We start from the raw sequence: 54,613 nt of genomic DNA, 5'->3' as shown, positions 1-54,613 counted from the left end.
CCTAACTTGAACGGCGCGCCTCGCCCGAAATACCTCTAATTTTTTCCAAACTTCCCAGCCTTCCGACCGTTCCGTCCGCCCCAACCGCGCCTCAGCGCCGCCGGTGAAGGGGGTTCTAAGGTTATCTCAAACTACCCGCAAGAGCCTTTTTGCAAAAAGTTCAAAAAACTTACACATCACCCGATTTTTTGTGTGTTTTCATAGGTTTGAGCAATTTCATTTCACGGAACCCAAGGTCGCACGACCGATAATTGCTGCGCCGCAGTAATTCACCCCATCCAGATATAGAGTTATCCACAGCGGCCCATACTATTGGCGGCGTTAGCGCCCTGAATCACCCCCGACTCATTCGCTGAAGCACATCGAGTCGTACCGCGAACAGCAAAACAATCGCGCCGAAATACACGAAGGGTTCGATCGGCCAGCCTTTGACCAGCCAAATAAAATGAATAGAGCCCAGCAAAACCGCTGGATATGTCAGCTTGTGGAGGGACCGCCATTGAGCCCCCATGCGACGGACACTGATATTGTTAGATGTGATCGCCAAGGGGACCAACAGCACGAAGCTCGCCATTCCGATCGTCACATAAGGACGCTTCAGAATGTCTTCCCATACACGGGACAGCGATTGGACATCTAGAACCATCCAGACTGTCAAATGGGCCAGCACAAAGAAGAAGGCCGTTACACCTAAAGCACGGCGATACTTGATAAGGTTCAATCCGGCGTATCGACGAAGGGGGGTAATACAGAGCCCTGCCACGAGAAGCTGCAGAGCCGTCGAGCCATACTCACGTTCTAAAGCGTCGATCGGCTCTGGACCCAACCCACCCGTTAGGCCGAGCCAGAACAGCCAGCCCGCCCATAAGCTCCCCACTATATATATCGGCCACGCGGGGATTTTGCGCGTGGCCCGATTGATACGATCGACGACCATCAGAAGTTTTCAGCCAAGTTCATACCATCATAGAGGCTGGCGACTTCGTCGTAGCCGTTGAACATCAGAGTATCCTGACGGCTTGCAAAGAGACCTCCGCCGATCCGACGTTCCGAGGCTTGAGACCAGCGCGGATGCGACACATTTGGATTCACATTACTATAGAAGCCATATTCCCGCGCATTAATCAGGTTCCACGTCGCAGGTGGCTGTTTATCAGTCAGCGTGATCCGAACAATCGATTTGATCGACTTAAACCCATACTTCCACGGCACCACCAAACGGATCGGCGCACCGTTCTGGTTCGCCATCGGCTCTCCGTAGATGCCTGTTGCGAGCAGCGCCAGCGGATGGCGCGCTTCATCAAGGCGGAGCCCTTCGACATAGGGGAATGGAATAACACGGCGCTGGACGCCAATCATGTTGTCAGGCTGCACGACCGTTTCAAAGGCCACATACTTGGCCGAGGATTTCACGCCAACGCGATCCAGCACATCCGCCAACTCAACGCCATTCCACGGGACGACCATCGACCACGCTTCGACACAGCGGAACCGATAGATGCGCTCTTCAACGGTCAAACCACCCAAGAGGTCGTCCAGACTATAGTCACCTGGATTATCGACCAGACCATCGACCTTGATCGTCCAATTCGACGCATCGAGCTTATGGGCGTTCTGCGCGGGGTCTTCTTTGCCCGTGCCGAACTCGTAGTAGTTATTGTAGCTGCGAATATCCGAGAGGGTATTCGGCTCTAGCGACTGCGCCAAAGCTGGCATCCCGACAAAGGACGCTCCCGCTGCCGCGATGATCTGGCGGCGATTAAGCCAAAGCTGTTTGGGCGTGATGTCTTTTTCAGTCAGGTCGTTTTTCCAACGAAAGGCCATGTGTTCCTCCGCATGTTTTGCTTTGGATACATATAGTCCATTTCGGTGTTTCGGCGCGTCACGATGCCGTTGGGGATTTGTAACGAACAGCTACGGCCTAGTGCGCGGGTCAGTCACTGACCGCAAGTTTGATACCCAATAGGCCAAAAGAGCCAGCAAAAGCCCGCTTAATCCATGTCATTACTCTAGGTCTTGCGATGACATATTCACGCGCGAGCGACGCAAAAGCGCCGTATGCGATGAACACCACAAAGGTCATCACCATGAACACCGCCGCTAGTCCAACGAGTTCGCCCGTAACATTCGTCACGTTCGGGGTGGTGAACTGAGGCAGGAAAGCCAAAAAGAAGAGTGAAAGTTTTGGATTCAGCACATTGATCAAAGTGCCTGTCAACGCAATCAAGCGATAGCTTCGGACAGGCTTTGAGGCGCCGAGGTCGATTTTGCTTTCGTCCCTGACAATGGTCCAAGCCATGTAGAAAAGATAAAGCACACCTAGAAATTTAATCACCTGAAAGGCTAAGGCGCTGGTATGCAAGAGAGCTGACAGCCCCACGATACTAGCAAATGCCGCAGGTACGATTCCTAAGGTACAGCCAAAAGCAGCCGCGACGCTAACCATCGAACCACGTTCCAAACCAATCGCTAATGTGTAGATCACTCCTGTTCCTGGCAGCAGAACAACCACGAGCGAAGTTAGGAAAAACTCAATCGACATCACCAACACCCCAAATACGGGAGTAGCTTTGACGATGCAGTGTGTTGTGTCAACAAACCAGTACCCAGACCTCAGAACAAAAACGGCGGGGAATTCCCCGCCGTCTGGTTTTTTAATGAACGACCGCGTCGTCTGGTTTCGGGCGATTACTTCCGCCAATCCGATCGCCTATGATCAACCCTTCTGCGCCAGCAGACACAGCTATCGTGTCACCGTCCTTCACATCACCAGCCAGCAGAAGTTCTGCCAGCGGGTCTTGCAAGGCGCGTTGAATGACGCGTTTCAGTGGTCGAGCCCCAAAGACGGGATCATAGCCCTCATCCGCCAGCCACTTGCGTGCGCCCTCATCAAGGTTGAGCGAGATCGTGCGACCATCAAGACGTTTCTGCAGACGCGCCAGTTGGATATCGACAATGCCACCCATATCCGCACGGCCCAGACGGTCAAAGATAATCGTCTCATCCAGACGGTTCAGGAACTCGGGGCGGAAGTGCGCCCGCACTGCGTCCATCACATCGCGTTTCGCCTGCCCCGCATCTGCACCATCGGGCAACTGGCTCAGAGCTTGCGCGCCAAGGTTCGAGGTCAGAATGATCAACGTCTGTTTAAAGTCCACAGTGCGGCCCTGACCATCCGTCAAAACGCCATCGTCGAGAACCTGTAACAGTACGTTGAACACATCAGGGTGCGCCTTTTCGACCTCATCAAAGAGGACAACCTGATAGGGACGTCGACGAACCGCTTCAGTCAACACACCGCCCTCGTCATATCCGACATACCCCGGAGGGGCGCCGATCAAACGGGAAACCGCGTGCTTCTCCATGAACTCGGACATATCGATGCGGACCATCGCATTGTCATCGTCAAAGAGGAACTCAGCCACTGCTTTGGTCAGTTCGGTTTTACCCACGCCCGTCGGCCCGAGGAACAGGAACGACCCAAGCGGGCGATTTTCATCGTTTAGACCCGCACGGGCACGGCGGACAGCATTCGCAACAGCACGAACGGCGGCTTTCTGTCCGATGACCCGTTTGTGCAGGCCGTCTTCCATGCGGAGCAGCTTTTCACGCTCACCTTCCAGCATCTTGCTGGTCGGGATACCCGTCCAACGCTCAACGACTTCGGCAATCTGTTCAGGGCGAACGGCCTCTTCGACCATTTGCTCGCCTTCCAGCGCCTCAGCTTGGGACAAGTCACGTTCCAACTGCGGGATGACGCCATAGGACAGCTCACCCGCCTTCGCGAGGTTACCTTCGCGTTTCGCGATTTCCAGATCAGCCCGCGCTTTGTCGAGCTTTTCTTTGAGCGCACGCGCACCTTCCAGCTTGTCCCGCTCTGCCTGCCATTTGGCAGTCATGGCGTCCGCTTTTTCCTGCAAGTCCGACAGTTCCTGACGCAACTTGTCCAAACGTGTCTTCGACGCGTCGTCATCCTCTTTCTCGAGAGCAACCGCCTCGATCTGCATTTGCAGTATCTGACGATCCAGCGCGTCGAGCTCTTCGGGCTTGCTGTCTACTTCCATACGCAGACGACTTGCGGCCTCGTCCACGAGGTCGATGGCCTTATCCGGCAGGAAACGATCCGTGATATAACGGTGCGACAGCGTTGCCGCAGCGACCAGAGCGGAGTCCGAGATACGAACGCCGTGGTGCAGCTCGTACTTCTCTTTAATACCGCGCAGGATCGAAATCGTGTCTTCGACCGTCGGCTCCTCAACCTGAATAGGTTGGAACCGCCGCGCCAAAGCAGCGTCTTTCTCTACATACTTGCGATATTCATCGAGGGTCGTCGCACCAACACAGTGCAATTCACCACGCGCAAGCGCGGGTTTGATCAGGTTGGCCGCATCCATCGCGCCGTCCGACTTCCCTGCCCCAACGAGCGTATGCATCTCGTCGATGAAGAGAATGATCTCTCCGGCGGCAGCTTCGATTTCTTTCAAAATCGACTTAAGACGCTCTTCGAATTCACCGCGGTATTTCGCACCAGCAATCAGCGCACCCATGTCGAGCGCGAGTAGCTTTTTGTTACGCAGGGATTCAGGCACGTCACCATTCACGATCCGAAGGGCGAGTCCTTCAGCAATCGCGGTTTTACCAACACCCGGCTCACCAATGAGAACTGGGTTGTTCTTGGTCCGACGGGACAGAACCTGCATCGAGCGGCGAATTTCTTCGTCCCGACCAATGATCGGATCGATTTTCCCCTGCTCTGCAGCTTCGGTTAGATCACGGGCATATTTCTTGAGTGCGTCGTAGCCTTCTTCGGCAGACGCACTGTCGGCAGTCCGACCTTTGCGCACGGTATTAATAGCTGCGTTCAGGCCCTGCGCCGTCACTTTCCCAGCTTTCAGCGCATCCGCAGCGGCAGATTTCACAATCGCCAACGCAGTCAGAATGCGCTCCACGGGGACAAAGCTATCGCCCGCCTTCTGCGCGAGCGTCTCGGCTTCGGACAGAACTTTGCCTGTCGCGCTGTCCAGATACACCTGACCAGCATCACCCGACACCTTTGGCATCTTTGTCAGCGACAGCTCATTCGCCTCAACGACAGCCGCCACATTACCGCCAGCAGCCGTAATGAGGTTCGCGGACAGACCCTGATCGTCGTCCAGCAAAGCTTTCAACACATGTTCGGGGGCGAGCCGCTGATGGCTCTCTCTCATTGCGATCGTTTGCGCTGCTTGGATGAAGCCGCGCGACCGCTCCGTGAACTTCTCTAAGTTCATCGCAGTTCTCCTTCTCTAAGCACCCGCCAATTTGATCCGCCCACTGAGCGGCACGGATCGTATCGGGCCTTCGTTAATAAGATGGGGAGCAACGGCGCATCTTGCAAGATTCCAGTGCTTAAAAATCGGTGGGTTTCTAGCTAAGACTACCCCTTCTGTCTGCCGTTATTGACAAGGTATCGCAAAGGTAGGAGCGTACTACGGGCCAAGTTGATCACATCAGCCAAAAGGCCGCCTGATTATCGCGGCCTATGACAAAACTCTTGCCGACTTGGCCGAGGTCCCCGCGAAAACAAAGCCAAAAGACATGCCCAAGCAGGCCAAGCCATAAGCCCATTCCTTGACATAGAGAAAGCAGAGCCCCAAGAGAGGCCAACCCATCCTCAAGGAGCTTTCCCATGTCGAACGACCGCCTGATTGTTGCCCTCGATGTCCCGAACGTCATTCAAGGTCTCGAGCTTGCCAAAGAATTGGGCGACGCCGTTTCTTTCTACAAGATCGGCCTTGGGATGCTCACTGGCGGCGGCTTGGCCCTCGCGAACGAGCTGAAACAGGAATACGGCAAACGAGTTTTCCTCGACATGAAGTTCTTTGACATCGGCGCAACGGTCGAAGCTGCCGTTCGCGGCATTGCTCAGTTCGGTTTGGATTTTCTGACCGTCCACGGCGACCCACATGTCGTTCGCGCCGCAAAAGAAGGTGCCGCTGGCAAAGACCTCAAAATCCTCGCTGTAACTGTCCTAACGTCTCTTGATCGCGCTGACCTTGATGCCTCTTGCTACAAAGACGGCACAGTTGCCGACATTGTGACGGAACGCGCAGCGCGTGCAATGGAAGCTGGCGCTGACGGTGTGATCGCTTCTCCGCATGAGGCGGCGTTGATCCGTGCCTTGCCCGAGGCAGCTGGCAAACTCATCGTCACCCCAGGCGTCCGTCCCGCTGGCGCCGCATTAGGCGACCAAAAACGCGTTATGACCCCGGGCGAAGCCATTGCGAATGGTTCGGACCATGTAGTTGTTGGCCGCCCGATCTGGACAGCCGAAAACCCTCGCGCAGCAGCAGACGCCGTCAACGCAGAGATCGCCGCCGCGCTCAAAGCGTGACCGTAGTGCACTGACAACGCGGCGGTTTCACCCCTGAGGTCGCCGCACCCCTAACCTAACGTATAAGTTGCATCACCAACCGCGACAGGCGGTTTGCTCCACTGGGTAGCTTCGTCCAATCAGTCCATTCTGATACCGTTATGCGAAAGACGAGTATCGTTTGAGTTGTGTTTACGGAGACGTGTGATGCAGACCATCACTCTAGGTGAAATTTACTATAATGACGCCATTGGAGCCTACGAGGCCCGCGTCGACGTGCAACGCGATCAAGGCACATATCGCTATCCCTGCCTCTTCAAAGGCCCACGCGACCTAGAACGTGATCAGGTCCAAATGGGGCTGGTGCGTCAGGCATTGGGAATGTCCGATACTTTTTGGCACAAACCCGCGCCGGAAATTTTGACGACTTTCGTATCAGGACCAGTGCCGCAAGCGTGATCCCCGCTTCCCAGCGGCGCACTGGTCCCTTCTGGCAACCCCACAGCCAGAAGGGACTAGTATAAAGTCGTCAGCGCCATCCGAAGTCTGATCTGCAACGACGGGATAGCATCTGGCAAATCAAGGAAATCTTGAACTGGCATAAACCGCCATTCCTGCCCCTCTCGGCCAAATGTCACATCGGCCTCAGTCAGGTCTCCCCAAAGAACCGCAAAGAAATGCACGGTATCACCTGTGGGTCCGGGTTGTTGGCTATGGTAGAACACGCGATGCTCTGAGAGGGACAAACCGACCTCTTCGCGCGTTTCACGTTGAGCGGTTTCAAACGGCGTTTCATCGTTTTCACGACCACCCCCCGGGAAGTCCCAGCAATCTGGCCACGGAATGTTGGGTTTATCGTCTCGACGAATAACGAGCACATCGTTGCCCCTGAGGATCGCAACCTTTGCGCCATCAAAACTATCGTCAAACATAACCGCCCCGCTGGCCCTTCGGATCGGTGAAAGGCTATACTGCAAAGATAGCCATGAAGCATCCAGATGCCAGCCCTTTGTAAAGATTGCCTGACTCAATTCGACAGCGGCTCGCGCTGCCCATCATGCCGCAGTCCGCGCGTCGTGATGCATGATGAACTGTGGGATTTGTCGATCGCACATATGGACTGCGATGCCTTTTATGCCAGTGTTGAAAAGCGGGATAATCCAGAGCTGCAGGACAAACCCGTCATCATCGGAGGTGGCAAACGCGGCGTCGTCTCCACGGCTTGCTATATCGCCCGCATACGAGGCGTTCGTTCGGCGATGCCAATGTTTCAGGCCCTCAAGCTTTGTCCTGACGCAGTGGTGGTCCGCCCACGGATGGACGCTTACGCCGAAGCCTCCCGTGCGGTCCGCGCTCTGATGGATGAACTCACACCCCAGATTGAACCATTGTCGTTGGACGAAGCGTTCTTGGACCTGACGGGGACCGCCCGATTACATGGCGCGCCGCCAGCGATTATGCTGGCCCGTCTTGTTAAACGGATGAAGGAAGAATTGGGCCTCAGCGGGTCAATCGGCCTTTCCCACAACAAATTCCTCGCCAAAGTGGCGTCCGACCTCGACAAACCCCGTGGGTTTTCGGTGATCGGTAAGGCGGAGACCGTAGACTTCCTAAAACCCAAACCTGTTCGATTGATCTGGGGGATCGGCCCAGCCACTCAAGCCTCACTCGACAAGGCAGGCATCCATACCATCGGCGACCTGCATCGCTGGGAAAAAGATCAGCTTACGGAACGGTTCGGGCAAACAGGCGAACGGCTCTTTCATTTAGCACGCGGCGAAGATTTCAGACGGATTTCTCCAAACGCACCTGTGAAGAGTATCTCAAAAGAAACCACGTTTTTTGAGGATACTTCTGACCCCGATGTCCTAGACGGCCACCTTTGGCGACTCTCTGAACAAGTCAGTGCACGCGCCAAGGCAAAAGACAAGGCAGGCCGCGTTGTCACGCTGAAGCTCAAGACCAAAGCGTTCAAGACCATCACCAAACGGCAAAGCCTTCACCAGCCCACACAAATGGCGGACACGATTTATCGCGTGGCGAGGTCACTATATGACGCGGCTGGCAACACAGGACCGTTTCGACTGATTGGCGTCGGCATAAGCGACCTAACCGCAGCCCAAGATGCCGACCGCGAAGGGGACCTTTTGGACCCAGATGCATGCCGTCGGGCCAACGCGGAACGCGCAACCGATAAAATCCGCGCAAAGTTCGGGACTGACGCGATCAAAAAGGGACGTGCCCTGCGCTGACTACTCGGCAGCTAATGGAACCTTACGCGATCCCAGCGCGGCAATCTCAGACGCCGCAGCCATAAGTTTCGACTGCAATTCGTCAAACTCTGGCAAAATCTCAAGCGTCGCCTCATTCATATAAAGAGAACGATCAATCTCTACCTGCACCGCGTGCTGGGATCGAACGGGGCGACCATAGGCAACCGTGCTGTAGGCGCCCGCGAACGGGGCGTTCCGAGCAACCCGAAGCCCCTGCCCCTCAAACGCGGCTGCAATTTGATCCACCAACCGCGCCGAAGCCGCCGCCCCAAACCGATCCCCGATCACGACATGAGGCCGTTCGCCTGACTTTCGCGCGGCATCCAGCGCCTCTCTCGGCATCGAATGGCAATCGATCAAGATTGATTCTCCGAACAGCCTAAAACTCTGATCCAAGAGGGCCGTCAGTTTATCGTGATACGGATACCAATAGGTTTGAAGCCGCGAATACGCCTCTTCTAACGTCAGTTTCCCGCGATAAATTGACCTCCCCCCTGCGACGACACGAGGAATCACACCCAGCCCCGATCCGACGCGCGGATTGTGAACGTTTCGACGCACACCTTCGATCAATGCAGGATCAAGTTCATCCGCAGCCCTATTCAAATCCACAAATGCCCGTGGCACCTGCGCCACCAAAAACGGGGCACCATAGTCAATCACCTTAGAAAACAGGCGATCGACGTGGGCATCCTCAGATGACCGAATCGTTTGATGGTCCAAAACCGCCTGCCCACCGAACAACGCCAAATCCGCCTTTCCGCTGTGCGGAGACGCAAAAACAACGCTTGTTGTGCGCGTTACTGGCTCATTCAGGACAAAGGGCGTAAGGGTCATCATCACTCCGGCTTATAAAAATAGAATAGAGCATGAATCTGTTTTACCGAAAGCCCTTGATCCCCCCTCCGACTCCTTTTATAGAGCCGCTCACCCGACGCGGATTTCCGCGTCTTGTTTTTTCAAGACGTATGAGAAATGCAAGGGTCATGGGCGGTTAGCTCAGCGGTAGAGCACTACGTTGACATCGTAGTGGCCACTGGTTCGATCCCAGTACCGCCCACCATGGAATCACTGGCCTTCGGGCTTAAACGAAACACAGGCGCAATCGCCGCGCCGCGACTAGGAGATGAACCATGAAAGTTCGCAACTCCCTCCGCTCGCTCAAGCAGCGCCACCGCGATTGCCGCATCGTGCGCCGTAAGGGCCGCGTCTACGTTATTAACAAGACGCAGCGTCGCTTCAAAGCTCGTCAGGGCTAATCGAAGCAACACCGGATTAGAGGCCGTGTTCCGAAAGGAACGCGGCCTTTTTCTTTGCCCCGCGCGAGGTCGGGAAAACCACCTGTAGCAGAGTTAAGTGGTAGCCAGACGCCACCTCGCCCGTTACCATTTGGTCAAATCCATTTCAGTGCGGGGTAATTCGATGACACCTTTCTTTAGACCTCTCTTAGTGGGAGCAGGCTTGGCTGTCGTTTCGACTGGCGCGGCCTTTGCCCAAGATTTCTGCGGCGGCATCGGGTCGAACGGCCAATGGATCGGCGGCGATGAAACCGCCTCGGACATTTCGACAACAACTGAGTTCCAAGAACAGATGGCGCTGGTGCTCGGCGGTAATAACTATGTGTCCTTGTTTACTCTCAGCGCACCGACCGATGTCCGCATCGAAGCCCAAGGTCGCGGGGGCGGCGACCCTGTGATCGACGTTTATGATGCTACTGGCGCAGTGGTGGTATCGGATGACGATTCCGGTGGCGACGGCGCATCCCGCGCGGAACTGACACTGGATGCAGGCACCTATTGCGTTGCAATGCGGAGTTTCGACGCCGCCCCGATGACGGGTTTTGTCCGCGTCGGCCGCTATGAACACGAAGCTCTCACCACTGGCATGTCGGATGGCGGCTATGGTGATAGCGGGTCAACTTACTGCGACTCTTCTACCCTCGCGAACCAACTGCCATTTGGCACCCCAATGACGGGCTCAGCCAACGACGCCCCACACTGGCGTTTCACACTTGATACCGCGATGCCTGTCGTCATCACCGCCGAGAACAGCGACGCTGACCCCTACATCACCCTCTACAGCAACGACGGTGGCTATATTGACGAGAACGATGACTGGGATGGCCTGAACTCCCGTCTGGAACTGATGAACCCGCTCGAAGCTGGCAGCTACTGTATCGCGCTCACGGCTCTGTCGGACAGCACATTGCCGATCACATTAACCGTAGAGGAACTGGATGTTGAAGCCGCAATGCGTGGCTCATATGACCGCGCCGAAGCCGCTCCGCCACTCGACGGAAGCTATCCAGTGACCGCGCTCGGGGAACTGAAAACCCGCCAGCGTGTGGACCTGCAAAACAGCGCGACAGCCACGTGGTATAGTCTCGACGTTTATGACGGTGGCCTCGTGCTGGCCGAAGCGATCTCGGTCAATGGAGAGGGCGATCCATATCTAGTGCTGTTCGATGACCTAGGGCGGCAGATTGCTTACAACGATGACACCAACGGTTTGGACCCGCTTGTGACGGCACGGATCACCACAGGCACTTATTTGCTGGCTGTTGGGGAATATGGCGACGGCGCTGGATCACCAGTACGAATGGTGATCGAACGCTACGTCCCAGCACGGTAATTCTAAAAAGCCCCCTTTTCAGGGGGCTTTTTTATCGCCCGAGGTTTCCAACCGCATCGGCAAGCAGCCGCACCAGCGTTGCCTCATTCAGATAGCCGATCCCGTCGACTTCGGAATTGGTTTGATACCTGCGAATGGCACGGCGCGTATCGTCGTCAAATGTACCGTCGATCACACCTGGCGATAGCCCCATTTGCCCGAGGCGTAGTTCGACCAAACGACGGGTCAGCGCGTTCAACTCTAACGCAGCTTCTGCTGCCTGTGCGGCCTCCAACTCTGGCGCGATCTCTTGTTCCTCGGTCAGGGCGGCGATCCGTGCCTGAGCTTCGCCGACAAATTCACCTTCAGGGTAGACCGAGAGGTATTCCTGATACGCACCAATAGCATCGACGCCCGACGCCCTATCCCACGCGGCCGTTTCTGCCGCCTCTGCCGCACGACGTTTGCCATCTTGGATTGCCGCAAGCCGATCGGTGGCCAGTTCAGCAAAGACACCGTCAGGGTAGCGATCCAGATAGGCTCTCAGCCCAGGTTCGTCACCAACCGCCCCCGTTTCATCCCAATACGTTCGATCCAATAGCTCTGCCTCGCGACGGCGGCGTTCGGCTTCTGCCTCCAGCTCGGCGGACCGTCGGGCGGCTTGCGCATCGAGACGCGCAATTTGATCTTGGGTCAGATAGGAGGACTGAGAATACCCATTCTCTTGCTGCCAATTCGTGATGGCTTGCCGTGTCCCTGCCCCGAAAATCCCGTCGATCCCGCGCGTGTTGTAGTCGAGCAGGGACAGGTCACGCTGAATTTCGCGCCGCGCATCGCGGCTTAGGCCCAAGGCTTCTTCGATCAAACGATCCTGACGGTTTGGTTCGGTCATGATCTCGTTGATCAGCCGTTCAGCATCCGCGATGTGTTTGCCGTTCGGAAAACGGCGAATGTAATTGCGATAGGCATCCGCAGAATCCAGCGCCTGCGCCCCTTCCCAAAGGGCATCATCAGCCCCAGTGTCGGACGCCTGTGAAGTTTGCGGCACGGGCACTACAGACGGACGCATCGGCATGATCACGTGACTGCGTGGTGTGTATCCTTTGACCGTGAGGCCGTAATCTTCGAAGTAAGGAACGATGTCTTCTTGAGGTTGGGTCAGCACCGTTTCTGCGAAGGATGCGACGTCGCGGACTGAGCCCGACACCACGGTAACGCCCTGCGGAATGGACAAGGCTCCGACACCTACGGAAATCCACGGATCGTATTGCGCAGCTTCTGCATCAACACCGAGCAGCAAAATGGCCTCGCCCGCCGCACCAGCCATGACCGTCAACAGGCTATCGACAGAGACCGCCGTCGATCCCAGCGTTAGGAACGACGGCTCTGCCGCGTCGGCGGTCAGAAGCCACGTCCTCTGGCCGTCAGTCACAAAACGACCAGACAACGCAACAACGATGCGATCGGCCTCTGCGGTCGCGGTGGCGAACTCTTCTAACGATGTTGCTGTTGTATCAACCCGACCATTGCGGAGCGTCGTGACGCTAAAGCCCAAGGCCTCTAGCCCGTTCGCAGCATCCAACACGTCAGCCGCGCGCGGAACCGATCCCAGTCGCTCGTAACTATCGTTCCCCAAGAGGAGCGCCGCATCATCGGCCCATGTAGCCCCTGCCATGACGGCAAGAGCGGCGGAGGTCAGTAGATAACGGCGCATATAATCCTCATCAGTCGTATTTACGGCGGTCCTCGATCACGATGCCATCACGGGGAAGGCTCCCCATCGCGCAGATCTCAACCCGCCCTTTTAGTTTGAGCGTTTCATGAACCGATTGTGAAATCTCGTTCACGTTACCAGCCAGCGTTTCCACCAAGACATGGAGGACGTCCGTCTCGCCTTCGCGGTCCACAACGACACGTGCACGGGCCACATCAGGATGCTTTGCCACTAGGGCCGCGACCTGTTCCGGACGCACAAACATGCCTTTGACCTTGGTCGTCTGGTCGGCACGACCCATCCAGCCTTTGATACGAGTATTGGTGCGGCCACACGCGCTCTGCCCCGGCATCATCGCGCTTAGGTCGCCTGTCGCAAAACGGATCAATGGGTAGTCAGGGTTCAACGAGGTCACCACCACCTCGCCCACTTCGCCGACAGCGACAGGATCACCCGTCCCTGGGGTGACGATCTCAACAATGACGCCTTCATCAATAATCAGGCCATCGTTCTCGATCGCTTCATATGCCACGTTTCCAAGGTCCGCCGTCGCGTAGCACTGCAGACACTTGATGCCGCGATCATGGTAGTACTGGCGCAAGGACGGGAACAACGCGCCGCCAGAAACTGCGGCTTTTGTGATCTTCAGCGTCTCGCCCATTTCGTCGGCTTTCTCGAGGATCACCTTAAGAAAATCAGGCGTGCCCGCATAAGCCGTCGTGCCGATATCAGCAGCCGCACGCACTTGCAGTTCCGTTTGACCAACGCCCGCAGGCAATACGGTCGCACCGACCGCACGCGCACCGTTTTCAAAAATCATACCCGCAGGTGTCAGGTGATAGCCGAAACAGTTCTGAACGATATCACCCTCACCAATACCAACGGCAGACAAGAAGCGGCCAATACGCCACCAGTCGTGGCTGGTATTCCCAGGCTCATAGATCGGGCCCGGCGATTGGAACACATGCGCGAAACCAGTAATCGGCCCCGTGAAACCACCGAGCGGAGCATTCTGTTTTTGCGCCTCAACAAGGGCTGATTTGCGTGTCATAGGAAGAGCAGCGAGGTCATCGACCGATTTAATCGCGTCAGCTGACACATCAGCCAAAGTCGTCGCATAGGCTGGCAACGCCTGTGCACGGCGGATTTGTTCAGGAAGCTCTTTGGCAATCGCTGCGGCACGATCTGCATCGGACCGCGTTTCCAAATCACTAAAATACCTGCTCATCTCTGCATCTCCTGATCGGTGCAGCTGTCCTCATGCTGGGCCAACTGCGGGTTGATTATCAATAGCGCCGATTACGGCGCCTCAAACTGGGCCATTTCCTGCCGTTCGTGATGCGGTTATGATCGCCAAAACGACAGGACGAGTTATGAAGCAGACCTTCCCGCCCATCAGCCCCGATTTCATGGGGGACAAACTGGATACCCGTATCATCTTGCACGAAGCGCTGATGATCTGCGAATTGGTCTACGAAGGACTGTATTTTCATACGTCGGCTGACGCGAACGCCTTTTTTGATCGGGTCGAAGAACGGCTTGCGGAAACGGGCGAACCTCTCTGGTTCTTCTTGGTAAACTCGACCGACTACCGAATTGATGGCGACGCGTGGTTTGCGTTCACGAAGCGCGGCACTGATATGAAAGAGTATCACGCCATGGGTCTCGCCCACTACGACATGTCCGATTTTAACATCAAACATGTTGCAAAGACCAAAGGCACCGACCAGCACGATCCGACCAATTTTACCACGCGTGACGACGCAGTTACCTACTTGAAGTCCTTGCCGTCCAAACGTCGCGAGCGCATCTTTCGGTCGCCCAACTACCAAAAGCCCGAGATCGTCAAACGTGTTCATTTCGACCGCGCTCAGCAGATTTGCGAAATCGATCTGCATGGGATCAGCTTTGAACACTCGCGAGATGTAAACGACATCTTCAACTGGATCGAAGAGTTGATCCGCCAAACCCGTCAGCCGTGGTGGGTTCTGTGGAACTACAACGATACGCGGATCCAGTCGGCGGCTTGGGTGCAATACGACGCGCGCGCGCGGCAGTTTCGCGAAACCTGCGCCTTGGGTGCGGTTCGGTTTGCTGTGGGCAGCGAAACCGAAACCGACATCCGACTGCGGCACGAAAGCCGCGGCACACGGCCCAACATTCGCAACACGCGGGACGAAGCCCTTGCGCGTTTGGCCGAAATGCAGGCCGAGGCCGCGCAAAACGCTTAGAGCCAGCGTTTGCGGCGGCGATAGGACCGCACGTCGCGGAAGGATTTACGGCCTTCTTCAGAGACGCCCAGATAGAATTCCTTCACATCTGGGTTCTCGCGCAATTCTGCGGCAGGGCCTTCCATCACGACGCGGCCAGATTCCAGAATATAGCCGTGGTGCGCATAACGAAGCGCCACGTTGGTGTTCTGTTCCGCCAGCAAGAAGGACACGCCTTCACGTTCGTTAAGGTCTTTCACGATCTCAAAGATTTCTTCAACGAGCTGCGGCGCGAGACCCATTGACGGTTCGTCCAACAGAATCGTTTCGGGGCGGCTCATGAGCGCACGTCCAATGGCACACATCTGCTGTTCACCACCCGAGGTGTAGCCAGCCTGTGATTTGCGACGCGTTTTGAGGCGCGGGAAATAGTTATAAACCATCTCAAGATCGTCAGCGACCTTAGAGCCGCCGTCACGACGGGTATAAGCACCCGTCAAAAGGTTCTCTTCGATGGTCAGGTGTTCAAAACAGTGACGGCCTTCCATCACCTGAATTACGCCCTTTTTCACCAAATCTTCGGGCGACAGTTGATGCACAGCTTCGCCGCGATACTGGACGCTTCCCTTAGTGACTTCGCCACGTTCGGAATGCAAAAGGTTCGAAATCGCCTTGAGCGTTGTGGTTTTGCCAGCACCGTTTCCGCCGAGAAGGGCTGTGATACCCCCTTTTGGAACCGTGAGCGACACACCTTTGAGAACGAGGATCACGTGATTGTAGATCACCTCGATGTTGTTCACCTCAAGCAGTGTTTCGGTTTTGCCTGCATCCAACATTTATGTGCACTCCGTTCGGTCAGAATGGCGCGGGCGGATTGGCCCGCCCGCGCCGTATTGGCTTAGTTACAGGCCGGTGTGATGTTGTTTTCAGCAGCGTATGCGGCTGCGTCTTCTTCCACCAATTTACCGATCAGTTCACGATCAGATGCGATCAGGTCGGTTACGAGGCTCCAAGTCTGGGTGTCTGCATCCCACTGCTGGATGTAAGCGAGACCCGGACCACCGTGGTTCTGGCACGATACGTCGAATGCCGGACCGAAGCCTGCCATGCCCAGCTCTTCCATGCGAGCGTCGGTGATGGACAGTGCTTCCATACCTGCGCGCATTTCAGCAGCGGTGATATCGCCATGACCTGCGATCTCTTGTGCTGTGCGTGCAGCTTCAGCAGCGAGCATCGCGGCATACATACCGCGCGAGTAGAGAACGGAGCCGATTTGGTCGCCAGCGCCAGCAGCCAGACCCTTGTCTACAACGTGGGCTTGGATGTCAGCATAGACCGGGAAATCGGTGCCGATTGCGTGCATGTTCAGAGCTTTGTAGCCGTCTGCACCTGCGCCAGCTGGCACTACGTCGTTTTCAGAACCCGACCACCATACGCCGATGAAGTGATCCATCGGGAAGTTGATGTTCGATGCTTCCTGAATTGCGACCTGGTTCATAACACCCCAGCCCCACATCAGAACGTAGTCCGGACGTTCGCGGCGGATTTGCAGCCACTGGGATTTCTGTTCCTGACCTGGGTGGTCAACAGGGATCTCGGTCAGTTTAAAGCCCATCTGAGCCGACAGGTCCTGCAGGGTGCGGATCGGTTCCTTACCATATGCAGAGTTGTGGTAGACCAGAGCGATCGACTTACCTTCGAGGCTGCCGCCTTCGAGGTCAGTGATGTGGTTGATCGCGATGGATGCACCATCCCAGTAGTTAGCAGGGTAGTTGAATACCCAAGGGAAGGTCGCGCCGTCCATTGCCGACGTACGGCCATAGCCCATGGTGTGGAGCGGAATACCGTCTGCCGAAACTTTGGGGATCAGCTGGTAGGTAATACCAGTTGACAGCGGTTGATAGATAAGAGCGCCAGCGCCGATGTCTTTGGTCGATTCATAGCACTCAACGCCTTTTTCGGTGTTGTAGCCAGTTTCACACTCTGGAACGTCGATGCGAACACCGCCGATACCACCGTCACGCTCGTTGAGCATGGTGAAGTAGTCCATGTAGCCATCCGCAAACGGAATACCGTTCGCAGCGTAGGGGCCGGTCCGGTACGACAGCGACGGGAACACGAGGTCCGCCATCGCGGGGCCGGCAACCAGTGCGCTGGTCAATGCCAGTGCTGCAATTTTCTTCATTTTCATCGGTTATTTCCTCCCAAGTTGGTTACCGATTAAGTGTGCCCGATTTATCGGGTCGTTTAGTGGGCGCGGGGGCTCCTCCTTCCCCCGTCACCGCATGTGGTCATCCTAGTACGGGAACGGCCACAATCTCAGTTTTTCTTTTGCAACGCGCCAGAGCTGCGCGAGACCGTGCGGTTCCGCGATCAAGAAGATCACGATCAAGGCACCCACGATTACGAGCTGCAAGTGAGACACGATGTCTGTCGGCCAACCCAGCACGTCCACGCCAACGATCTTGAGCGCAACAGGAAGCAGCACAAGGAAGGCTGCGCCAGCGAACGACCCAAAGATGCTGCCCAGACCACCGATGATGACCATGAACAGGACAAGGAACGATTTGTTGATGCCAAAGGCTTCGCCCACTTCGACCGCGCCGAGGTAAACTGCAAAGAACAGTGCGCCCGATACGCCGATAAAGAAGGACGACACAGCAAAAGCCGAGAGTTTTGCAGTCAGCGGGTTCACACCGATGATCTCTGCCGCGATGTCCATGTCGCGGATCGCCATCCACTTACGACCAACCGAACCGCGAGTCAGGTTGCGTGCGATGATGCCAGCAGCCGTTACGAAGACGAGACAGATCAGGTATTTTGCCCATGCTTCGGTGTTCGGACCAGTGACGAGCACGCCAAATACAGTGCGTTCTGGTGCGTTGATCTGACCAGAAGCCGAGTAGTTGTAGAACCACGGCACCTTGTTAAAGAGCCAAACGAGGAAGAACTGCGCCGCGAGGGTTGCCACAGCGAGGTAGAACCCTTTGATCCGCAGCGACGGCAGACCGAATAGAACGCCCACAATTGCGGTGATACCACCCGCAAGGATCACGTGGATCATGATGCTCACGTCAGGGAATGCGGTCATCAGCTTGTAGGCTGCATAAGCGCCAACAGCCATAAAACCACCCGTGCCGAGCGATACCTGACCACCGTAACCGACCAGAATATTGAGGCCGATTGCAGCAATCGCGTAGATCAGGAACGGAACAAACAGCGCGTTTGCCCAGTAGTCGTTGATGATGAACGGGATCACCAGATAGGCAATCGCCAGAACAGCGTAGTAGCGATAGCGGTCAAACTTGATCGGGAAGGTTTGGTTATCCGCACCGTAGCTTGTCTTAAAGTCGCCTGCTTCACGGTAGAACATCAGACAATTCCTCCTTCACGATGGTGCTCACGCGGCACTTGATTGCTGCATTTTGAATAGCCGGTCATTTCCGAATGACGCACCAGCCAGAAGTATGCGACGACCCCAATTGCTGCCCCAACAAAGGCAAGGATAGCCGCGGTTACCATTTGTCCGCCGTTCGTAATGTCTGCGGACAGAGCGAGGTAGCCGAATGCCCAGAACCCAGACCATGCAACTACGTTCACGATTGCGACGAGTTTCTGCATGATCAGACCCTTTCGATGATCTTCTCGCCAAACAGACCTTGCGGACGGAAGACGAGGAAAAGCAGCGCCAGAACATAAGCGAACCAGTTCTCGGTCGCGCCGCCAATCATTGGGCCGACGGAGTATTCGAACAGTTTCTCACCCACACCGATGATTAGACCACCGACGATCGCACCAGGGATCGAGGTGAAGCCACCGAGCATCAGAACGGGCAGAGCCTTCAGCGCGATGAGTGACAGCGAGAACTGAACGCCAGACTTCGCACCCCACATGATCCCAGCCACAAGAGCTACGAAACCAGCGAGCGACCAGACCAGAACCCAGATGAAGTTGAGAGAGATACCAACAGACAGAGCTGCTTGGTGATCGTCGGCCACAGCGCGCATCGCACGTCCCTGTTTGGTGTATTGGCTAAAGATAACGAGAACAGCCACAAGGATCGCCGCGACGATTGCAGCGACAACGTCGAGCTGGTCAATGAAGAAGCCGTAGAAGTCATCACCCCCAAGGAACGCGGTGTTTTCTTCGATCCAGAGGCTCGCACCCTGTGGCAGGCCAACATCAAGAGTTTTGATATCGGAACCCCACATCAGGTCGCCCACGCCTTCAAGGAAGTAAGCAAGACCGATGGTCGCCATGAACAGAATGATCGGTTCCTGACCAACAAGGTGGCGGAAGATGTATTTCTGAACGAGCCACGCAAAACCAACCATCACAACCATCGTCAGAATGATCGCCAGCAATGCTGGAATGTGCCAACCGAAGTCGTGGATTTGCGTTCCAAAGACCGCGTTGATCAGGTGTGAGAAAGGAACTTGCCCTTCCATGATGCCCACGAGGGTTAGCGCCGCGAACAGCGCCATCACACCCTGAGCGTAGTTGAAGATACCCGACGCTTTGAAGATCAGAACAAAGCCCAATGCAACCAGAGCGTAGAGAACGCCAGCCATCAGGCCGTTCAGGATAACTTCTATCGTGTAGTAAAAATCAGCACCCATGACGTGTCTCCTTAGTCATGCGAAACGCCGAGGTAGGCGTCGATCACATCTTGGTTGTTGCGAACTTCATCGGGGGTTCCGTCACCGATCTTACGGCCGTAATCCATCACGACGACGCGGTCAGAGAGGTCCATAACCACGCCCATATCATGTTCGATCAGCGCGATTGTGGTGCCGAATTCATCATTCACATCGAGAATAAAGCGGCACATGTCCTCTTTTTCTTCGACGTTCATACCTGCCATCGGTTCGTCGAGTAGAAGAATGGTTGGCTCAGCGGCCAATGCGCGAGCAAGCTCCACTCGTTTCTTCAGACCGTAGGGCAGACGACCAACCGGTGTCTTACGGATCGACTGAATTTCGAGGAAGTCGATGATCTTTTCGACAGCTTCGCGGTTCTCATTCTCTTCACGCTCGGCCTTGCCCTTCCAGAGAGCTTGAGACCAAAGACCCGTTTTCATCTTGTTCAGACGACCAGTCATAACGTTGTCGAGAACCGACATACCTTCGAACAAAGCGATGTTCTGGAAGGTACGTGCGATGCCCTGCTGTGCAACCTGATAAGGTTTCATCTGGGGGCGACGCTCGCCGCGGAACCAGACTTCGCCCTCTTGCGGGACATAGAAGCCCGAGATGACGTTCAGCATGGACGACTTACCAGCGCCGTTCGGGCCGATGATCGCGCGGATCTCGCCTTCGCGAATGTCAAAGCTGATGTTTTTGATCGCTTCAACACCACCGAAACGCAGGGTGATGCTCTTGAGGTCAAGAACAACACCACCAATCGTGCGGCCGTCAGCGGTTACATAGGATTCCGTATCATCCAACATGATCTCTCCTCCCTCTTATTCTGCTGCCATCGCACGAGCGACCGGCTGGACCTTAGCATCGCGCAAATCGAGCGTTGCCTTGATCTTGCCTTTGCGGCCGTCTTCGTAGGTGACTTCGGTTTCGGTATAGATGCTGTCTTTGTTGTCGTAGAGAGCCGTGATCAGGTCATCGAACTTCTCTTCGATGATCCGACGGCGCACCTTACGTGTGCGGGTCAGTTCACCATCATCTGCGTCCAGTTCTTTATGCAGAACAAGGAAGCGGTGGATCTGACAGCCACCCAGCATCGGGTCTTGCGCAACGCTCGCGTTCGCTTCTTCGACGTGCTCGCGGATCATCTCAAGCACTTTCGGGTGCTGCGACAATTCCTGATAGGACGAATAAGCGATGTTGTTGCGTTCAGCCCAGTTACCAACAGCCGTGAGGTCGATGTTGATAAAGGCAACGCAGCGATCACGGTTGTTACCAAAGACAACGGCCTCAAGGATGTTCGGGTAGAACTTCAGTTTGTTCTCAACAAACTTTGGCGCGAACATAGACCCGTCAGCCATCTTACCAACGTCTTTCGCGCGGTCGATGATACGCAAGTGACCAGAGCCATCTTCAAAGAAGCCTGCATCGCCAGTTGCGACCCAGCCTTCCGCATCCTTGGTGTCTGCGGTGCTGTCTGCGTTCTTATAGTATTCTACGAAGACACCCGGTGAACGGTAGAACACTTCACCATTGTCAGCGATTTTGATCTCAACACCTGGAGACGGAACACCAACAGTGTCGGAACGAACCTCGCCATCGGGCTGCTGCGTGATGAACACCGACGCTTCGGTCTGACCGTAGAGCTGTTTCAGGTTGATGCCGAGCGAGCGGTAGAAATCGAAAATCTCTGGACCGATCGCTTCACCTGCGGTGTAGCCAACACGAACGCGGCTAAAGCCGAGCGTGTTTTTCAGCGGGCCATAGACAAAGATATTGCCCAGCGCATAGGCCAAACGATCGCCAATGCTAACAGGCTTGCCATCCAAGATCGCAGGACCGACGCGACGCGCAACGTCCATGTAGCGCTTGAACATGTTACGCTTCAGGGCGCCCGCATCTTCCATGCGGATCATAACGTTCGTTAGCTGAGTTTCGAACACGCGCGGCGGAGCGAAGAAGTAGCTCGGCCCGATTTCACGCATGTCGGTCATCATGGTTTCAGCGCTCTCTGGGCAGTTCACGCAGAACCCTGTCCACATGGCCTGACCGATCGAGAAGATGAAGTCACCAACCCAAGCCATCGGCAGGTAAGCGAGCACTTCATCGTCTGCTTTTAGATGGTCGAAATCAGCGCTGTTTTTGGATGTTTCGATAATGTTGCGGTTCGACAGAACCACACCCTTCGGCTTACCCGTGGTGCCCGAAGTGTAAAGCATCACGCAGGTGCTGTCATAATCCAGCTCTGCTTCACGCTCTTTCAAAATGGCTTCGAAACGGTGGTGACCCGCGCGCCCTTCGGCGGCAACGTCATCCAACGCGTTCATGTGGGTATGGTCATACTTACGCATCCCACGTTTATCGAGGTAGATAACCTCATCGATCCCGTGGACGGTTTCTTGAACTTCAAGAACCTTGTCGACCTGTTCCTGATCGCCAACGATCACAAAACGTGCACCGCAGTGCTCGAGAACATAGGCCATCTCTTCGGCCACAGCATCCTGATAGAGCGGAACGGGAACCGCCCCACACTTCTGGATTGCGACCATAGACCAATAGAACGCGGGGCGATTTCGACCGATAAGAGCAACATAGTCGCCCTTGTTCAGGCCAAGAGCCAATAGGCCCATCGCAATTGCTTCAATTTCTTCGGCAGCTTGTGCCCAAGTCCAGCTTTGCCAGATCCCGAATTCTTTTTCACGGTAGGCGGCTTTGTTCGGGAACCGAGCCACGTTCCGTGCAAGTAGTTGCGGGACATTGATCGGCGCCCCGCTAGGCGCAGATGATTTCGTCACAGATTATCCTCCCTTCGCTGGTCTCCCTCCAGCGTGCCCGACACTTTGGCCGAGTCTTGTTAGGATACTGAAACGGAGAGGTCGGTTCCGTCAATTAGTTTTTTTGAACATGCGTTCATTTAATTTCCAATTCATCGTAATAGCCCTATTTTACATGGTTATTTGAATTATTTACGTTGCGGTAAATCGGTTTACCACATTCCACTGTTACCGAAGCTTTACTTGCCATTCGCAGGCCTGCCCCCTACCCCTCCGTTTCAGAGTACGGAGATTTTTATGGGCACGATCACCTTTATTCGCCACGGACAGGCCAATTCGCACGCGAAAACAGAAGAAGACTATGACCGACTATCGGAACTTGGCCATCAGCAAGCCGAATGGCTAGGTGATTGGTTCAGCGCTCAAGGTGAAGCCTTTGATCAGGTCATCGCGGGGAGCCTTCGCCGTCACAAAGAAACCGCTGCGGGTATGGGGTTTGCTGATCCGCTGATTGATCCCCGACTGAACGAGATGGATTATTTCAACCTCGGTCGTGCCATGGAAGACGTTCACGGCGTCCCGATGCCCGACGGTGATGGGTTCGCTGAACATGTCCCACAAGTGATGGAGGCGTGGCATCGCGCGGAAATCATGGGCAACGAAACCTTTAAATCGTTCGAAGATCGGGTCAGCGGCATTCTGGATGAAGCGCTCCAGCCAGGTCGTAACGTGCTCTGCGTCACATCGGGCGGAGTGATTGCGATGATCATGCGGCACCTTCTCGACCTCGATCCACGGCGAATGGCCTACATGACGCTTCCGATCTTCAATACGTCAATTCACCGCGTGCATGTCTCGCCGGTCGGGCCTATCCTAGCAGGGTTTAATTCTATTCCCCATTTGGAGGCCTCGTCTCGTGCCCACGCCCGAACTCATTTCTAACGTCCATCTTTGGGTCCGCGCCGAGCAGCGCCAGAACGAAGAACGAGTTGGCATTACCCCAAATGGGGTTGCTGAACTCTTGGCCAAAGGGTTCAAAGTCACGGTCGAGGAAAGCACTCAGCGGGTCATTCCAATTTCGGATTACCGCGACACTGGCTGCGACATCGCGCCCGAAGGGTCGTGGGAAACCGCCCCGAGCGATGCGATCATTTTTGGGCTAAAAGAGTTACCCGAAACGGGCACGCCGCTACGGCATCGCCACATCATGTTCGGACACGCCTACAAGGGTCAGCCTTCTGGGCGTGTTCTACTGGATCGTTTTAATGCAGGCGGCGGCACGCTCTATGACCTAGAATACCTCACTTTCGAGGATGGTCGTCGTGTGGCGGCATTTGGCTATTGGGCTGGCTACGCAGGGGCAGCTGTCACTGCTCTTGCCCTCGCTGCGCAACCTGCTGAGTGTGCGCCCGTCACCACATTTTCGAGTGCGACAAACATGGCGAATACGGTGCGCGATGCACTGAATGGACGCCCAACGACAGCGTTGATCATTGGCGCGTTGGGTCGCGTTGGGTCTGGTGCTGCAGCACTCTGCGAGGCTGCGGGCATTAGCGTCACAAAATGGGATATGGCTGAAACAGCAAGCGGCGGCCCGTTCCCCGAAATTCTCGACCACGATCTGTTCTTTAACTGCATTTTAGCACGACCGGGGACGCCCGTTTTTGTGCCCGCCAGCACACCGACCGATCCCCGCAAACTCCGCGCGATTGGCGATATTGCTTGTGATCCTGACAGTGATTTTTCACCGATCAAGGTCTACGATCGCACGACCACTTGGGACGCGCCAACCATCCGCGTGCATAACAATCCACCGCTAGACGTTATGGCTATCGACAACCTTCCGTCGTTGCTGCCTCGTGAAAGTTCAGAGGATTACGCGGGACAGCTGTTCGCTCACCTCGCGACCTTGGACCAGATCGACCACGATGTATGGGGCCGCGCAAAAGCGACCTTCGACGAACATCTCTAAAAGGAGGCTGGCGTTGCCCTATTCGGGGCAGCGCTCGTATTTAAACGCGTAACCGTTCCAGACCATGATGATACCATTGGTGTCCTTGGCATCCATGATCATGGCGCGTTCGGTCCAAATGTCTGCTTCGCCCGAACATTGCATGGTGAACAACGTCGCATCCATGTCAACCACATTAACCGGATGGGTCATGCGGCACTCCATATCGACGCCGTAAAAGATGTTGTCCGCGATCCTAAGCGCACCACCGTCGACGCCGACCAATCCACAGTCTGCATTCGCAAATTGACGGTAAACGCCATCGAAAGGATTAGCCGCAGCTACCATCGGCAACATGATCAGTGCGGCGATGAGGCCGCACCGCATCAGAGTGCCTCCAGATCCGAAATCAGACCATCAATGTCACCGCGACGGCGGTCGAGCATCGAACCGATCTCGGTGCGCTCTGAGGTGATCATGTTGATCCCCTCGATAAAGAGGTTGATGAATTTCGGACGGCCAGAACCGTCAGAAATCACAAAGCTCACTTCGAACGGCGATTGCCCTTGCAGGATTGCCATTGCGCGTACTTCAACGCCGTTCGGAACGGTGGCAGCTTCACGCACTTCGATACGCCCACCGATAAACTCACGGAACCTGCGACCATATTTCGATGCGACGTAGCTGCGGAATGCAGTGACAAACCGCGTGCGCTGGCTATCGGTAGCGCGACGCCAATCCGCACCCAATGCTGTCCGCGCGATGATCGGCACATCTGCATAGGTGTCAAAAATCGTCTCAAAATCCGAGATCATCGCTGCCTCGGATTTACCAGAGCCGATGACCTTATTGATATCGCCAACCAGTGCATCGACCAATGTGGTCGCCTGCGCTGTGCTTAACGCGAATGCGGCATGAGGGAAAACAGCTGCGGCGGCTGCAACGGCAAACAGGGAACGACGGGTAACAAGCGTGGCCATTACTGGTCCTCATATGGATCGAAATAGGGGTCGGCGTATGGGTCGATATAAGCGTCTTGTACCACAGTTCCGAGCTCATACCGACGGTTGTCGAGGTAAATAATCCGTGTCTGAGCGTAACTATCCGCGCTTTCATACAACACGGAATCGATCGTAGACCCTAACTGCCCCCGCGCGATCACAACATCCGCAGCACGCGCAGCAGGGAGATAAGGTTTCACATCGTCGTGGACCCAATTGCCCAGTGGGTTAATGAAGAAATCTACCAACTCACCGACAGCATCACGTTCAGTCGATGGGCCGAGCGCGGGCAGTTCAACATAAGCGCCTTCAGGCACACCCCAGACCGACAGCGTTTCGCCAAAGTCCGTCTTTTCTTCGTAAAGGCCAATCGCATCCGCAGGATCAAACAAACCACCGATGCCAAAGATCGTGTTCACGACAAACCGCATCGAGTTCGTACCGAACCCTTTGATATCGCCTTGCAAAACGCCGTTTACCATCATCCCAGGCAAAGCGACATTTTCGGCAAAGTTCGTAACGGGACCAGTGATCTCCATCGGCATCGCAGCGGTCACACGGGACGCGGGTCGCAAAATGGCACGGTCCAGTCCAACGTTGAATTCATGCACCTTACGGTTCGTTGCTTCGTAGGGGTCATGGATCGCAACACCTTCGGGTGCTTGCGAACAAGCAACAAGGAAAAGCGAGGCCGAAACGGCAGTGATCGTCAATAACTTGGTCAATGGCTTATCGATTCTGATTTCACGTCTTTACGGCACCAAATAGCGCCAATCTAAACAATCCAACAGCCCACTAGAAACTACGCTCTAACCGTGACCCAAAGGAGACAATAACCCTTACTATCATACCAATCCTGTAACGTGAACATGTCAGCCAAAGAATGGCAGTTTTACGCGCCTTATCGCATCGGAGCGATTGCACCCCGCCCCGACCAAAGCTAGCGTCACGCCAAATCAGATGACCGGAGTGAACCATGAGCACCATCGAAACCAAACTCGCTGAACTGGGTGTGACCCTACCCGACGCACCAGCTCCTGCTGCGAACTATGTCCCGTTTGTTCAGTCGGGCAATCTCGTCCATGTGTCTGGCCAAATCTCGAACGGCCCTGATGGGCTGATCAAAGGTCGTCTGGGTGACACCATGTCGGTCGAGGATGGCGCGAAGGCTGCGAAGACCTGCGCGATTGCGCTCCTCGCTCAGCTAAAAGCAGCTTGCGGTGGTGACATTGATCGTCTGGTGCGCGTTGTAAAACTGAACGCCTTCGTCGCATCGGCCCCCGATTTCCATGACCAGCCCAAGGTCGTGAACGGCGCCTCTGACTTCCTCGTTGAAGCTCTGGGTGACATTGGCCGCCACGCACGTTCGGCCGTGGGCGTTGCTGCGCTGCCCTTGGGCGTCGCCGTCGAAATCGACGCTGTATTCGAGATCGCATAATGCTGCCTGCTGATTTTCTGACCCGCCCAATTGCTCATCGCGCCTTGCACGACAAAGCCGCCGGTCGGGTAGAAAACAGCCCCAGCGCCATTCAGGCCGCCATCGACAAGGGCTACGGGATCGAGATCGACCTCCAACTGTCCAAAGATGGCGTGCCGATGGTTTTTCACGACTACGCGCTGAACCGCCTGACAAATGAAACGGGTGCAGTCGCCCAACGAACCTCAGCCGAGCTATCACAGATCACCCTGGCAGGTGGCACCGACACTATTCCGACCCTTGAAGAGGTTCTTGAGCAGGTGTCTGGCCGTGTGCCCCTGTTGATCGAGATTAAGGATCAGGATGGCGCGCTTGGCCCCAAAGTCGGCCCGTTGGAAGACGCCACTGCGGCGTTGTTGAAGGACTACAAAGGCCCCGTGGCGGTCATGTCGTTCAACCCACATTCCGTGGCCCATATGGCGACTGTCTTGCCCGATATTCCTCGCGGCCTAACCACTTGCAATTATGTTTCCGAAGATTGGCCAACGATCCCCAAGGTCACACGAGAGCGGCTTGCGTTGATCCCCGATTATGAAACGGCAGGCGCTTGTTTCATTAGTCATCAGCACGACGAATTGGACGCCAAGCGCGTAGCGGAGTTGGCCGAAATGGGGGCAAAAATCGTGTGCTGGACGATCCGTTCCACCGAAGAGGAAAAAAACGCTCGCCAAATCGCGGATAACATCACTTTCGAAGGGTATCTCGCTTGACCACGCGAACAGGCCGCACAGTTTTGTAGCCATGACCGACGTGATTGAAATATCAATGAGAAGCGCCATCGCCGACATCCCAGCAGAGGACTGGGATGCCTGCGCAAATCCGTCTGGTGGCCGCCCTATTGATCCATTCACAACGCATCGGTTTCTGTCAGCCTTAGAACTGAGCGGTTCGGTTGGGCGCGGGACAGGATGGGACCCACGATACCTTGTCGCGACCAAAGCAGACCAGATCATCGGCGTCGCACCGCTCTACGTCAAAAGTCACTCTCAAGGGGAATATGTCTTTGACCACAGCTGGGCCGATGCGCTGCAACGGGCGGGCGGTCAGTATTATCCAAAGCTCCAAATCGCGGTGCCGTTTACCCCCGCCACAGGTCGGCGGTTCCTAACAAGAGCGGGCTATGAGGCAGAGGCACTCTCGGCTTTGATACAAGGCACGGTTCAATTGGCTTCCGACAATGGTCTGTCATCCATGCACGTCACGTTTTGCACTGAGGACGAGGCCATCGCGGGTCAATCAATGGGATTGCTCCACCGTGTTGGACAGCAGTTCCATTGGGAAAATCGCGGGTATGACAGCTTTGACGATTTTCTGAACGACCTCTCCAGCCGCAAACGCAAAGCGATCCGCAAAGAACGCGAACAGGCGCAAAGGTTCGGTGGTGAGATCAAAAGCTTCACGGGCGATGAGATACAGGCCGAACACTGGGACTATTTCTGGCGGTTTTACCAAGACACAGGCAGTCGCAAATGGGGATCGCCCTATCTGACTCGCGCGTTTTTCGACATCGCCCATAATACACTCAGGGACGAAATACTGCTGGTACTTGCTCTATCCGATGACCGCCCTGTCGCTGGTGCACTGAACTTCATCGGTCGCGACACCCTCTTTGGCCGCTACTGGGGTTGCACCGAACATCACCTCTGCCTTCATTTCGAACTCTGCTACTATCAAGCCATCGACTACGCGATCGCCCACGGTCTGAGAGTCGAAGCAGGGGCGCAGGGTGAACACAAACTGGCGCGCGGGTATTTACCGAACCCGACACATTCCCTTCACTGGATCGCAAATCCATCGTTTCGCGCCGCCGTGTCAGATTTTCTAGATCATGAACGTCAGCTTATCGACGAAGAAATAGAGATCCTGACGGATTACGGACCATTCAAATCCACGACAATCGAGGAGCAAGATTAATGGACATCACCACCCTTGCCGCCAAAGGCTGGACGAAGACCGATGATGGCACTGCGATCCAAAAAACATTCGTGTTTCGCAACTTTGTCGACGCCTTTGGTTTCATGACCCGCGCCGCTTTTTGGGCGGAAAAGTGGAATCATCACCCCGAATGGTCTAACTCTTACAAAACGGTGGTTGTGAAACTCACCACACACGATGCTGGCGGTCTGACGGAGAAGGACATCAAGCTGGCCGAAAAAATGGAAGAACTTGAAGGACGATGATGCAAGACCTGCTGCAAACCGAAATCTACAACGGCAAAACCATTGCTGACTACCTAACACTCGAATTCGTCGCGGGCCTCGCTGGGGATATCCTCTCAGTCGTACTGATCATCGTGTTGGGGTTTGTGCTGTCGGGCTGGGTACGGCGGCGTATCGTTGCGATCGGTGGCCGAAACAAACATCTTGATGTCACGTTGTTCAACTTCTTGGGCAACATCGTGCGTTACTTGATCCTCGCATTTGCGTCCCTCTTTGTCCTGAACACATTCGGCATCCAGACAACATCGCTCGTTGCTCTAATCGGTGCGGCAGGTTTGGCAATTGGCTTGGCCCTTCAGGGAACGCTATCGAACGTAGCCGCGGGCGTAATGATCATCCTATTCCGCCCGATTAAGATCGGCGATTTTGTCCAAGTGAGCGGCGTGTCTGGCACCGTCAAAGACATTTCCTTGAACTACACAGAGCTTGCCGACGCTGGAAACGTTCAGGTCATCGTGCCCAACGCGCAAGTTTGGGGAAACACGATCACCAACTTCTCGGTTAACCAAACACGTCGCGCAGAGTGGATTTTCGGTGTCGGCTATGGGGCTGATCTGAAACTGGCTGAACAGGTGATCCGCGATACCATTCTAGCCGACCCACGATCACTGGCTGACCCTGTACCGTTCCTTCAGGTCAATAATTTGGGCGATTTTTCAGTCGATTTCCTCTGCCGAGTTTGGGTGAAATCGAGCGACTACTTCCAATATCAGGCCGACATGAAGCGTCAGGTGAAGGAAGCGCTGGACAAAGCTGGCATCGACATTCCATTCCCGACACGAACAGTTCTGAACAATCAGGCTTAAATGAAAACGGCGGGGAAATCCCCGCCGTTTTGTCATTTCACAGCTGGTCGAGAAGCGTTTCAGCCGCCGACAACTCGCAAACCCCCGGGCTTTCTTCGAGGTTGAGGATTTTCACAACACCATCTTCAGCCAATAGCGTGTACCGTTTGGAGCGATCGTAGAAACCTGCCGGTGGGGCCGTGAAGTCAAGCCCGATCGCTTTGGTAAACTCAGCCGACGCGTCACCCAAGAAATGCAAACCTGCTGCCGTCGCACCCGTCGCTTCGCCCCATGCTTTCATCACGAATGGATCGTTCACGGACACACAAATCACGGCATCGACGCCCTTTTCGTCCAGCGCCGCCTTGTTGCGAACAAAGCTCGGCACGTGGGCGGTCGAACATGTGCCTGTGTAGGCACCCGGCAAACCGAAAATTACAACTTTTTTGCCAGCAGTAAGCCCCGACAGAGCAACCTGCTCTGGCCCGTTTTCGCCCATACGCAACAAAGTTGCCTCAGGAAGCTTATCCCCTACCGAAATCGACATGTTATTTCCCCTGTTCTGAATTGCATGCAGCACGCGCTAAGATATAGGCTCCGCTTAAAAAGAGACCATAGAAATCGGAGGCAGCGATGCAACATTTTGTCGTGATTGGCGCAGGCCAAGCGGGTGCAACGCTTGTTGCGCGTTTGCGGGCCGATGGGTTTGAGGGAAAGATCACCTTGATCGGGGCAGAGCCTGTCCATCCCTATCAGCGTCCGCCTCTGTCCAAGGCTTATATGCTTGGTGAAATGGAGCTCTCCCGCCTCTTGCTTCGTGCGCCTGAGTGGTATGCGGAGAACAACATCGACCTGATGCTCGACACCCGCGTTGTGGGTGTGAACGCTGAGGCTAAGACCATCACCCTGCAGGGTGAGGTCGAGATGGCATATGACGAATTGGCGATCTGCACGGGGTCACACCCGCGCACGCTGCCTTCGGCGATTGGTGGAAATTTGGACGGTGTTTACACGGTTCGTGACCTCAAGGACGCGGACACCATGGCGCCAGAGTTCACGGCGGGCCGCAAGCTCTTGGTCATTGGGGGCGGGTATATCGGCCTCGAAGCCGCCGCCGTTGCCGCAAAAAAGGGCTGCGAGGTCACCCTCGTTGAAATGGCGCCGCGCATTTTGCAGCGCGTGGCCTGTCCTGAGACCTCTGATTACTTCCGCGATCTCCACACCCAACGTGGCGTGAACATCGTCGAAAGCGTCGGCCTCGATCATCTGGTGGGCACCGACCGCGTGACGGGTGCGGTTCTCTCGGATGGCACCAAACTCGACGTTGATTTTGCGATTGTTGGCGTCGGGATTATGCCCGCAACCATCCTCGCCGAGGCCGCGGGCGCTGCCTGTTCGAACGGCATCGACACCGACGCCCATGGCCGCACGACCGTTCCGCATATCTGGGCCGCAGGCGACTGCGCGAACCTGACCTTCAAAGGCCAGCGCCTGCGCATCGAAAGCGTCGGCAACGCCATCGATCAAGCCGAGGTCGTCGCCAAAAACATGATGGGCGGATCGGTCGACTACATTCCTAAACCGTGGTTCTGGTCGGACCAATACGACGTGAAACTGCAGATCGCGGGCCTCAACATCGGCTACGATGCCGTCCACGTCAAAACCTACGCCGACACCCCCGACGCCCGCGTCCACTGGTACTACCAAGGCGACACCCTCATCGCCGTCGACGCCATCAACGCAGGCCGAGACTACATGGTCGGCAAACGCCTCATCGAAGCCGGAAAATCACCCGCGCCCGAGGTCATGGTCGATGAAACGACCGACCTGAAGGCACTGTTGAAGTGAGGATCATTGGCGGAGCGCATAGAGGTCACGCCCTCGCCGCTGTCGGCAAAGGGGACGCAGGCGCGCACCTTAGGCCGACGACGGATCGCGTTCGCGAAAGCTTGTTCAACGTCCTACTTGGCGGAAAATTTGGAGATCCAATTGAGGACGCACGTGTCCTAGATCTGTTTGCGGGCACCGGCGCATTGGGGCTTGAGGCCCTGTCACGCGGCGCAGCCCATGTTACCTTTGTCGATGATGGCCGCGTCGCACAAAAGCTCATCCGCGAGAATATCGCCAAGCTAAAACGTTCGTCTGATTGCACGCTCATCGGACGCGATGCGACAAAGCTGGGCCCCAATGTTGGCGAGCCCGCTCAACTTGTTTTTCTCGACCCGCCCTATGGAAAGGCGATGGGCCAGAAAGCCCTCGACGCGGCCTTGAACGGCGGTTGGATCGCCGATGATGCCATCATCGTTTGGGAAGAAAACGCACCGCAGGTCACACCTGCTGACTTTGCGCTTTTAGATCAAAGACGGTATGGCGACACGTATATTTCTATTCTCGAAAGACAGTTATGATACCTGATTTGGTTATTTTCGATTGCGACGGTGTGATCGTCGACAGTGAAGGTCCGACCTGTGACGCAATCGCGAAGAACCTCACTGGCTTTGGGTTTCCATTGGACAAAGCTGGAGTTCATGAACTGTTTGTGGGGCAGACGCTGCATGACATTCATCGGGCAGGACGTGAACGTGGGCTGACACTGCCTGACAATTGGGTCAGCGATCTCTATGCCGAAATGTTCGAAGTCTTGGGCCAAGGTGTTCCGCTTTCGGACGGTGTGATTGATCTCTTTGACGCGCTCGAAGCACAAGGCACCCGCATCGCCATCGCGTCTAACGGAGCCATCGACAAAATGCGCGTGACCCTCTCGCCATACGGGCTTTTCGATCGCCTCAAAGACCGTATGTATTCAGGCCACGTTCAAGAACCGAAGCCCAAAGCGGGTATGTTGGTCGCAGCGATGAAGCAAGCGAACGCATCGCCAGTGCGTACCTTCATGATCGACGACAGCACCGCTGGGGCAGGCGCAGCCGTCGCGGCAGGAACCCAGTTTATCGGCTATTCTGAACATGGGGGAGCAGATAAGCTCGAACCTCTTGGGGTCGATATCGCCTATTCGATGGCAGACCTTCACGCACGGCTGGTCAAATAAAAAGGGCCGCAAGCGCGGCCCCTTTCGTCAATTACAGACGCAGTCAGTTCTGAACAAAAGCGCCTTTGGTTCCTGCCGCTGCAGCAACATCGGACCGTGCTGCCTCGACCAATGCCGCGCCATCAAAGCCCTTGGCATCCATTTCTGCGATCCATTCCACAACGACCTCGTCACCCAGTGAAATCATACGTGCGGTTTCCGTCTCGCTGATTTCGCCAATGTCGTTTGCGGCAGCCATAATCTCGCGGCCCAGCGCATCACCTGTGTCGTGCGCGTAACCCGCCCAACGGCTCGCATAGAGACCAGAGTTGGCGTCGATGATCGCCTGAAGGTCAGCAGGCAGGCTATCGTAGACGTCCTGGTTCATCGCCCACAAGAAGTAGAGGTTGTAGAGCGCGTGATCGCCAGCGACATCCGAATGACTGTCCGTCAATTCATCAAGCTTTAGCGACGGGGATTGCTCCCACGTGATCGCACCGCCATCAACGACGCCCTTCGCAAGCGCCTCAGGGAACGCAGGCACGGGCATACCAACCGCTGTTGCACCCAATTTTTCCAACAGCATCGTCGCCGTGCGGGTCGGCCCGCGGAGCGTCAGGCCGTTGAAGTCTTCAACCGTTTCAATCAGCGGGCCACGTTTGTGCACCAGCCCTGGCCCATGCATGTGCGCGGCGATCAGATGAACATCTGCAAAGTCGTCCAACAGGAACTCTTGCGTATACTCCCACGCAGCGGCAGAGGCTTCTTCCGCCGATTTGGTCGTCATGAAAGGTAATTCGAGCGCCTCAGCTTCGGGGAAACGGCCAGCCTCATATCCGGGGATCACCCAGCCGCCATCCACGATGCCATCAGCAATCATGTCGTACATTTCTGGCGCGGCACCACCCAATTCCATGAACGGGTGCAAGACGATCTTGAGGCGACCGCCCGATTGTTCTTCGATCGCTTTTGCCCACGGCTCCATGAAATAGGTCGGGTTCGCCGAAAGCGGCGACACGAAGTGTTGAAAATGTAGGGTGTATTCTTGGGCTACAGCAGGCGTCACCGCACAGCCCATCACAGCTGCAAACGCAGCACTCTTTAGGGTCATTTCAGACCTCCTAAGATGATGAATGTCAGGGGGATGCCGCCGCTAGCGACACCCTTCACCTATGCCTTGCACCTTAAAATTGCAAGGTGATGCAAATGGTTTAGCGCAACCGTCCGCAAGTTTTATTTTACCAAACGATTGAAAAGCAGAGGCACCCCCCCTACCGATCAGAGGTAAGTTGGGTGGAATTTCCCCGAGGGTGAGAGCGTGAAAATTTCTGCACCATCTGCGCGGATACCGACCGAATGTTCGAACTGCGCAGACAGCGATTTATCACGGGTCACAGCAGTCCAATCATCAGCGAGCACTTTGGTCTCAGGACGACCAAGGTTCACCATCGGCTCGATGGTAAAGAACATGCCTTCCTCGAGAAGCGGCCCAGTTCCCGGACGACCGTAGTGCAGCACGTTCGGCGCAGCATGGAAAACACGTCCCAAGCCATGACCACAGAAGTCGCGCACAACGGACATACGGTGGCTCTCAACATAGCTCTGGATCGCGTGACCGATGTCGCCAAAGCGATTACCCGGTTTCGCTGCCTCAATGCCTAACATCAGCGCGTCGTGAGTGACTTGGATCAGACGCTCTGCCTTACGCGACATCGAACCCGCAACATACATGCGGCTCGTATCGCCAAACCAACCATCAACGATCACGGTCACGTCGATGTTCAGGATATCACCGTCTTTGAGTTTCTTCTCGCTCGGGATACCGTGGCAAACAACGTGGTTCATGCTGATACAGCTGGCGTGCTGGTAGCCTTTGTAACCAATCGTAGCCGAGGTCGAGCCGCTGTCGTTCACCATTTCGGTAATCTTTGCGTCGAGCTCGGCGGTCGTCACACCCGGCTGGATGAAAGGAATGATGTCATCAAGGATCTGTGCTGCAACCTTGCCCGCCGCATGCATACCAGCAAAATCGGCATCTTCATAAATGCGAATTCCGTCTTTGGTCAGTCGTCCACGCAGATCTTCGGTCACAGTCAGTCTCCTTGTTTCTGCTGACCTCTTTATTAGCCTTCCCCGAAAAGGGCCAGACCTCAGACTGACAGCGAAAACGGGATCTCGCCCGCGATCTCGACACCTTTTGGTGAAATGCGGGTCGAAAGCGCGATGACCTCGACGCCAGCTGCTACCGCATCGCTCAGCGCGTTTGTGTATTTGGGGTCGATATCGGCAGCTGGCACCATGCGGTCGCAATCTGTTCTCTGAACGAGAAACAAAACAATGGCGCGGTCTCCTGCCTCTGCCATTTTAGCCAGCTCCCCCATATGCTTTGCCCCGCGCGCAGTCACGCTATCGGGAAACTCGGCTAGTCCCGTCTGTCGGGACAGCGTAACCGATTTGACCTCAACCCAAGCGTCTCTCACGCCATCGCCAGACAATAGAAAATCGATCCGGCTATTTTCGTCGTATTTCACTTCAGGCCTGACCACCGTGTAACCCGAAAGCGCCGCAATCTCGCGCTTTTCGAGCGCCTCTTTCAACGCACGGTTCGGAACCGAAGTATCAACGCCCGCGAAATGTCCGTTCTCGTGGTCCACGAGACGCCAACCATATTTCAGCTTCTTTTTGGGGTCGTCATTGGGTTCGAGCCATATCTTGCTCCCCTCATTCGCAAGGCCCATCATGCTACCGGGGTTGGCGCAATGTGCCACGACCTCACGCCCATCCTCCAAACGACAGTCCGCGAGGAACCGTTTATAGCGGCGGATGAGGCGAGCGGGGATCAATGGTGTGGAAAACTGCATAGTCCAGTTCTATACCCATTCTGAAGGATATGGAGAAGCCGATGCCAAACCCAACTGCCGCCATTCTTATCATTGGAGATGAAATCCTGTCAGGGCGCACCCGCGACAGCAATATGCACTATCTGGCTGGGCGGCTGACCGAAGTCGGCATCGACCTAAAAGAAGTCCGCGTTGTCTCTGACGACCGCGAGGCGATCATCTCTGCGGTCAATGCATTGCGTGAAACATATGGATCCGTCTTTACCTCTGGCGGCATCGGGCCAACGCATGATGACATCACGGCCGACTGTATTGCAGCAGCGTTTGGCGTCGGGATCGACATTCGTCAGGATGCCTATGACCTGCTCAAAGCGCACTACGATGCGCGCGGGCAAGAATTTAACGCAGCCCGCCAACGCATGGCTCGCATTCCTGACACGGCCTGCCTTATCGAAAACCCTGTCTCAACGGCGCCTGGGTTCAGCCTCGGGAACGTGCACGTCATGGCAGGGGTTCCCTCAGTCTTTCAAGCCATGGTGGCCTCCGTCCTGCCATCACTGACTGGCGGTGCGCCATTGCTATCCCAAACCTACCGGATCAATCAGGGTGAAGGGACCATTGCGGGGCCGCTCTCGGAATTGGCCGCCGAATTCTCTGACCTTTCCATCGGCTCTTATCCGTTCATCATCGATGGCGTTCACGGGTCAAATATCGTGATACGTGGCTCGGACGGTGCACGCGTCGATCAGGCAATCGTCAAACTCGCAGGACTGTTTCAAGCATGAGCAACCCTACAGCCGCCGAACTCTATGACGTCATTGAAAATACGTGGCCCTCTGCCAATCGCACCACCGTCGGCCCTTTTATAATTCGCGAAGGCCAAGGTGGCGGGAGCCGTGTTTCTGCCGCAACGGGGCCTGCTGGCGAAGCAGACCTACCCCTTGCTGAAGATGCGATGCGCGCACTGGGGCAACCATGCCAGTTCATGATACGCGACGGGGAGGCTGATTTTGACACGATTCTGGCGGGCAAAGGGTATCGGATCAAGGATCCAGTGACGCTCTACGCCGCGCCGATTGATCGGATCGCCACGCATCGTCCGCCCCCTGTCACAACCTTTGAAGTTTGGCCTGCCTTAGCGATCCAAGCTGACATCTGGGCAGAGGGTGGAATTGGGCCGGCCCGCCTTGCCGTGATGGAACGAGCCGATTGCCAGAAGACTACTATCCTCGGGCGTCTAGACGATACTCCGGCAGGCACGGCCTATGTCGGGATCTGCAACGGCATCGCAATGTTCCATGCGCTCGAAGTTGCGCAGCGGTTCCGCCGTCAGGGATTAGCCGCCCACATGATCCGCGCGATGGCGTTCTGGGCTCGCGAAAACGGTGCGACCCATTTTGCCTTGGTCGTGACCGAGGCAAATGTGGGGGCAAACGCGCTCTATGCTTCCCTCGGGTTCGACGTTGTGGGACACTACCACTACAGAATTCTGCCGGAGTATACCGTGACAAAAAAACCGACCGCGCTCGACCTGCCAATGGTCAATCCGCTGCCCGAGGCAACTCAGAAATATTTCGATATTTGTCAGGAAAAACTGGGTATGATCCCTAACGTCCTGCAAGCCTATGCATTTGATATTGATAAGCTAAATGCGTTTACCGGCATGTATAACGACATCATGCTCGCCGCCTCTGGCCTCAGCAAGTTAGAGCGTGAGATGATCGCGGTTGTCGTGTCATCGGTGAATAAATGTTTCTACTGCCTAACTGCACATGGTGCTGCCGTTCGCGAATTGTCAGGCAATCCAATCTTGGGCGAAATGCTCGTCATGAACTGGCGTGCGGCAGATTTGGATGCGCGGCAAACCGCGATGCTGGAATTTGCCGAACTCATCACCGTTTCCAGCGCCAAGGTAACCGAGCGCGATCGCCAAGCCCTTCGCGATACTGGCTTTACAGACCGTGACATCTGGGACATCGCGTCGGTCGCTGGCTTCTTTAACATGACCAACCGGATCGCTTCGGCCACCGACATGCGTCCTAACGACGAATACCATTCGCAGGCCCGATGATCCGTTTCTTATCTTTCGTTCTGTTGTGTAGTCCGACGTTCGGTTTGGCGTTGACGATAGATATGCCTGCGAATGCGTCGCGGACCGCTCTGGTGGACACCCCACTTCAGAGCTTTAACATCGCAACGGGTCCCTGGGATGGTCAATCCGTGCCAATGCAGATCATTGATGGCACCGTCACGACAGAGGTGTGGACGATTGATGCCGCTGGGCTAACAACGCTCCAAATCCTGTCACCCTTCAGGCAGCAGTTGGACGCCGAAGGCTATGACGTGATTTATGAATGCCGCACCGAAGATTGCGGCGGCTTCGATTTCCGCTTTGCTATCGATGTCGCGGCTCCGCCCGATATGCGCGTCGATTTGGGTGATTTTCGATATATCGCCGCCACAGGCCCTTCGGACACGGTCGCTCTTGTTATCAGCAAAACAGCAGCAGCAGGGTTTGTGCAGATCACACGCGTTGGGGCTGGTGAAGCACCATTGGCTGATGCGACAACAGAAACGATTCAATCGGTTTTACCTGAATTAGCGGCCCCAACCGAAGAGGGTTTGGCAGCAATTTTGGAAAATACAGGGCATGTGGCGCTCGCTGATCTTCGGTTTGAAAGCGGGTCATCGACCCTCGGGCCGGGGCCGTTTGAAAGCCTCGCGACCCTGTCGGACTATCTGCTCCAAAACCCAGATCGAAGGATTGCTTTGGTTGGCCACACCGACAGCTCTGGTTCACTTGAGGGGAACATTGCCCTGTCCCGACAGCGTGCAACCTCGGTCCAGACTCGCCTTATCGAAGCTTATGGCGTGCCCGCGACCCAACTCGAAGCGGATGGAACGGGGTATTTGGCCCCGATCGCATCCAACCTGACTGCCGAGGGACGCGAAGCCAATCGGCGCGTTGAGGCTGTACTACTCTCTACCGAGTAAACCGTGATCCGTCGAGCAACCGTGATGGTCGCCGAGAGCTTCTAGCACCCCACAAGTCTCACTAGTCCCATGATCATGGGTCATCGCGATCCGCGCTAGTTCCGCTTCTAGCCGCTGTAGGCGGGCAATGCGTTCACGGATATGATCCAGATGTGTTCGCGCAATCGCATGGGCCTCTGCGCAGGGCCGCCCCGGCGTATCCTCCATCGCGATCAAGTCGCGCACGGCATCTAGAGGCAGCCCCAAATCCCGCGCGTGTTTGATAAACGTCAACCGACGCACACCTTCAGCATCGTAGCGCCGCTGATTTCCTGACGTCCTATCGAACGGTTCTATCAGGCCGATTTCCTCATAATATCGGATGGTTGGGACCTTTACGGACGTGCGTTTTGATAATTCGCCGATGGAGTACATTTTACCCTTGAACCTCTAGTGACTAGAGGAATTAGGATGGAAGGAGACAAGTATTTCAAGGTATAAAATGGCCCATTCTCACCACCATCATCACCATCACATTGATCCCAAATCCGGTGATGGCCGTATGGCGCTGGCCGTCGGTGTGAACATATTGCTCACGGTGGCTCAGATCATTGGCGGCATTCTATCGGGCAGCCTCGCCCTTATCGCAGATGCCCTTCATAACCTATCAGACGCACTTTCGCTGTTCATTGCGTTCTTCGCACGCAAGATCGCCCGTCGGCCCGCCGATGACATCATGACCTTTGGCTACGGACGCGCTGAAGTCGTAGCCGCGTTGATAAATTACACCTCGCTGATCCTCGTCGGGCTGTGGCTGGCTTTTGAGGCGGTCATGCGATTTCTGGATCCCCAGCACGTTGATGGCTGGTTGGTTGTAGGTTTAGCCAGCCTTGCGCTTGTGATTGACCTCGTGACCGCTCGGCTGACGTTTCACATGGCAAAAGACAGCGTGAATATCCGTGCTGCGTTCCTGCATAACGTCGCCGATGCATTGGGGTCCGTTGCCGTCATCGTTGCGGGAATAGCCATTCTCGTTTTCGACTGGGTGTGGATTGACCCTGCGATCACGTTGCTCATCGCGGCGTATATTCTGTGGATGGCATCGGGCGAAATGGGAGGCGTGATCCGCATCCTAATGCTCGGCACGCCAGAGCATCTGTCACCCCAAAACGTGAAGACAACGATCATGGCGGTAGAGGGCGTGAGCGACCTCCATCACCTGAAGCTCTGGTCCGCCCAAGAACACGAAACCGCACTCACCGCCCATATCGTTATCGCACAAAGTGCATGGGGGAATGTCGCTTGGATCAGGCAGAACATCCGCACGACGCTTCATGAGGTTCATGGGATCGAAATTGTGACACTGGAATTGGAAACGGCGCCAGAGGTTTGCCCCTGACGCCGCTGAATGGATCAACTTGTATAGCAAATTACCAGCTATCTGGCCCTTTTTCCGCATAGGCGTGCACGAGGAAATCAATGAACGCGCGCACCTTCGGTTGGGTAAAACGGCCTGGCGGGTAGACGGCGTAAATGCCTTGGGTTTCGACAGGCAGATCGGGAATGGCTTCTTCAACGAGGCCCTGCTTCATCGCATCTGCATAAAGGAACGACGGCAGGTACGCGATGCCAAGGCCCGACACACAAGCGTTCAAAAGCGATTGGCCATCATTCACAGTGAGCCAACCCGCAGTCCGAACCTGACGCTTCTCACCGCTTGGCGCTGTGATCTTCCAAACCGCGCTGTTTGCTTGGTTCGAATAGTGAAGCAGTTTGTGATCGTTCAGATCATCAATCTTTTGCGGACGACCGTATTTCTGGAAGTAATGCGGTGATGCGATCATGCGACGGTTGGTTTCCGTCAGCTTGCGTGCCCGAAGTGTACTGTCTTCTAGCTCACCAATACGGATCGCCATGTCAAAGCCTTCGGAGATCAGCTCTACATAACGGTTGTTCAGCACCATATTGACGGTGATGTCAGGGAATTCCTGCAGGAACTCACCTAAGATTGGCGACAGGTGGTTCACACCGAAATCGGTAGCCACAGATATCCGCAACAGACCTGACGGCGCAGATTGCATCGAGGTGACGAGTGAATCCGCTTCGCCAGCATCGTTGAGAACGCGGCGGGCGCGGTCGTAATAGGCTAGACCAATCTCAGTCGGACTAACACGACGCGTCGTTCGGTTCAGAAGGCGCGCGCCAAGGCGAGCTTCGAGTGCGGATACGTGCTTCGAGACAGCGGATTTCGAAATCCCCATCTTTTTGGCGGCATCCGTAAAACCGCCCTGATCCACGACAGTGGCGAAGGCTTCCATTTCGGTAAGGCGATCCATTACTCGACCCTTTGATACTAATTCCTAGGCTCATGGTATCGTCGCCAAATCGGGCACAATCTGGGCCATGAGCGGACAATATCGGGGATTTTCGCGGACAATTCCTAATGCATAGGAATAGTCCGCGGGGCCGATCGGGTAGATCATACTTTGTGAAATCAGAGGGTTGCAGCCAATCTCGTGCCTTGGTCAATTGCCCGTTTTGCGTCCAATTCCGCCGCAACATCCGCGCCACCAATAACATGGCAGGGAATCCCTTCGGCTTCCAACGCATCCGCCAGAGACCTTTCGGACACCTGCCCAGCGCACAAGACAACGTTGTCACATGGGATCAGTGTTGGGTTTTGACGAGCTTCACCCGTCGACACCCAGATACCCTCGTGCGTGATGCGTTCGTAGTTTACACCGCCCTTCATCGTGACGCCTTTCATCTGGAGCGTGGCACGATGGATCCAACCCGTCGTTTTACCCAAACGGCGCCCTGGCTTTTCGGCCTTACGCTGCAGAAGGGTCACGTCGCGGATTGCGGCATCAGGCTGCGGGCCTTCGGGGGCGAGACCGCCCCGCTGTTCCGACGGGTCCGTCACGCCCCATTCGCGCAACCATTCTGGCAGGTCTACGGTCGGACTTTCACCAGTGACAAGGAATTCCGAGACATCAAAACCGATGCCACCTGCACCGATGACAACAACCTTTTTACCTACTTCGGCCCCCCGAAGGACGTCGATGTAAGACAAAACATGCGGCAAATCCTGACCTTCAATTTCTGGATCACGCGGGACAACGCCCGTTGCAATGACGACCTCATCAAATGACCGCAGCGTATCGACGGTAGCCGTTTCATTCAAACGTAGTTCAATGCCCGCTTCGGCAACCGCAGTACCAAACCAATCGACGAGGCCATGAAACTCTTCTTTACCGGGAACCTGTTTTGCGAGATTGAGCTGCCCGCCCAAACGGTCACTGCGATCAAAAATAGTGACCTTGTGCCCACGTTCGGCGGCCGTCAAAGCAGTTGATAGTCCTGCAGGACCAGCGCCGACCACAGCGATCGTTTTCGCCTCACTTGCAGTCGCAACCACCAACTCTGTCTCGAAACAAGCACGCGGGTTCACCAAGCAACTGCTCAACTTGCCGCCAAAGGTATGATCCAAACAGGCCTGATTGCAGGCAATACAGGGCGCAATTGTATCGGCCCGATCCGCCGCCGCTTTGGCAACGAAATTCGGATCAGCGAGGAACGGACGCGCCATACTCACCATATCCGCGCACCCATCGGCCAAGACTTCTTCTGCAACGTCGGGCGTATTAATACGGTTCGATGTGATGACAGGGATGCTCACATGACCCATCAGCTTTTTCGTGACCCAAGAGAAAGCACGGCGCGGTACGCTCGTTGCGATCGTCGGAATACGAGCCTCGTGCCAACCGATCCCAGTGTTGATGATCGTTGCCCCGGCTACCTCAATCGCCTTGGCGAGTTGGATCACCTCATCAAAGGATGATCCGTTCGGGATCAAGTCGATCATCGACAGTCGATAGATGATGATGAACTCAGGCCCAACGGCCTCGCGGATGCGGCGCACGATCTCAACGGGTAGCCGCATACGGTTCTCATAGTCCCCGCCCCAGCGATCCGTGCGCTTATTGGTATGCAAGACGAGGAACTGGTTGATGAAGTACCCCTCTGACCCCATCACCTCGACCCCATCATAGCCCGCTTCTTTGGCGCGGGTCGCGGCGGTTACGAAATCGGCGATCTGTTTTTCGATCCCTTCCTCATCAATCTCTTTAGGAGGAAAAGGCGAAATAGGAGATTTGATCGCAGAAGCAGACACACAGTCTGGTCCATAGGCATAACGCCCCGCATGAAGGATCTGCATTGCGATTTTGCCATCTGCCTCGTGCACACGGTCCGTCACGATACGATGGTTTGCGATGTCTTGGTCAGTGAATAGGCCCGCCGCACCGGGGAAAACACCGCCCTCTTTGTTTGGGGCCATGCCACCTGTGACCATCAGAGCCACACCGCCCCGCGCCCGTGTTGCGTAAAACTCGGCAACGCGGTTCCAATCCTTGGTCTCCTCCAGACCCGTATGCATCGACCCCATCAGAACGCGGTTCTTTAGGGTCACAAATCCCAGATCAAGTGGAGCAAGCAGGTGCGGATATTTCGTCATAGTGGCCTCCCTATTCGGGGGCACAATGCAGCGACTTTCCCAGCGCGTCACCTACAACGCGGCGTCACCGAATTACATCGTTTCTACGCAATGACGACGGAACGCTTTTTTCAAAAGGTCGAGCTCGGCCCGCAAGAGGTCCAACTCTGCACGAATATCTTCAGCAACGGGTTCGCCGCAGATAATGAAAAAGGTAGCGAGGGTTTCACCGCTATCTCTGTCTGCGATGATAAAGGTCTGCACGCCATCGCTCAGCACATCCGCAGGCACAGGAACGCGGACGACCCAGCCGCCTTCGGCACCAGTCACGTCAACGCCAGAAATCTCACGCGCCAGATGCGTAACAACAATGGACGGCGCTGTTTGTGTCGAGACAGTTAAGACGCCTTCCCAGACGCCTTCGAACAAGCGGGTTTTTGTCAGGGCTGGAGTTCTCATCGCGGTCCCTTTGATTAGAATTCAGCACGAGGATAACGGCAGAGCGTGAGGTCACGTACCGTTACCTGATTCATAGACGGGCCTTCGAAAATGAGGTCCATCCAAACTTTCTCGATCCGCTTCTCATTGAGCTTTGAATACCCAAGATCAAACTCGACCATTTGGCTGCTCGTCCCCAACGGCAGTTCGCGGACAATCTGTTCAACGTTGGGGCCGTGCTTGATGTTCAATCGCGCAAAAATCTCGAGCGGCTTTTCCGTCTCGATAATCGGGTCACAGCGGACAAGATGCTTCATCGTGAGGCCGTGGCAGGCCTCATCTGGAAAATCGATGGCGAGGCTCAGATAGGTGCCGTCAAATTTGAAAACATCCATACGCAAACCGTAAGGGGCAAGATCGGCTTCGCGAGTATTGCGCAATTGGCGGAGCGTCAGTTCGCTAATTTGGCAATCGTGATAGAGCGTGACCTCTTCGCCAATCATCGTCTTAGACGGTGCCGAGGCCATGCCTTTGACGCCCAAAGGACCACGCCACAATTGCGGGCGCCACGCCCAATCCGTGCCACGAGGGGTCGGAAACCGGTTTGCTCCGATCATCGGCAAAGCAAGACGTTCGTTCGCGACATAGATGAACTCATCCATCTGTGCGCGCACTTCGAGAGCCGAGAACAGCCGCCGCCGCACCAAGTCCAGTTTGCTGGTCTTCGCGTCTTTGACCATCTGCGCCAAATAGCGCATCAGGCGGCGCATCATGAATTTGTCGATCAGGTTCATCCTGCCCGAATGTCCCTTTTGTCTTGGCACAACCATGCCGACAATCCCCCGAGTTGGGTCATGCCGTCAAGCCACAGTCGGCACTTTTGTTGAAACATCAATCGCCTAACAGAGCAGTCGCTGCAGCCCGCAAAACTGCCAGCCCCTGTGCTTGATCAAGAGGCGATTGATCCCACCACCGCACAGAGATCGTGGCCATCCTGCCCTGATAATCAAAGAAGGCGCGCCACTGCGTCGGCTGAAAGCCATCCGACAAGGACGACGAGGTATCGCTAAAGAACACCTCAACGCGGTGATCGTGAACTTGAACATGATGCACAAATATCGTCGAAGGATCGCCTGCCCCACTCAGCAAAGCTCGACCATCAGGATGCTGAATCAACTGCGATAGCGCGTTTTCTGCCCCAAAGACGGCGGCGCTATCCGCTTCACCGATTTGTGCCGTGATCAAAGCAAGGCGAGAGGCGCCACAGGGAGTTGCCACCGTGAAGCCTTCTGCCAGACGACTTGCTCTTCGATCGAAACAGTAGCCTTCAGGTGCAACAACGGCGATTTCGCCGCCCAAAACATCAATAGACTTGGGCCCATAAGCCAAACCGTCGTCCAAAGTGCATGCAGACACCAGTAGCGAAGCGCCCCAAAACGCAGCCATTGCGCGCATCTTCAAATTCATAATCGCCTCCGGGTCGTGGCCCATTGCGGTTTAGGCGACGATACCTTTGGCATCAACCAGTAGAAGCGTTGATTGCAATTCAGGGCGGCGCGGCTTATTTCGGTCACCAATAGCGAACAAAGGCAAGCGCGATGAACTGGATTTCGAATTACGTCCGCCCGACGATCAACTCGCTCTTTTCTCGTCGTGAGGTTCCAGAGAACCTTTGGACGAAGTGCGGCGAATGTGGAACCATGCTGTTTCACCGTGAATTGGCTGACAATCAGAACGTCTGCACAAACTGTAATCACCACATGGCGATTACACCGCGCGACCGTTTCACCGCTCTCTTTGATAGCGGCATCTTTACAGAGGTGAAGGTTCCGACCCCAATCGACGACCCGCTCAAATTCCGTGACCAAAAGAAATACGTGGACCGGATGAAAGCCTCGCAAAAATCCACTGGCGAAAAAGAAGCCATGCTGGTTGCCGAGGGCGAGATTTTCCGAACGCCGATCGTGGCAGCGGCTCAGGACTTCAGCTTCATGGGTGGTTCGATGTCGATGTATGTCGGCAACGCGATCATCGCTGCTGCTGAACGCGCTGTCGAACTTGGCCGTCCGCTTGTTCTATTCTCCGCTGCTGGTGGCGCACGCATGCAAGAGGGTATCCTCTCGCTGATGCAAATGCCCCGCACGACTATCGCGGTTGATATGCTCAAAGAAGCAGGCCTGCCCTACATCGTGGTTCTGACACACCCAACCACTGGTGGCGTCACCGCATCTTACGCGATGCTCGGCGATGTCCATATCGCAGAACCCAACGCGTTGATCTGTTTCGCAGGCCCGCGCGTGATCGAACAGACCATTCGCGAAAAACTGCCCGAAGGGTTCCAACGCGCTGAGTACCTGCTGGACCACGGCATGCTCGATCGCGTGACACCGCGTGGCAAGCAAAAGGAAGAACTGGCGCAAATCATCCGAATGCTTATGGGCATGGATGCTGTTGTCGCGGCTGACCTTCCTGCGCCTGCTGAACAACCTGCAAAAGCGGAATAACCAAATCAAATGACTGCTCCGACTTCGGATTTGATTCTCGAACGGATGATGGCCTTGCACCCCAAGGTCATCGACCTTGTTTTGGACCGCGTTTGGCGTTTGCTGGATGCTCTTGGCAATCCGCAGAATGATTTGCCGCCCGTCATCCACCTTGCTGGAACGAACGGCAAAGGGTCGACGCAGGCCATGATCCGCGCTGGCTTAGAGGCGGAAGGTAAAAAGGTTCACGCCTATACCTCGCCGCACCTCGCACGGTTCCACGAGCGCATTCGGTTGGCGGGTGAGCTGATCTCGGAAAGTTACCTCACCGAAGTTCTGGACGAATGCTACGCCGCCAATGGCGGTGAGCCGATTACCTATTTCGAAATCACCACCTGCGCCGCGATCCTAGCGATGGCACGCACACCTGCGGACTACACTCTGCTAGAGGTCGGCTTAGGTGGTCGTCTGGACGCAACGAACGTTGTGGAGAAACCCGCTCTCTCGATCCTGACACCAATTTCGATTGACCACGAACAGTTCCTTGGTTCGACCCTGACTGCGATTGCCGGCGAAAAGGCAGGCATCATTAAACGCGGCGTGCCTGTCATCGTGGGCCCGCAGCAAGATGAATCCATGGACGTGATCGAAACAACGGCTGGCCGCCTCGGCGCGCCGATCTCTGCCTGCGGGCAGCAGTGGCACATTAGCGAAGAGCATGGCCGCATGGTCTATCAGGACGAACAGGGCCTCTGCGATCTACCGCTCCCCAACCTGCCTGGCCCGCACCAGATCCAGAACGCTGGCGCCGCGATTGCAGCTTTGCGAATGCTTGGCATGTCGAGCGTTGCGACTGAGGCCGCTGTAACCAAAGCCGAATGGCCCGCACGGATGCAGCGTCTGAAAGCGGGGCCGCTTATCGATTTGGCTGGCAATTGTGAGCTCTGGCTGGACGGCGGGCATAACCCAGCGGGTGGCGAAGCTGTTGCCAAAACACTGTCCCGCCTACCGCAGCGCCCGACCCATCTGATTTGCGGCATGCTGAACACTAAGGACGTAACGGGCTACATGCGCCCGCTGGCTGATGTCGCGCAAAGTCTCACCGCAATTTCGATCCCCGATGAGATCAATACTCTTCCAGCGGACACCACAGCGAATGCAGCGCGTGAGGCAGGTTTCGCCAAAGTGAAGACCGCAAATTCGACAGCCGACGCAATCGTGGAGATCGTCAAAGCAGATCCTGCCGCTCGTATTCTGATTTGCGGCTCGCTCTATTTAGCGGGTCACATTCTGCGCAGCAACGGGTAAGGGCGGCTGCCCCTACTCGGATGGCGCGAAAATCAGCGTCAAAATATACGTTCGATTCGAATCGCTCCCCTTGACCGCGAATCACCTAGACCGCTAGATTCATGGTAGAATTCGCTGTTAGACGCTAACGCGCGACAGCATACCGGCCAGGCAGGGCGGGGAGGCGGGCTATTTTGGCTCGTCTTTCTGTTTGTAACACACTGATACCGAATCATTTTTGTGAATCTCTTTATGGATGAACCCGTTGAGGCGATTCGCACGTTTGACTTGCGCCACCTGATTCTCCAAAATGCGGTCAAAGCGACGAAACACACAGCGCCTGCCAGCGCATAACAACAAGATGTGTTTCGAAGATTGGGGGACAGAAGATGTTGCGACTGTTTAGCAGTATAGCGATCGGACTCTGCGCGTGCTTTGGCGCCGCGCAGGCGCAAGACGTGAAGATCACCGACAATTTGCCCGAGGCGGTCATTGACCTGAACGGTACGACAGTCACGATCAGCCGTATTCAAGATACCGAGAACCTTTTGACGGGCGATTTCGCGAAAACGTCTCGCCCCTGCCCACCGTTTTGCATTCACCCGATGACCATTGCGGATGGTGTGGAGACTGTTGGCGAACTTGAGGTCATCGACTTCCTGTCCACCAAAGTCGCCGCTGGCAGTGGTTTGCTGATCGACAGCCGCGTCCCTGACTTTTTCGTTCGCGGCGCAATTCCCGGTGCCATCAATGTGCCGTTCACAACACTGGAAGCCTCGAACCCCTATCGCACTGACATCATCAAAGCGCTCGGCGCAGTTGAGGTTGGCGGTGGTTTGGATTTCACAAACGCCCTCAACCTCATGCTCTATTGCAACGGCCCATGGTGTGATCAATCGCCCCGCGCGATCCGAGGTCTACTAGAGGCGGGATACCCCGCCGAGAAACTGTTTTATTACCGTGGTGGTGTGCAGGATTGGGTCATGCTTGGCCTGACAACTGTTACGCCGTCGAATGACGGCTAAGCCGCTTAGGAGAAGAGTATTATGATCCGCACCGTATTAGGTTTTTTCATCGCGGCTTTGACGATCTGTATCGTGATTATTCTGGCACCGTTCTCGTCAGACGTCGAACCTGCCACGATTGACGTAACACGCAATGAAACTGGCAACGTGACTGCGCCCGTGGCTGCGCCGATTGGGTCAACGGGCACTTTGGCACCTGGCGTCGCCGAAGCCATCGCCCCAGCCCCTGGTGTCGCAGGTCAGGCAGCGGCCCGCATATTGGCGGCGTCCCGCGCGGGACAAGAACCAGAGCTAAAGATCCAAACCGACACGAGTTCTATCGGTGACACGACCGCTGGCGTTCTGGCGGCACTCGGTCTGGCAACAGGCGCGGCACCTGCGCCAACTCCCGCAGAGTTAGGCGGGGATGAAATGATGAACATGACCGCGAGTGTTCTGTCGGGCATCCGCGGCGCAACAGGACAACCCGCCGCCGCAGCACCTCAACAAAACGATCTGCAAACTCTGGTCGCGTGGGCGCTGAAAGAAGGTCAGTCGGATTCCTATATCGATGCGCTTTTGAACGAGGCCGCATCGGCTGGTCAGATCACCGTTCCAAACATGCTTGTGACGTCCGACGGTCGTGTGGATACCGCCACCCTCCTTGCGTCGATTGTTCAAGAGGCCACCGCCGCCACGACAGGCCAACGCGCAGCCGTTCCAACCACACCGTTGGGGCCGTCGGATGGCGTTGAGGTTCGCGTGGTTCAGCGCGCGGGTGAAACCGAACAATTCCGGTTCTACACCGTTGGTTCGGGCGACAGCTTGGGGTCGATCTCGGTGAAATTCTACGGGTCGGTTGAATACTACCCCCGCATTTTCGAAGCGAACCGCACAATCTTGTCCAGCCCTGATCGCATCCAAACGGGCCAGCGGTTGGTTATCCCAGAGCTGGGCTAAAAGAATAAGGGCGGGGAAATCCCCGCCCTTCCTTCATTCATCGACTGGCTTACCCCAAGTCCTGTCCTGCATTTCACGCAGGCGACTGGCGGTGCGTTCGAATTCGAAGACCCCCTCCCCTTCGAGGTAGAGCGTTTCTGGTTCCGATGCCGCGGAACAAATCAGTTCAACCTTGGCCTCGTAGAGCGCGTCGATCAATGTGACGAACCGTTTCGCTTCGTTAAAGTTATTGCGGCTGAGCGCAGGAATATCTTCGAGGATCAGAACCCGAACGGCGTCTGCAACAGCAAGGTAATCTGCTGGCCCCAACATCCGCCCGCACAAGTCAAAGAACGACGCCCGCGCCACACCGTTGCAGAAACCAGGCAGCGTTACATCGCGACCTTTAACTTTAAGAACGAGAGGGTGCGCACTATCCCCAGCAAAATCGGTCCAAATCGCCCGAATTGATGCTCGTGCGTCTGGCGTAATCGGCGTGAAATACCGTTTCTCGTCATGCAAGCGACCCTGACGGTGGTCCGTCTCGCTGACTAACTCGCGCACCTCTAATTGATCCTTAATCAGATCAATGAAGGGCAGGAAAAGTTGGCGATTCAGACCATTTTTATAGAGGTCATCTGGAACGCGGTTCGAGGTGGTCACAACCGTAACACCCGCCTCGAAGAGTTTTTCAAACAAACGCCCAACGATCATCGCGTCTGTAATATCGCTGATCTGCATTTCGTCGAACGCGAGGAGCCGAACATCTTTGACCAAGGCATCGGCAACAGGAACGATGGCATCATCCACGCCCTGCGCACGTGCCTTTGCCATTTCAGAATGGACCCATTGCATAAACGCATGAAAGTGCTCACGCCGTTTCGGTACATCGACCAAGGAATAGAGCAGGTCCATGAGCATGGATTTTCCGCGCCCGACGCCGCCCCAGAGATAAAGTCCGCGAACAGGTGTATGAGCGGCCTTGCGGAAGAAGCCCTTTTTAACTGGCGGCTGCGCTAGTTCAGTTTGAACACGTTCGAGCGCGTCCAAAACCGCTTCTTGAGCGGGGTCGGGTTTCAGGCGGCCTTCGGCAACGCCCGTACGATATGCATCAATGATACCAGTCATAAACCGCACATAGCCCGCAGCATGGCCAAAGAAAAGCCGCGCCGCATTTCAAACGGCGATGTGGGGCCGCACAAAATGTCATCGAAAATCTAAAGCAGCCAATTGACGGCGATCAAACGGCCCGACACTGTCGCGCCATGAACAAAAGCGCACCCCTCTTTACACCCGTCCTGATCACCGGCTGCATCATCGTAATGATCGGCTTCTCTATTCGTGCGTCGTTTGGGGTGTTTCAGATTCCCATCGCTACGGAATTCAATTGGTTGCGGTCTGATTTCAGCCTCGCAATCGCAATCCAGAACCTCGCATGGGGGATTGGGCAACCGATCTTCGGCGCTGTTGCCGAAAAGGTCGGCGATCGTAAGGCCATTATTCTGGGTGCATTGGCCTATGCTGCTGGTTTGATCCTGTCAGCGGGTGCGACGCTCCCGATTCAGCATCAGCTGTATGAAGTTCTCGTGGGCTTTGGCATCGCAGGCACTGGGTTCGGCGTCATTCTCGCCGTTGTTGGTCGTGCCAGCTCGGATGAGAACCGCTCCATGAGCCTCGCGATTGCAACGGCTGCAGGATCTGCGGGCCAAGTGTTCGGCGCCCCAGTTGCAGAGTTCCTTTTGCAGTCCATGTCATGGCAAAACGTGTTCCTGTGGTTTGCCGCTGCAATCCTCGCCACGCTTTTCCTTTTGCCGTTCATGCGCGCACCGCAGGTCGCATCAAAGGCTGAACTTCAAGAAAGCATGGGCACCATTTTGGGCCGTGCATTCCGCGATCCGTCCTACACAATGATTTTCCTTGGATTCTTTTCTTGCGGATATCAGCTCGCCTTTGTCACCGCCCACTTTCCCGCTTTCGTTGCGGAAAGCTGCGGACCGATTGCAGGGGGCACGTTCTTGGCAGGGATGGGCATCAACTCGACCTCTGCCCTCGGTGCTGCTGCGATCTCTCTGATCGGTTTGGCGAATATCATGGGGACGCTGTTAGCGGGTTACCTTGGCAAACGGTATTCAAAGAAATATCTGCTGGCGAGCATTTACGCCGCACGAACAATCGTCGCCGCTTGGTTCATCCTCACGCCGATGACACCCCTCACCGTTATTGTCTTCTCGATCGTGATGGGCAGCCTCTGGCTAGCTACTGTTCCGCTCACCTCGGGTCTGGTCGCGCACCTCTATGGGCTGCGCTACATGGGTACGCTTTACGGGATCGTGTTCTTTTCCCACCAGTTGGGAAGCTTCTTGGGCGTATGGCTCGGCGGCAAACTCTACGACATCTATGGCACCTACACTTACGTGTGGTGGGTTGGTGTCGGCGTCGGTGCGTTCTCGGCCTTGGTCCACCTTCCAATCAAAGAAAAGCGAACGGTGCTCGCGGCTTAACGCGCGCGCCACCGATCCAAGATGTACCGCGCCGTCATAAGATCGAGGTGAGCACCACCACCGTTCTTGAACAGGGTGATGTCATCGGGAGCGCGGGTAAAAGCATCCAATGTGTAGTAGTCCGCAACGACGTTCGCAGGATCATACTCCCCTGACTCAATAGGGATGCGCAGTTCGCCAATATCGTGGAGCACGGTGTCACGGCTATCCATGAACACACGTGACCGCAGAAGCGCCTCGGTGTCTGCCTCACGCAGGTCAGGTCGGAATGCGCCGATCAGGTCAACGTGTTGGCCCGCGTGGAGCCATTCGCCTTTGAGCACAATCTGTTTGGCTGGTGTCGCACAGGTGATGATATCGGCGGCACGAACGGCGGCCTCAACATCCGTAGTGGCCTCAGTCGCGGGATACTGTGCAGCAAGGGCCGATGCGGTATCTAACCGACGCCCTGCGATAATAAAATGAGCGTTCGGAAATAACGCGCCATATGCCTCGCGCAACGATGCAGCGACCGTTCCTGCGCCAATAATCACGATGTTCTCGCTCTCTGGTCGCGCCAAACGTCGAGCCGCCAGCAAGCTATCTCCTGCCGTTTTCCATTTTGTCACAAGGCCGAAATCAATAACCGCTTCTAGGTCGCCAGTCACATCCGACATAAGGTTCATTGCGCCGTTTACGTTGCGTAGCCCCTTTTCGTTGTTCTTTGGGAAGATCGTGGCGGCTTTGACCGCAATCCCAAGACCATCAATCCATGCGCTACGAGTGAGGAGCGTATCATCACCGCGATAGAGAAACGTATCGGCGATCTCTGCCTTGGGCAGAGTATGACCCTCGGCGATTGCGTCCGTTAGTCCAATCCAGTCAAGCAACGCCTGACCTTCGTCGAAAGGAACGATGTCGATCATATCGCGTCCTCCTCGCTCAACAGCCCTTCGGCAACAAGGCGATCTGCAAATCCCTGCGGATCAGTAAAGAGATGCGTGTTCCACCCACGCGCAGCGGCCGCAGCAATATTATCAGCCCGATCGTCGGCGAATAAAAGCGCCGTTGGCGCAACACCGCAATCGTCTTCTAGCATGCGATAAATCTCGGGCTCTGGTTTCACTTCTCCCATGTGCCCAGAGATGTAGCGACGGTCGAACTCTTCCAAGAACGGATATTCTCGCTCGCCGATTTCAAAAGTCTGAATGCCGAAATTCGACAGCGCAAACACGGGAACACCTTTGGATCGAAGGGCTCGCAACAAACGCACCGAGTGGTCGATTGCTGGTGACGCCATTTCGAGCCAACGCTCGTGCCACATCATGATTTCATCATGCCATTCAGGGTTCTGCGCTGCGCATTCCGACACAGCATCATACCAATTCTGACCGCGATCCACCTGATCATTCATGCCGTGCAGGTCGACGGCTTCGAACATCGCCTTGCGACGCTCCACCCCAATCACACGGTCATAAACACGTTCGGGATTCCATTCGATCAGCACGTTGCCAATGTCAAAAACGACGGCTTCGATACCCATGATTAGCCTCTTTTTATACGTTGCAACTCGCGCTCTAGGGCGTCGAGGAACCGTGAACGGTCTGCCTTGGAAAATGGTTTACCCCCACCCTGACGGAAGGGATCAGCCGACCGTAGATCCGCCATCAAATCCCGTGTCGCGAGGACGTTGCCAATATTGGCCTCGGTTAGAGCTTCGCCGTTGTGTTTAAGGACCCGCGCACCGGCAGCAACGCATTTGGCCGCCAGTGGGATATCGCCTGTAACAACCACATCGCCCTTGGTTGCACGATCAGCGATCCACATATCGGCGATGTCAGGTCCCTCAGGAACGATCACCGTTTCGACCAGAGGGTTTTGCGACGGACGAAGCCCGCCATTCGACACGATAAACATGCGTGTCTGATGACGGGTTCCGACCCGCTCTACCTCGGCCTTAACCGGGCAGGCATCGGCATCAACGTAGATCACGCGTAGAGAGCCTCTGCGTGGAATGCGATGTGATCTTCGAGGAACGATGTCACAAAGAAGTAGCTGTGGTCGTATCCCGGCTGCAGACGGAGGGTTGCTGGGATACGGCGCTCTGCGGTTGCGGCCCAGAACTTCTCGGTCATCAGATAGTCGGCGTATTGGTCATTCGCGCCCGTATCGACCAACAGCGGGATATTGAGGCCAACGTCGCGCATCAGAAGCGTCGCGTCATGTTTGGCCCATTTGCTTTCATCGGTGCCCAAGTAGGCCGTGAACTGCGGGCGGCCCCAGTCGCCAGCGGTAGGGTTACAGATCGGCGAAAACGCGGAGACCGAGCGATAGCGCGGCACGTTCATCGCAATTGTCAGCGCACCATGACCACCCATTGAGTGTCCAGTGATCGACTGGCGGTCCTCATCGACCGCGAAATTCGCAGCGATGATGCGCGGCAGTTCTTCCGTGACGTAGTCGAACATACGGAAGTGCGGTGCCCACGGCGCTTCGGTTGCGTTCACATAGAACCCAGCGCCCTGCCCCATGTCATAGGCATCATCATTCGCCACACCTTCGCCACGCGGCGAAGTGTCAGGAAACGCCAGCGCGATGCCGTGCTCTGCGGCCCAAACCTGCGCACCCGCTTTGATCATCGCG

The 54,613-nt window shown here is 55.7% G+C and carries 58 protein-coding genes, 1 tRNA gene and 1 pseudogene (1 of these 60 running past the window's edge); 27 read left to right on the top strand and 33 right to left on the bottom strand.

Going from position 1 to position 54,613, the window contains the following annotated elements:
* Positions 1–334: 334 nt before the first annotated feature.
* The 4 genes from msrQ to clpB form a co-directional block, all read right to left on the bottom strand.
* Positions 335–937 (bottom strand): protein-methionine-sulfoxide reductase heme-binding subunit MsrQ, encoded by a 603-nt coding sequence (gene msrQ, locus QWY83_RS01720; RefSeq protein WP_249946825.1) that lies wholly within the window; start codon positions 935–937, stop codon positions 335–337.
* Positions 937–1,824 (bottom strand): protein-methionine-sulfoxide reductase catalytic subunit MsrP, encoded by an 888-nt coding sequence (gene msrP / locus QWY83_RS01715; protein ID WP_249946824.1) that lies wholly within the window; start codon positions 1,822–1,824, stop codon positions 937–939. Before msrP ends, msrQ begins: the two co-directional genes overlap by 1 nt.
* 109 nt (positions 1,825–1,933) lie before the next feature.
* The gene (locus QWY83_RS01710) at positions 1,934–2,701 is read right to left on the bottom strand and encodes a LysE family translocator (RefSeq protein ID WP_249946823.1); all 768 of its coding nucleotides are present in this window, start codon (positions 2,699–2,701) and stop codon (positions 1,934–1,936) included.
* Positions 2,655–5,270, bottom strand: coding sequence for an ATP-dependent chaperone ClpB (gene clpB / locus QWY83_RS01705; RefSeq protein WP_249946822.1), 2,616 nt, complete (start codon positions 5,268–5,270; stop codon positions 2,655–2,657). The genes QWY83_RS01710 and clpB overlap by 47 nt, the downstream gene beginning before the upstream one ends.
* Before the next feature lie 398 nt (positions 5,271–5,668).
* Between clpB and pyrF the strand changes: the two genes are divergently transcribed.
* Both pyrF and QWY83_RS01695 read left to right on the top strand, forming a co-directional pair.
* Entirely contained in the window at positions 5,669–6,373 is a 705-nt protein-coding gene (pyrF, locus tag QWY83_RS01700; protein WP_249946821.1) for an orotidine-5'-phosphate decarboxylase, read from the top strand.
* Between the two features lie 186 nt (positions 6,374–6,559).
* The gene (locus QWY83_RS01695; protein ID WP_249946820.1) at positions 6,560–6,811 is read left to right on the top strand and encodes an orotidine 5'-phosphate decarboxylase; all 252 of its coding nucleotides are present in this window, start codon (positions 6,560–6,562) and stop codon (positions 6,809–6,811) included.
* Between the two features lie 56 nt (positions 6,812–6,867).
* On the opposite strand, the gene QWY83_RS01690 is transcribed toward QWY83_RS01695, so the two are convergent.
* Complete coding sequence (locus QWY83_RS01690; protein WP_249946819.1) at positions 6,868–7,284, bottom strand: NUDIX hydrolase; 417 nt, start codon at positions 7,282–7,284, stop codon at positions 6,868–6,870.
* A gap of 66 nt (positions 7,285–7,350) precedes the next feature.
* On the opposite strand from QWY83_RS01690, the gene QWY83_RS01685 reads away from it, so the two are divergent.
* On the top strand, positions 7,351–8,604 hold the full coding sequence (locus tag QWY83_RS01685; RefSeq protein ID WP_249946818.1) for a DNA polymerase IV: 1,254 nt from the start codon (positions 7,351–7,353) through the stop codon (positions 8,602–8,604).
* Here the strand turns inward: QWY83_RS01685 and QWY83_RS01680 are convergent, their stop codons facing one another.
* Entirely contained in the window at positions 8,605–9,462 is an 858-nt protein-coding gene (locus QWY83_RS01680) for an N-formylglutamate amidohydrolase (protein WP_249946817.1), read from the bottom strand.
* Between the two features lie 151 nt (positions 9,463–9,613).
* On the opposite strand from QWY83_RS01680, the gene QWY83_RS01675 reads away from it, so the two are divergent.
* The 3 genes from QWY83_RS01675 to QWY83_RS01665 all read left to right on the top strand — a co-directional run bounded on the left by QWY83_RS01675 (position 9,614) and on the right by QWY83_RS01665 (position 11,256).
* Positions 9,614–9,688, top strand: a tRNA-Val gene (locus QWY83_RS01675).
* A gap of 70 nt (positions 9,689–9,758) precedes the next feature.
* Complete coding sequence (ykgO, locus tag QWY83_RS01670) at positions 9,759–9,884, top strand: type B 50S ribosomal protein L36 (RefSeq protein WP_008231708.1); 126 nt, start codon at positions 9,759–9,761, stop codon at positions 9,882–9,884.
* Between the two features lie 202 nt (positions 9,885–10,086).
* A complete protein-coding gene (locus QWY83_RS01665; RefSeq protein WP_249946816.1) occupies positions 10,087–11,256 on the top strand; it encodes a DVUA0089 family protein in 1,170 nt (389 codons plus the stop codon).
* A gap of 31 nt (positions 11,257–11,287) precedes the next feature.
* Here the strand turns inward: QWY83_RS01665 and QWY83_RS01660 are convergent, their stop codons facing one another.
* Positions 11,288–12,949 carry a peptidoglycan-binding domain-containing protein gene (locus tag QWY83_RS01660; RefSeq protein ID WP_249946815.1) on the bottom strand — a complete coding sequence of 554 codons (1,662 nt, stop codon included), beginning with the start codon at positions 12,947–12,949 and terminating at the stop codon, positions 11,288–11,290.
* A 10-nt stretch (positions 12,950–12,959) separates the two neighbouring features.
* Complete coding sequence (locus QWY83_RS01655; protein ID WP_249946814.1) at positions 12,960–14,177, bottom strand: phenylacetate--CoA ligase family protein; 1,218 nt, start codon at positions 14,175–14,177, stop codon at positions 12,960–12,962.
* Between the two features lie 145 nt (positions 14,178–14,322).
* Between QWY83_RS01655 and QWY83_RS01650 the strand changes: the two genes are divergently transcribed.
* The gene (locus QWY83_RS01650) at positions 14,323–15,180 is read left to right on the top strand and encodes a hypothetical protein (protein ID WP_249946813.1); all 858 of its coding nucleotides are present in this window, start codon (positions 14,323–14,325) and stop codon (positions 15,178–15,180) included.
* On the opposite strand, the gene QWY83_RS01645 is transcribed toward QWY83_RS01650, so the two are convergent.
* The 7 genes from QWY83_RS01645 to QWY83_RS01615 form a co-directional block, all read right to left on the bottom strand.
* Positions 15,177–15,995 (bottom strand): ABC transporter ATP-binding protein, encoded by an 819-nt coding sequence (locus QWY83_RS01645; protein ID WP_067547116.1) that lies wholly within the window; start codon positions 15,993–15,995, stop codon positions 15,177–15,179. The genes QWY83_RS01650 and QWY83_RS01645 overlap by 4 nt on opposite strands.
* A 62-nt stretch (positions 15,996–16,057) precedes the next feature.
* Complete coding sequence (locus QWY83_RS01640) at positions 16,058–17,350, bottom strand: ABC transporter substrate-binding protein (protein ID WP_249946812.1); 1,293 nt, start codon at positions 17,348–17,350, stop codon at positions 16,058–16,060.
* A 105-nt stretch (positions 17,351–17,455) separates the two neighbouring features.
* Positions 17,456–18,532 (bottom strand): branched-chain amino acid ABC transporter permease, encoded by a 1,077-nt coding sequence (locus QWY83_RS01635; RefSeq protein ID WP_249946811.1) that lies wholly within the window; start codon positions 18,530–18,532, stop codon positions 17,456–17,458.
* Positions 18,532–18,780 (bottom strand): hypothetical protein, encoded by a 249-nt coding sequence (locus QWY83_RS01630; RefSeq protein WP_249944874.1) that lies wholly within the window; start codon positions 18,778–18,780, stop codon positions 18,532–18,534. The genes QWY83_RS01635 and QWY83_RS01630 overlap by 1 nt, the downstream gene beginning before the upstream one ends.
* A 2-nt stretch (positions 18,781–18,782) precedes the next feature.
* Entirely contained in the window at positions 18,783–19,778 is a 996-nt protein-coding gene (locus QWY83_RS01625) for a branched-chain amino acid ABC transporter permease (protein ID WP_105235961.1), read from the bottom strand.
* An 11-nt stretch (positions 19,779–19,789) separates the two neighbouring features.
* Positions 19,790–20,608 carry an ABC transporter ATP-binding protein gene (locus QWY83_RS01620; protein ID WP_105235962.1) on the bottom strand — a complete coding sequence of 273 codons (819 nt, stop codon included), beginning with the start codon at positions 20,606–20,608 and terminating at the stop codon, positions 19,790–19,792.
* 15 nt (positions 20,609–20,623) lie between these two features.
* Entirely contained in the window at positions 20,624–22,594 is a 1,971-nt protein-coding gene (locus tag QWY83_RS01615; RefSeq protein WP_249946810.1) for an AMP-binding protein, read from the bottom strand.
* 276 nt (positions 22,595–22,870) lie between these two features.
* On the opposite strand from QWY83_RS01615, the gene QWY83_RS01610 reads away from it, so the two are divergent.
* Together QWY83_RS01610 and QWY83_RS01605 are read left to right on the top strand one after the other, a co-directional pair.
* Positions 22,871–23,515, top strand: a complete 645-nt coding sequence (locus QWY83_RS01610; protein ID WP_249946809.1) for a histidine phosphatase family protein — start codon at positions 22,871–22,873, stop codon at positions 23,513–23,515.
* Positions 23,490–24,545, top strand: coding sequence for a saccharopine dehydrogenase (locus tag QWY83_RS01605; RefSeq protein ID WP_249946808.1), 1,056 nt, complete (start codon positions 23,490–23,492; stop codon positions 24,543–24,545). The genes QWY83_RS01610 and QWY83_RS01605 overlap by 26 nt, the downstream gene beginning before the upstream one ends.
* Before the next feature lie 18 nt (positions 24,546–24,563).
* On the opposite strand, the gene QWY83_RS01600 is transcribed toward QWY83_RS01605, so the two are convergent.
* From QWY83_RS01600 to QWY83_RS01590, 3 genes are read right to left on the bottom strand one after another with little or no spacing between them, the layout of a single operon-like run.
* Positions 24,564–24,911, bottom strand: a complete 348-nt coding sequence (locus tag QWY83_RS01600; RefSeq protein ID WP_105235965.1) for a hypothetical protein — start codon at positions 24,909–24,911, stop codon at positions 24,564–24,566.
* Positions 24,911–25,504, bottom strand: coding sequence for an MlaC/ttg2D family ABC transporter substrate-binding protein (locus QWY83_RS01595; protein ID WP_249946807.1), 594 nt, complete (start codon positions 25,502–25,504; stop codon positions 24,911–24,913). Before QWY83_RS01595 ends, QWY83_RS01600 begins: the two co-directional genes overlap by 1 nt.
* Positions 25,504–26,238, bottom strand: a complete 735-nt coding sequence (locus QWY83_RS01590; protein ID WP_249946806.1) for an MlaA family lipoprotein — start codon at positions 26,236–26,238, stop codon at positions 25,504–25,506. Before QWY83_RS01590 ends, QWY83_RS01595 begins: the two co-directional genes overlap by 1 nt.
* Before the next feature lie 263 nt (positions 26,239–26,501).
* On the opposite strand from QWY83_RS01590, the gene QWY83_RS01585 reads away from it, so the two are divergent.
* Genes QWY83_RS01585 through QWY83_RS01565 form a run of 5 tightly spaced genes read left to right on the top strand, consistent with a single transcriptional unit; the run spans position 26,502 to position 30,027 of the window.
* A complete protein-coding gene (locus tag QWY83_RS01585) occupies positions 26,502–26,963 on the top strand; it encodes a RidA family protein (RefSeq protein WP_105235967.1) in 462 nt (153 codons plus the stop codon).
* Positions 26,963–27,712: a glycerophosphodiester phosphodiesterase family protein gene (locus tag QWY83_RS01580; RefSeq protein WP_249946805.1), complete on the top strand. Its 750-nt coding sequence runs from the start codon at positions 26,963–26,965 to the stop codon at positions 27,710–27,712. The genes QWY83_RS01585 and QWY83_RS01580 overlap by 1 nt, the downstream gene beginning before the upstream one ends.
* A 31-nt stretch (positions 27,713–27,743) precedes the next feature.
* Positions 27,744–28,916 carry a GNAT family N-acetyltransferase gene (locus tag QWY83_RS01575; RefSeq protein ID WP_249946804.1) on the top strand — a complete coding sequence of 391 codons (1,173 nt, stop codon included), beginning with the start codon at positions 27,744–27,746 and terminating at the stop codon, positions 28,914–28,916.
* Positions 28,916–29,182: a 4a-hydroxytetrahydrobiopterin dehydratase gene (locus tag QWY83_RS01570; RefSeq protein ID WP_249946803.1), complete on the top strand. Its 267-nt coding sequence runs from the start codon at positions 28,916–28,918 to the stop codon at positions 29,180–29,182. Before QWY83_RS01575 ends, QWY83_RS01570 begins: the two co-directional genes overlap by 1 nt.
* On the top strand, positions 29,182–30,027 hold the full coding sequence (locus QWY83_RS01565) for a mechanosensitive ion channel family protein (RefSeq protein ID WP_249946838.1): 846 nt from the start codon (positions 29,182–29,184) through the stop codon (positions 30,025–30,027). Before QWY83_RS01570 ends, QWY83_RS01565 begins: the two co-directional genes overlap by 1 nt.
* 37 nt (positions 30,028–30,064) lie before the next feature.
* Here QWY83_RS01565 and QWY83_RS01560 read toward each other — a convergent pair whose 3' ends face one another.
* Positions 30,065–30,553 carry a peroxiredoxin gene (locus QWY83_RS01560; protein ID WP_249946802.1) on the bottom strand — a complete coding sequence of 163 codons (489 nt, stop codon included), beginning with the start codon at positions 30,551–30,553 and terminating at the stop codon, positions 30,065–30,067.
* Positions 30,554–30,639: 86 nt separating this feature from the next.
* On the opposite strand from QWY83_RS01560, the gene QWY83_RS01555 reads away from it, so the two are divergent.
* The 3 genes from QWY83_RS01555 to QWY83_RS01545 are packed head-to-tail and all read left to right on the top strand — an operon-like array spanning position 30,640 to position 33,052.
* Entirely contained in the window at positions 30,640–31,854 is a 1,215-nt protein-coding gene (locus tag QWY83_RS01555; RefSeq protein WP_249946801.1) for an NAD(P)/FAD-dependent oxidoreductase, read from the top strand.
* Positions 31,851–32,414, top strand: coding sequence for a 16S rRNA (guanine(966)-N(2))-methyltransferase RsmD (rsmD, locus tag QWY83_RS01550; protein WP_249946800.1), 564 nt, complete (start codon positions 31,851–31,853; stop codon positions 32,412–32,414). Before QWY83_RS01555 ends, rsmD begins: the two co-directional genes overlap by 4 nt.
* A complete protein-coding gene (locus tag QWY83_RS01545; RefSeq protein ID WP_249946799.1) occupies positions 32,411–33,052 on the top strand; it encodes an HAD family hydrolase in 642 nt (213 codons plus the stop codon). Before rsmD ends, QWY83_RS01545 begins: the two co-directional genes overlap by 4 nt.
* A 43-nt stretch (positions 33,053–33,095) precedes the next feature.
* On the opposite strand, the gene QWY83_RS01540 is transcribed toward QWY83_RS01545, so the two are convergent.
* The 3 genes from QWY83_RS01540 to sfsA all read right to left on the bottom strand — a co-directional run bounded on the left by QWY83_RS01540 (position 33,096) and on the right by sfsA (position 35,892).
* Positions 33,096–34,142, bottom strand: coding sequence for a TRAP transporter substrate-binding protein (locus QWY83_RS01540; RefSeq protein WP_249946798.1), 1,047 nt, complete (start codon positions 34,140–34,142; stop codon positions 33,096–33,098).
* Between the two features lie 167 nt (positions 34,143–34,309).
* Positions 34,310–35,122: a type I methionyl aminopeptidase gene (gene map, locus QWY83_RS01535; protein ID WP_082959376.1), complete on the bottom strand. Its 813-nt coding sequence runs from the start codon at positions 35,120–35,122 to the stop codon at positions 34,310–34,312.
* Positions 35,123–35,181: 59 nt separating this feature from the next.
* A complete protein-coding gene (gene sfsA / locus QWY83_RS01530) occupies positions 35,182–35,892 on the bottom strand; it encodes a DNA/RNA nuclease SfsA (protein ID WP_249946797.1) in 711 nt (236 codons plus the stop codon).
* 41 nt (positions 35,893–35,933) lie between these two features.
* On the opposite strand from sfsA, the gene QWY83_RS01525 reads away from it, so the two are divergent.
* From QWY83_RS01525 to QWY83_RS01510, 4 genes and pseudogenes are all read left to right on the top strand, one after another.
* A complete protein-coding gene (locus QWY83_RS01525) occupies positions 35,934–36,656 on the top strand; it encodes a competence/damage-inducible protein A (RefSeq protein WP_249946796.1) in 723 nt (240 codons plus the stop codon).
* Positions 36,653–37,345 (top strand): annotated as a pseudogene (locus QWY83_RS01520) (GNAT family N-acetyltransferase); the annotation flags it as partial. The gene QWY83_RS01525 and the pseudogene QWY83_RS01520, both read left to right, overlap by 4 nt.
* A 30-nt stretch (positions 37,346–37,375) precedes the next feature.
* Complete coding sequence (locus QWY83_RS01515; RefSeq protein ID WP_290245261.1) at positions 37,376–37,942, top strand: peroxidase-related enzyme; 567 nt, start codon at positions 37,376–37,378, stop codon at positions 37,940–37,942.
* Positions 37,939–38,865: an OmpA family protein gene (locus tag QWY83_RS01510; protein WP_249946795.1), complete on the top strand. Its 927-nt coding sequence runs from the start codon at positions 37,939–37,941 to the stop codon at positions 38,863–38,865. The genes QWY83_RS01515 and QWY83_RS01510 overlap by 4 nt, the downstream gene beginning before the upstream one ends.
* Here QWY83_RS01510 and QWY83_RS01505 read toward each other — a convergent pair.
* Positions 38,848–39,279: a MerR family transcriptional regulator gene (locus tag QWY83_RS01505; protein WP_249946794.1), complete on the bottom strand. Its 432-nt coding sequence runs from the start codon at positions 39,277–39,279 to the stop codon at positions 38,848–38,850. The two genes, QWY83_RS01510 and QWY83_RS01505, sit on opposite strands and share 18 nt — an antisense overlap.
* Before the next feature lie 67 nt (positions 39,280–39,346).
* On the opposite strand from QWY83_RS01505, the gene QWY83_RS01500 reads away from it, so the two are divergent.
* On the top strand, positions 39,347–40,243 hold the full coding sequence (locus tag QWY83_RS01500) for a cation diffusion facilitator family transporter (protein ID WP_249946793.1): 897 nt from the start codon (positions 39,347–39,349) through the stop codon (positions 40,241–40,243).
* Between the two features lie 31 nt (positions 40,244–40,274).
* Here QWY83_RS01500 and QWY83_RS01495 read toward each other — a convergent pair whose 3' ends face one another.
* The 5 genes from QWY83_RS01495 to QWY83_RS01475 form a co-directional block, all read right to left on the bottom strand.
* Entirely contained in the window at positions 40,275–41,180 is a 906-nt protein-coding gene (locus QWY83_RS01495; RefSeq protein WP_067547198.1) for a LysR family transcriptional regulator, read from the bottom strand.
* 158 nt (positions 41,181–41,338) lie between these two features.
* On the bottom strand, positions 41,339–43,360 hold the full coding sequence (locus QWY83_RS01490) for an NADPH-dependent 2,4-dienoyl-CoA reductase (protein WP_249946792.1): 2,022 nt from the start codon (positions 43,358–43,360) through the stop codon (positions 41,339–41,341).
* Between the two features lie 72 nt (positions 43,361–43,432).
* Complete coding sequence (locus QWY83_RS01485) at positions 43,433–43,798, bottom strand: hypothetical protein (protein WP_249946791.1); 366 nt, start codon at positions 43,796–43,798, stop codon at positions 43,433–43,435.
* Between the two features lie 14 nt (positions 43,799–43,812).
* Positions 43,813–44,571, bottom strand: coding sequence for a DUF6478 family protein (locus QWY83_RS01480; RefSeq protein WP_249946790.1), 759 nt, complete (start codon positions 44,569–44,571; stop codon positions 43,813–43,815).
* Positions 44,572–44,668: 97 nt separating this feature from the next.
* Positions 44,669–45,244, bottom strand: a complete 576-nt coding sequence (locus QWY83_RS01475; protein ID WP_249946789.1) for a hypothetical protein — start codon at positions 45,242–45,244, stop codon at positions 44,669–44,671.
* Positions 45,245–45,375: 131 nt separating this feature from the next.
* On the opposite strand from QWY83_RS01475, the gene accD reads away from it, so the two are divergent.
* From accD to QWY83_RS01455, 4 genes are all read left to right on the top strand, one after another.
* Complete coding sequence (gene accD, locus QWY83_RS01470; RefSeq protein WP_249946788.1) at positions 45,376–46,281, top strand: acetyl-CoA carboxylase, carboxyltransferase subunit beta; 906 nt, start codon at positions 45,376–45,378, stop codon at positions 46,279–46,281.
* A gap of 9 nt (positions 46,282–46,290) precedes the next feature.
* Entirely contained in the window at positions 46,291–47,568 is a 1,278-nt protein-coding gene (locus QWY83_RS01465) for a bifunctional folylpolyglutamate synthase/dihydrofolate synthase (protein ID WP_249946787.1), read from the top strand.
* Between the two features lie 437 nt (positions 47,569–48,005).
* Positions 48,006–48,572 carry a rhodanese-like domain-containing protein gene (locus QWY83_RS01460; RefSeq protein WP_249946786.1) on the top strand — a complete coding sequence of 189 codons (567 nt, stop codon included), beginning with the start codon at positions 48,006–48,008 and terminating at the stop codon, positions 48,570–48,572.
* 21 nt (positions 48,573–48,593) lie between these two features.
* Positions 48,594–49,511 (top strand): LysM peptidoglycan-binding domain-containing protein, encoded by a 918-nt coding sequence (locus QWY83_RS01455; protein WP_249946785.1) that lies wholly within the window; start codon positions 48,594–48,596, stop codon positions 49,509–49,511.
* A gap of 33 nt (positions 49,512–49,544) precedes the next feature.
* On the opposite strand, the gene zapE is transcribed toward QWY83_RS01455, so the two are convergent.
* The gene (gene zapE / locus QWY83_RS01450; RefSeq protein WP_249946784.1) at positions 49,545–50,618 is read right to left on the bottom strand and encodes a cell division protein ZapE; all 1,074 of its coding nucleotides are present in this window, start codon (positions 50,616–50,618) and stop codon (positions 49,545–49,547) included.
* Positions 50,619–50,755: 137 nt separating this feature from the next.
* On the opposite strand from zapE, the gene QWY83_RS01445 reads away from it, so the two are divergent.
* Positions 50,756–51,991, top strand: a complete 1,236-nt coding sequence (locus QWY83_RS01445) for an MFS transporter (RefSeq protein ID WP_249946783.1) — start codon at positions 50,756–50,758, stop codon at positions 51,989–51,991.
* Here the strand turns inward: QWY83_RS01445 and QWY83_RS01440 are convergent.
* The 4 genes in view from QWY83_RS01440 to fghA are tightly spaced (at most 2 nt apart) and all read right to left on the bottom strand, a layout consistent with a single transcriptional unit that may run on beyond the window.
* Positions 51,988–52,896 carry an ornithine cyclodeaminase family protein gene (locus QWY83_RS01440; RefSeq protein ID WP_249946782.1) on the bottom strand — a complete coding sequence of 303 codons (909 nt, stop codon included), beginning with the start codon at positions 52,894–52,896 and terminating at the stop codon, positions 51,988–51,990. The two genes, QWY83_RS01445 and QWY83_RS01440, sit on opposite strands and share 4 nt — an antisense overlap.
* On the bottom strand, positions 52,893–53,513 hold the full coding sequence (locus QWY83_RS01435) for an HAD-IA family hydrolase (protein ID WP_249946781.1): 621 nt from the start codon (positions 53,511–53,513) through the stop codon (positions 52,893–52,895). The genes QWY83_RS01440 and QWY83_RS01435 overlap by 4 nt, the downstream gene beginning before the upstream one ends.
* A 2-nt stretch (positions 53,514–53,515) precedes the next feature.
* On the bottom strand, positions 53,516–53,962 hold the full coding sequence (locus QWY83_RS01430) for a YaiI/YqxD family protein (RefSeq protein ID WP_211096410.1): 447 nt from the start codon (positions 53,960–53,962) through the stop codon (positions 53,516–53,518).
* Positions 53,959–54,613: the 3' portion of an S-formylglutathione hydrolase gene (gene fghA / locus QWY83_RS01425; RefSeq protein WP_249946780.1), read on the bottom strand. Its footprint extends 173 nt past the window's final position; the window shows 655 of its 828 coding nt (coding positions 174–828); the start codon falls outside the window, past its right edge; it ends in the stop codon at positions 53,959–53,961. The genes QWY83_RS01430 and fghA overlap by 4 nt, the downstream gene beginning before the upstream one ends.

Origin of the sequence: Marivivens donghaensis (genome assembly GCF_030410045.1) — a bacterium.
GTDB lineage: Bacteria > Pseudomonadota > Alphaproteobacteria > Rhodobacterales > Rhodobacteraceae > Marivivens > Marivivens donghaensis.
The sequence above is the reverse complement of the archived record's forward strand: the minus strand, read 5'-3'. Positions and strand labels throughout refer to the sequence as shown.

Excerpts from the sequence above, each read along its gene's own strand:
- QWY83_RS01575 (WP_249946804.1), top strand. The coding sequence starts at position 27,744 with ATGACCGACGTGATTGAAATATCAATGAGAAGCGCCATCGCCGACATC.
- msrP (WP_249946824.1), bottom strand. The coding sequence starts at position 1,824 with ATGGCCTTTCGTTGGAAAAACGACCTGACTGAAAAAGACATCACGCCC.
- QWY83_RS01510 (WP_249946795.1), top strand. The coding sequence starts at position 37,939 with ATGATCCGTTTCTTATCTTTCGTTCTGTTGTGTAGTCCGACGTTCGGT.
- QWY83_RS01435 (WP_249946781.1), bottom strand. The coding sequence starts at position 53,513 with ATGGGTATCGAAGCCGTCGTTTTTGACATTGGCAACGTGCTGATCGAA.
- QWY83_RS01495 (WP_067547198.1), bottom strand. The coding sequence starts at position 41,180 with ATGGATCGCCTTACCGAAATGGAAGCCTTCGCCACTGTCGTGGATCAG.
- QWY83_RS01640 (WP_249946812.1), bottom strand. The coding sequence starts at position 17,350 with ATGAAAATGAAGAAAATTGCAGCACTGGCATTGACCAGCGCACTGGTT.
- msrQ (WP_249946825.1), bottom strand. The coding sequence starts at position 937 with ATGGTCGTCGATCGTATCAATCGGGCCACGCGCAAAATCCCCGCGTGG.
- clpB (WP_249946822.1), bottom strand. The coding sequence starts at position 5,270 with ATGAACTTAGAGAAGTTCACGGAGCGGTCGCGCGGCTTCATCCAAGCA.
- QWY83_RS01565 (WP_249946838.1), top strand. The coding sequence starts at position 29,182 with ATGCAAGACCTGCTGCAAACCGAAATCTACAACGGCAAAACCATTGCT.
- QWY83_RS01685 (WP_249946818.1), top strand. The coding sequence starts at position 7,351 with ATGCCAGCCCTTTGTAAAGATTGCCTGACTCAATTCGACAGCGGCTCG.
- zapE (WP_249946784.1), bottom strand. The coding sequence starts at position 50,618 with ATGACTGGTATCATTGATGCATATCGTACGGGCGTTGCCGAAGGCCGC.
- QWY83_RS01525 (WP_249946796.1), top strand. The coding sequence starts at position 35,934 with ATGCCAAACCCAACTGCCGCCATTCTTATCATTGGAGATGAAATCCTG.
- QWY83_RS01560 (WP_249946802.1), bottom strand. The coding sequence starts at position 30,553 with ATGTCGATTTCGGTAGGGGATAAGCTTCCTGAGGCAACTTTGTTGCGT.
- QWY83_RS01600 (WP_105235965.1), bottom strand. The coding sequence starts at position 24,911 with ATGCGGTGCGGCCTCATCGCCGCACTGATCATGTTGCCGATGGTAGCT.
- QWY83_RS01475 (WP_249946789.1), bottom strand. The coding sequence starts at position 45,244 with ATGAATTTGAAGATGCGCGCAATGGCTGCGTTTTGGGGCGCTTCGCTA.
- QWY83_RS01505 (WP_249946794.1), bottom strand. The coding sequence starts at position 39,279 with ATGTACTCCATCGGCGAATTATCAAAACGCACGTCCGTAAAGGTCCCA.
- ykgO (WP_008231708.1), top strand. The coding sequence starts at position 9,759 with ATGAAAGTTCGCAACTCCCTCCGCTCGCTCAAGCAGCGCCACCGCGAT.
- QWY83_RS01570 (WP_249946803.1), top strand. The coding sequence starts at position 28,916 with ATGGACATCACCACCCTTGCCGCCAAAGGCTGGACGAAGACCGATGAT.
- QWY83_RS01595 (WP_249946807.1), bottom strand. The coding sequence starts at position 25,504 with ATGGCCACGCTTGTTACCCGTCGTTCCCTGTTTGCCGTTGCAGCCGCC.
- QWY83_RS01620 (WP_105235962.1), bottom strand. The coding sequence starts at position 20,608 with ATGTTGGATGATACGGAATCCTATGTAACCGCTGACGGCCGCACGATT.
- QWY83_RS01455 (WP_249946785.1), top strand. The coding sequence starts at position 48,594 with ATGATCCGCACCGTATTAGGTTTTTTCATCGCGGCTTTGACGATCTGT.
- QWY83_RS01500 (WP_249946793.1), top strand. The coding sequence starts at position 39,347 with ATGGCCCATTCTCACCACCATCATCACCATCACATTGATCCCAAATCC.
- QWY83_RS01440 (WP_249946782.1), bottom strand. The coding sequence starts at position 52,896 with ATGATCGACATCGTTCCTTTCGACGAAGGTCAGGCGTTGCTTGACTGG.
- QWY83_RS01485 (WP_249946791.1), bottom strand. The coding sequence starts at position 43,798 with ATGAGAACTCCAGCCCTGACAAAAACCCGCTTGTTCGAAGGCGTCTGG.
- QWY83_RS01690 (WP_249946819.1), bottom strand. The coding sequence starts at position 7,284 with ATGTTTGACGATAGTTTTGATGGCGCAAAGGTTGCGATCCTCAGGGGC.
- QWY83_RS01630 (WP_249944874.1), bottom strand. The coding sequence starts at position 18,780 with ATGCAGAAACTCGTCGCAATCGTGAACGTAGTTGCATGGTCTGGGTTC.
- QWY83_RS01695 (WP_249946820.1), top strand. The coding sequence starts at position 6,560 with ATGCAGACCATCACTCTAGGTGAAATTTACTATAATGACGCCATTGGA.
- sfsA (WP_249946797.1), bottom strand. The coding sequence starts at position 35,892 with ATGCAGTTTTCCACACCATTGATCCCCGCTCGCCTCATCCGCCGCTAT.
- QWY83_RS01480 (WP_249946790.1), bottom strand. The coding sequence starts at position 44,571 with ATGAACCTGATCGACAAATTCATGATGCGCCGCCTGATGCGCTATTTG.
- accD (WP_249946788.1), top strand. The coding sequence starts at position 45,376 with ATGAACTGGATTTCGAATTACGTCCGCCCGACGATCAACTCGCTCTTT.
- QWY83_RS01555 (WP_249946801.1), top strand. The coding sequence starts at position 30,640 with ATGCAACATTTTGTCGTGATTGGCGCAGGCCAAGCGGGTGCAACGCTT.
- QWY83_RS01680 (WP_249946817.1), bottom strand. The coding sequence starts at position 9,462 with ATGACCCTTACGCCCTTTGTCCTGAATGAGCCAGTAACGCGCACAACA.
- QWY83_RS01610 (WP_249946809.1), top strand. The coding sequence starts at position 22,871 with ATGGGCACGATCACCTTTATTCGCCACGGACAGGCCAATTCGCACGCG.
- QWY83_RS01545 (WP_249946799.1), top strand. The coding sequence starts at position 32,411 with ATGATACCTGATTTGGTTATTTTCGATTGCGACGGTGTGATCGTCGAC.
- QWY83_RS01645 (WP_067547116.1), bottom strand. The coding sequence starts at position 15,995 with ATGTTGGATGCAGGCAAAACCGAAACACTGCTTGAGGTGAACAACATC.
- QWY83_RS01625 (WP_105235961.1), bottom strand. The coding sequence starts at position 19,778 with ATGGGTGCTGATTTTTACTACACGATAGAAGTTATCCTGAACGGCCTG.
- QWY83_RS01655 (WP_249946814.1), bottom strand. The coding sequence starts at position 14,177 with ATGAGCAGGTATTTTAGTGATTTGGAAACGCGGTCCGATGCAGATCGT.
- QWY83_RS01465 (WP_249946787.1), top strand. The coding sequence starts at position 46,291 with ATGACTGCTCCGACTTCGGATTTGATTCTCGAACGGATGATGGCCTTG.
- pyrF (WP_249946821.1), top strand. The coding sequence starts at position 5,669 with ATGTCGAACGACCGCCTGATTGTTGCCCTCGATGTCCCGAACGTCATT.
- QWY83_RS01660 (WP_249946815.1), bottom strand. The coding sequence starts at position 12,949 with ATGCGCCGTTATCTACTGACCTCCGCCGCTCTTGCCGTCATGGCAGGG.
- QWY83_RS01490 (WP_249946792.1), bottom strand. The coding sequence starts at position 43,360 with ATGACGAAATATCCGCACCTGCTTGCTCCACTTGATCTGGGATTTGTG.
- QWY83_RS01585 (WP_105235967.1), top strand. The coding sequence starts at position 26,502 with ATGAGCACCATCGAAACCAAACTCGCTGAACTGGGTGTGACCCTACCC.
- QWY83_RS01540 (WP_249946798.1), bottom strand. The coding sequence starts at position 34,142 with ATGACCCTAAAGAGTGCTGCGTTTGCAGCTGTGATGGGCTGTGCGGTG.
- QWY83_RS01635 (WP_249946811.1), bottom strand. The coding sequence starts at position 18,532 with ATGTTCTACCGTGAAGCAGGCGACTTTAAGACAAGCTACGGTGCGGAT.
- QWY83_RS01445 (WP_249946783.1), top strand. The coding sequence starts at position 50,756 with ATGAACAAAAGCGCACCCCTCTTTACACCCGTCCTGATCACCGGCTGC.
- QWY83_RS01650 (WP_249946813.1), top strand. The coding sequence starts at position 14,323 with ATGAAGCAGACCTTCCCGCCCATCAGCCCCGATTTCATGGGGGACAAA.
- QWY83_RS01580 (WP_249946805.1), top strand. The coding sequence starts at position 26,963 with ATGCTGCCTGCTGATTTTCTGACCCGCCCAATTGCTCATCGCGCCTTG.